At 67.3% G+C, this 57,671-nt stretch carries 52 protein-coding genes (1 of these 52 running past the window's edge); 31 read left to right on the forward strand and 21 right to left on the reverse strand.

Annotated elements, in window-relative coordinates; translation table 11 throughout:
- Nucleotides 1–436: inorganic diphosphatase (locus DBZ45_RS06950; RefSeq protein ID WP_111903201.1), on the reverse strand; the 436-nt coding region annotated here is incomplete at its 3' end.
- A gap of 153 nt (nt 437–589) precedes the next feature.
- Here DBZ45_RS06950 and dacB point away from each other — a divergent pair.
- From dacB to hpt, 4 genes are all read left to right on the forward strand, one after another.
- Nucleotides 590–2,095, forward strand: coding sequence for a D-alanyl-D-alanine carboxypeptidase/D-alanyl-D-alanine endopeptidase (dacB, locus tag DBZ45_RS06955; RefSeq protein ID WP_111903202.1), 1,506 nt, complete (start codon nt 590–592; stop codon nt 2,093–2,095).
- A gap of 57 nt (nt 2,096–2,152) precedes the next feature.
- A complete protein-coding gene (locus DBZ45_RS06960) occupies nt 2,153–3,271 on the forward strand; it encodes a zinc-dependent metalloprotease (RefSeq protein WP_111903203.1) in 1,119 nt (372 codons plus the stop codon).
- A gap of 98 nt (nt 3,272–3,369) precedes the next feature.
- Nucleotides 3,370–4,419, forward strand: a complete 1,050-nt coding sequence (gene tilS / locus DBZ45_RS06965) for a tRNA lysidine(34) synthetase TilS (RefSeq protein WP_190243057.1) — start codon at nt 3,370–3,372, stop codon at nt 4,417–4,419.
- Between the two features lie 29 nt (nt 4,420–4,448).
- A complete protein-coding gene (gene hpt / locus DBZ45_RS06970) occupies nt 4,449–5,000 on the forward strand; it encodes a hypoxanthine phosphoribosyltransferase (protein ID WP_111903204.1) in 552 nt (183 codons plus the stop codon).
- Nucleotides 5,001–5,133: 133 nt separating this feature from the next.
- On the opposite strand, the gene DBZ45_RS06975 is transcribed toward hpt, so the two are convergent.
- Nucleotides 5,134–5,604 carry a hypothetical protein gene (locus DBZ45_RS06975; RefSeq protein WP_111903205.1) on the reverse strand — a complete coding sequence of 157 codons (471 nt, stop codon included), beginning with the start codon at nt 5,602–5,604 and terminating at the stop codon, nt 5,134–5,136.
- A gap of 277 nt (nt 5,605–5,881) precedes the next feature.
- Between DBZ45_RS06975 and ftsH the strand changes: the two genes are divergently transcribed.
- From ftsH to DBZ45_RS07030, 11 genes are all read left to right on the forward strand, one after another.
- On the forward strand, nt 5,882–7,948 hold the full coding sequence (ftsH, locus tag DBZ45_RS06980) for an ATP-dependent zinc metalloprotease FtsH (protein ID WP_111903206.1): 2,067 nt from the start codon (nt 5,882–5,884) through the stop codon (nt 7,946–7,948).
- Between the two features lie 10 nt (nt 7,949–7,958).
- Nucleotides 7,959–8,597 (forward strand): GTP cyclohydrolase I FolE, encoded by a 639-nt coding sequence (folE, locus tag DBZ45_RS06985; RefSeq protein ID WP_111903207.1) that lies wholly within the window; start codon nt 7,959–7,961, stop codon nt 8,595–8,597.
- Between the two features lie 9 nt (nt 8,598–8,606).
- Nucleotides 8,607–9,527 carry a dihydropteroate synthase gene (gene folP / locus DBZ45_RS06990; protein ID WP_111903208.1) on the forward strand — a complete coding sequence of 307 codons (921 nt, stop codon included), beginning with the start codon at nt 8,607–8,609 and terminating at the stop codon, nt 9,525–9,527.
- A 25-nt stretch (nt 9,528–9,552) separates the two neighbouring features.
- On the forward strand, nt 9,553–9,912 hold the full coding sequence (gene folB, locus DBZ45_RS06995) for a dihydroneopterin aldolase (RefSeq protein WP_102973367.1): 360 nt from the start codon (nt 9,553–9,555) through the stop codon (nt 9,910–9,912).
- Nucleotides 9,909–10,505: a 2-amino-4-hydroxy-6-hydroxymethyldihydropteridine diphosphokinase gene (gene folK / locus DBZ45_RS07000; RefSeq protein ID WP_223256965.1), complete on the forward strand. Its 597-nt coding sequence runs from the start codon at nt 9,909–9,911 to the stop codon at nt 10,503–10,505. The genes folB and folK overlap by 4 nt, the downstream gene beginning before the upstream one ends.
- Nucleotides 10,502–11,029, forward strand: coding sequence for a DUF3180 domain-containing protein (locus tag DBZ45_RS07005; protein ID WP_111903209.1), 528 nt, complete (start codon nt 10,502–10,504; stop codon nt 11,027–11,029). The genes folK and DBZ45_RS07005 overlap by 4 nt, the downstream gene beginning before the upstream one ends.
- A complete protein-coding gene (locus tag DBZ45_RS07010; RefSeq protein WP_111903210.1) occupies nt 11,010–11,522 on the forward strand; it encodes a PH domain-containing protein in 513 nt (170 codons plus the stop codon). Before DBZ45_RS07005 ends, DBZ45_RS07010 begins: the two co-directional genes overlap by 20 nt.
- Nucleotides 11,519–13,000, forward strand: coding sequence for a PH domain-containing protein (locus DBZ45_RS07015; protein WP_111903211.1), 1,482 nt, complete (start codon nt 11,519–11,521; stop codon nt 12,998–13,000). The genes DBZ45_RS07010 and DBZ45_RS07015 overlap by 4 nt, the downstream gene beginning before the upstream one ends.
- Complete coding sequence (locus DBZ45_RS07020; RefSeq protein WP_111903212.1) at nt 12,993–13,910, forward strand: Rossmann-like and DUF2520 domain-containing protein; 918 nt, start codon at nt 12,993–12,995, stop codon at nt 13,908–13,910. Before DBZ45_RS07015 ends, DBZ45_RS07020 begins: the two co-directional genes overlap by 8 nt.
- A gap of 32 nt (nt 13,911–13,942) precedes the next feature.
- Nucleotides 13,943–14,872 carry a 4-phosphopantoate--beta-alanine ligase gene (locus tag DBZ45_RS07025; protein ID WP_111903347.1) on the forward strand — a complete coding sequence of 310 codons (930 nt, stop codon included), beginning with the start codon at nt 13,943–13,945 and terminating at the stop codon, nt 14,870–14,872.
- Nucleotides 14,873–15,021: 149 nt separating this feature from the next.
- Nucleotides 15,022–16,533, forward strand: a complete 1,512-nt coding sequence (locus DBZ45_RS07030) for a DHA2 family efflux MFS transporter permease subunit (protein WP_111903348.1) — start codon at nt 15,022–15,024, stop codon at nt 16,531–16,533.
- Nucleotides 16,534–16,619: 86 nt separating this feature from the next.
- On the opposite strand, the gene DBZ45_RS07035 is transcribed toward DBZ45_RS07030, so the two are convergent.
- Nucleotides 16,620–17,456, reverse strand: coding sequence for an alpha/beta fold hydrolase (locus DBZ45_RS07035; protein WP_111903213.1), 837 nt, complete (start codon nt 17,454–17,456; stop codon nt 16,620–16,622).
- Nucleotides 17,457–17,516: 60 nt separating this feature from the next.
- Nucleotides 17,517–18,458 carry an alpha/beta fold hydrolase gene (locus DBZ45_RS07040; protein ID WP_111903214.1) on the reverse strand — a complete coding sequence of 314 codons (942 nt, stop codon included), beginning with the start codon at nt 18,456–18,458 and terminating at the stop codon, nt 17,517–17,519.
- Nucleotides 18,459–18,597: 139 nt separating this feature from the next.
- On the opposite strand from DBZ45_RS07040, the gene lysS reads away from it, so the two are divergent.
- The 9 genes from lysS to dhaM all read left to right on the forward strand — a co-directional run bounded on the left by lysS (nt 18,598) and on the right by dhaM (nt 29,172).
- Nucleotides 18,598–20,136, forward strand: a complete 1,539-nt coding sequence (gene lysS, locus DBZ45_RS07045; RefSeq protein WP_111903215.1) for a lysine--tRNA ligase — start codon at nt 18,598–18,600, stop codon at nt 20,134–20,136.
- Nucleotides 20,137–20,138: 2 nt separating this feature from the next.
- Complete coding sequence (locus DBZ45_RS07050) at nt 20,139–20,324, forward strand: hypothetical protein (protein ID WP_111903349.1); 186 nt, start codon at nt 20,139–20,141, stop codon at nt 20,322–20,324.
- A 137-nt stretch (nt 20,325–20,461) separates the two neighbouring features.
- Nucleotides 20,462–20,788 carry a histone-like nucleoid-structuring protein Lsr2 gene (locus DBZ45_RS07055; protein ID WP_111903216.1) on the forward strand — a complete coding sequence of 109 codons (327 nt, stop codon included), beginning with the start codon at nt 20,462–20,464 and terminating at the stop codon, nt 20,786–20,788.
- Nucleotides 20,789–21,194: 406 nt separating this feature from the next.
- Nucleotides 21,195–23,687 carry an ATP-dependent Clp protease ATP-binding subunit gene (locus tag DBZ45_RS07060; RefSeq protein ID WP_111903217.1) on the forward strand — a complete coding sequence of 831 codons (2,493 nt, stop codon included), beginning with the start codon at nt 21,195–21,197 and terminating at the stop codon, nt 23,685–23,687.
- A 176-nt stretch (nt 23,688–23,863) separates the two neighbouring features.
- Complete coding sequence (locus DBZ45_RS07065) at nt 23,864–25,999, forward strand: S9 family peptidase (protein ID WP_111903218.1); 2,136 nt, start codon at nt 23,864–23,866, stop codon at nt 25,997–25,999.
- Nucleotides 26,000–26,036: 37 nt separating this feature from the next.
- Complete coding sequence (locus tag DBZ45_RS07070) at nt 26,037–26,555, forward strand: amino-acid N-acetyltransferase (protein WP_194717972.1); 519 nt, start codon at nt 26,037–26,039, stop codon at nt 26,553–26,555.
- Nucleotides 26,556–26,786: 231 nt separating this feature from the next.
- Complete coding sequence (dhaK, locus tag DBZ45_RS07075; protein WP_111903219.1) at nt 26,787–27,788, forward strand: dihydroxyacetone kinase subunit DhaK; 1,002 nt, start codon at nt 26,787–26,789, stop codon at nt 27,786–27,788.
- 2 nt (nt 27,789–27,790) lie between these two features.
- Nucleotides 27,791–28,417, forward strand: a complete 627-nt coding sequence (dhaL, locus tag DBZ45_RS07080) for a dihydroxyacetone kinase subunit DhaL (RefSeq protein WP_111903220.1) — start codon at nt 27,791–27,793, stop codon at nt 28,415–28,417.
- Entirely contained in the window at nt 28,414–29,172 is a 759-nt protein-coding gene (dhaM, locus tag DBZ45_RS07085; protein WP_111903221.1) for a dihydroxyacetone kinase phosphoryl donor subunit DhaM, read from the forward strand. Before dhaL ends, dhaM begins: the two co-directional genes overlap by 4 nt.
- Before the next feature lie 30 nt (nt 29,173–29,202).
- Here dhaM and DBZ45_RS07090 read toward each other — a convergent pair whose 3' ends face one another.
- From DBZ45_RS07090 to DBZ45_RS07100, 3 genes are all read right to left on the reverse strand, one after another.
- The gene (locus DBZ45_RS07090) at nt 29,203–29,628 is read right to left on the reverse strand and encodes a hypothetical protein (protein ID WP_317616949.1); all 426 of its coding nucleotides are present in this window, start codon (nt 29,626–29,628) and stop codon (nt 29,203–29,205) included.
- Between the two features lie 212 nt (nt 29,629–29,840).
- Nucleotides 29,841–30,677, reverse strand: coding sequence for an A/G-specific adenine glycosylase (locus DBZ45_RS07095; protein ID WP_223256966.1), 837 nt, complete (start codon nt 30,675–30,677; stop codon nt 29,841–29,843).
- Nucleotides 30,678–30,842: 165 nt separating this feature from the next.
- A complete protein-coding gene (locus DBZ45_RS07100; RefSeq protein WP_111903224.1) occupies nt 30,843–31,289 on the reverse strand; it encodes a hypothetical protein in 447 nt (148 codons plus the stop codon).
- A gap of 248 nt (nt 31,290–31,537) precedes the next feature.
- On the opposite strand from DBZ45_RS07100, the gene DBZ45_RS07105 reads away from it, so the two are divergent.
- Entirely contained in the window at nt 31,538–32,176 is a 639-nt protein-coding gene (locus DBZ45_RS07105; protein WP_317616950.1) for a hypothetical protein, read from the forward strand.
- Between the two features lie 21 nt (nt 32,177–32,197).
- Here the strand turns inward: DBZ45_RS07105 and disA are convergent, their stop codons facing one another.
- The gene (disA, locus tag DBZ45_RS07110) at nt 32,198–33,274 is read right to left on the reverse strand and encodes a DNA integrity scanning diadenylate cyclase DisA (RefSeq protein WP_111903226.1); all 1,077 of its coding nucleotides are present in this window, start codon (nt 33,272–33,274) and stop codon (nt 32,198–32,200) included.
- Between the two features lie 328 nt (nt 33,275–33,602).
- Here disA and DBZ45_RS07115 point away from each other — a divergent pair, with 328 nt between their 5' ends.
- Nucleotides 33,603–35,216, forward strand: coding sequence for a peptide chain release factor 3 (locus tag DBZ45_RS07115; RefSeq protein WP_111903227.1), 1,614 nt, complete (start codon nt 33,603–33,605; stop codon nt 35,214–35,216).
- Between the two features lie 153 nt (nt 35,217–35,369).
- Nucleotides 35,370–36,563 (forward strand): beta-ketoacyl-[acyl-carrier-protein] synthase family protein, encoded by a 1,194-nt coding sequence (locus DBZ45_RS07120; protein WP_111903228.1) that lies wholly within the window; start codon nt 35,370–35,372, stop codon nt 36,561–36,563.
- Nucleotides 36,564–36,628: 65 nt separating this feature from the next.
- On the opposite strand, the gene DBZ45_RS07125 is transcribed toward DBZ45_RS07120, so the two are convergent.
- Nucleotides 36,629–37,447, reverse strand: coding sequence for a YcnI family copper-binding membrane protein (locus tag DBZ45_RS07125; RefSeq protein WP_111903229.1), 819 nt, complete (start codon nt 37,445–37,447; stop codon nt 36,629–36,631).
- 117 nt (nt 37,448–37,564) lie between these two features.
- Nucleotides 37,565–38,197 (reverse strand): hypothetical protein, encoded by a 633-nt coding sequence (locus DBZ45_RS07130; RefSeq protein WP_111903230.1) that lies wholly within the window; start codon nt 38,195–38,197, stop codon nt 37,565–37,567.
- Nucleotides 38,198–38,409: 212 nt separating this feature from the next.
- Here DBZ45_RS07130 and DBZ45_RS07135 point away from each other — a divergent pair, with 212 nt between their 5' ends.
- Nucleotides 38,410–39,051, forward strand: coding sequence for a hypothetical protein (locus tag DBZ45_RS07135; RefSeq protein ID WP_111903231.1), 642 nt, complete (start codon nt 38,410–38,412; stop codon nt 39,049–39,051).
- A gap of 156 nt (nt 39,052–39,207) precedes the next feature.
- Nucleotides 39,208–39,981, forward strand: coding sequence for a YcnI family copper-binding membrane protein (locus tag DBZ45_RS07140; RefSeq protein WP_111903232.1), 774 nt, complete (start codon nt 39,208–39,210; stop codon nt 39,979–39,981).
- Between the two features lie 103 nt (nt 39,982–40,084).
- Here DBZ45_RS07140 and radA read toward each other — a convergent pair whose 3' ends face one another.
- The 11 genes from radA to DBZ45_RS07195 all read right to left on the reverse strand — a co-directional run bounded on the left by radA (nt 40,085) and on the right by DBZ45_RS07195 (nt 54,040).
- Nucleotides 40,085–41,464, reverse strand: coding sequence for a DNA repair protein RadA (gene radA, locus DBZ45_RS07145; protein WP_111903233.1), 1,380 nt, complete (start codon nt 41,462–41,464; stop codon nt 40,085–40,087).
- A 38-nt stretch (nt 41,465–41,502) separates the two neighbouring features.
- Nucleotides 41,503–42,627 carry an FUSC family protein gene (locus tag DBZ45_RS07150; protein ID WP_111903234.1) on the reverse strand — a complete coding sequence of 375 codons (1,125 nt, stop codon included), beginning with the start codon at nt 42,625–42,627 and terminating at the stop codon, nt 41,503–41,505.
- Between the two features lie 162 nt (nt 42,628–42,789).
- Nucleotides 42,790–44,199 (reverse strand): aldehyde dehydrogenase family protein, encoded by a 1,410-nt coding sequence (locus tag DBZ45_RS07155; RefSeq protein WP_111903235.1) that lies wholly within the window; start codon nt 44,197–44,199, stop codon nt 42,790–42,792.
- A gap of 257 nt (nt 44,200–44,456) precedes the next feature.
- Nucleotides 44,457–45,857: an MFS transporter gene (locus DBZ45_RS07160; RefSeq protein WP_111903236.1), complete on the reverse strand. Its 1,401-nt coding sequence runs from the start codon at nt 45,855–45,857 to the stop codon at nt 44,457–44,459.
- Between the two features lie 10 nt (nt 45,858–45,867).
- Nucleotides 45,868–47,388, reverse strand: a complete 1,521-nt coding sequence (locus DBZ45_RS07165) for an NAD-dependent succinate-semialdehyde dehydrogenase (RefSeq protein ID WP_111903237.1) — start codon at nt 47,386–47,388, stop codon at nt 45,868–45,870.
- A 102-nt stretch (nt 47,389–47,490) separates the two neighbouring features.
- Nucleotides 47,491–48,306, reverse strand: coding sequence for an aldolase/citrate lyase family protein (locus tag DBZ45_RS07170; RefSeq protein ID WP_190243049.1), 816 nt, complete (start codon nt 48,304–48,306; stop codon nt 47,491–47,493).
- Entirely contained in the window at nt 48,291–49,076 is a 786-nt protein-coding gene (gene hpaH, locus DBZ45_RS07175; RefSeq protein ID WP_111903239.1) for a 2-oxo-hept-4-ene-1,7-dioate hydratase, read from the reverse strand. Before hpaH ends, DBZ45_RS07170 begins: the two co-directional genes overlap by 16 nt.
- Before the next feature lie 3 nt (nt 49,077–49,079).
- A complete protein-coding gene (gene hpaD, locus DBZ45_RS07180; protein ID WP_111903240.1) occupies nt 49,080–50,165 on the reverse strand; it encodes a 3,4-dihydroxyphenylacetate 2,3-dioxygenase in 1,086 nt (361 codons plus the stop codon).
- Between the two features lie 101 nt (nt 50,166–50,266).
- On the reverse strand, nt 50,267–51,781 hold the full coding sequence (gene hpaE / locus DBZ45_RS07185) for a 5-carboxymethyl-2-hydroxymuconate semialdehyde dehydrogenase (RefSeq protein WP_111903241.1): 1,515 nt from the start codon (nt 51,779–51,781) through the stop codon (nt 50,267–50,269).
- A 59-nt stretch (nt 51,782–51,840) separates the two neighbouring features.
- Nucleotides 51,841–52,551: a GntR family transcriptional regulator gene (locus tag DBZ45_RS07190; protein ID WP_111903242.1), complete on the reverse strand. Its 711-nt coding sequence runs from the start codon at nt 52,549–52,551 to the stop codon at nt 51,841–51,843.
- Entirely contained in the window at nt 52,544–54,040 is a 1,497-nt protein-coding gene (locus tag DBZ45_RS07195) for a fumarylacetoacetate hydrolase family protein (RefSeq protein WP_111903243.1), read from the reverse strand. Before DBZ45_RS07195 ends, DBZ45_RS07190 begins: the two co-directional genes overlap by 8 nt.
- A 224-nt stretch (nt 54,041–54,264) precedes the next feature.
- Here DBZ45_RS07195 and DBZ45_RS07200 point away from each other — a divergent pair, with 224 nt between their 5' ends.
- Nucleotides 54,265–56,217: an FAD-binding monooxygenase gene (locus DBZ45_RS07200; RefSeq protein WP_111903244.1), complete on the forward strand. Its 1,953-nt coding sequence runs from the start codon at nt 54,265–54,267 to the stop codon at nt 56,215–56,217.
- Between the two features lie 210 nt (nt 56,218–56,427).
- Nucleotides 56,428–57,671 carry the 5' portion of an APC family permease gene (locus tag DBZ45_RS07205; protein WP_111903245.1) on the forward strand. 232 nt of this gene lie beyond the right edge of the window, so 1,244 of the gene's 1,476 nt are visible here — the first part of the coding sequence; its start codon is at nt 56,428–56,430; its stop codon lies off the right edge, out of view.

The raw sequence follows: 57,671 nt of genomic DNA on the forward strand, positions 1-57,671 counted from the left end.
CGGCGGCGCGGTCAGCCCAGCCTTCGGCCTTGACCCACTTGCCGGGCTCCAGGTCCTTGTAGCGGGTGAAGAAGTGCTCGATTTCCTTGATCAGGAATTCGTTGACGTCGCTGACTTCCTGGATGTGGTCGAACCGCGGATCGGCCGGAACGCAGAGGACCTTGGCGTCTCCGCCGCCGTCGTCGGTCATGTTGAAGACGCCGATCGGACGGGCCTCGACGATGACGCCCGGGTGCAGATCGAAGTCCTGCAGGAGCACCAGTGCGTCCAGCGGGTCACCGTCTTCGCCGAGGGTGTTCTCGAAGAAGCCGTAGTGGGTGGGGTACTGCATGGAAGTGAAGAGGACACGGTCCAGGCGGACTCGGCCGGTCTCGTGGTCGACTTCGTACTTGACGCGCGATCCCTTGGGGATCTCGATGGTCACGTCATGCTTCATGGAATGCTCCTCGACGATTGCTTGGTGTTCGCGGCACCGCGATGATCAACCAAAAATGGACTGTGGGTGCCGCCGACTACTATTGAGGATATAGCGAGAGGCCCAGGTTTCAGGAACTAATGGGGTAATTTCAGGACTTTGAGGACCAGCAGCATGAGCGGCACCAGGGGCACGGCGAGCGGCCGCGGCAGGCTTTCAACAATGGTCCGGAGCTGGCCCACCCTCCTGATCACCGCGCTCCTCCTGGCGCTGGCCATTCCCGCCGGGCTGCTCATCGCGCCCGCGCTGACCGGTCCGGCCCGGTCCACGGCCCAGCCTGCCCAGACCCCCGCCTGGCAGCTGGTTCCGGAACGCCTGTCCGTGCCGCAGGGCATCGATCCACTCAGCAACGCGGCGCCGGTGCCGGTTCCCGCCGACGTTGCTGCCCGCCTGGACCCCGTCCTCAAGACCGACAGCGGCGGCTCCTTCACGGGCGTGGTCCAGGACGCCGCCACCGGCAAGGTCCTCTATGACCGGGAAGGTGCCGCCAACAGGATCCCGGCCTCCAACATGAAGCTCCTCACCGCCGTGGCCGCCTTGCGGGGGATCGGCCCCGAGGAACGGTTCAGCACCCGGGTCGTCGCCGAACCGGCTGCAGCCGCAACGCCGGGTGCTGCTGCCGCCACTAGATCCGTGGTGCTGGTGGGCGGCGGCGACGTCCTGCTCGGTGCCGGCGAATCCGCCGAGGACAAAGTCCTGGGCCATGCCGGGCTCCACACGCTGGCCAAACGGACTGTGGACGCCCTGGGGAAGGGCGGCTTCAAGGGGCAGGTCCAGGTGCTGGTGGATGATTCCCTCTTCACCGGGCCGGCGCTGAACCCGGCCTGGAGCGCGGATGACGTTGCCGCCGGCGAGACGGCCCCGCTGTTTCCGCTCGCCCTGAATTCGGCACGGTTCGGTCCGGCAGACACCACGGCACCCCGGCCCCAGGACTCCGCCATCGCCGCGGGGGAGGCGTTCGCTGCCGGCCTGAAAGCGGCCGGTGCGGCCGCGGGCCTCACGGTGGCACCCGCCGTCGTACGTCTTGACGGAAAGCCGACGGCGGACGCCAAAGTCCTCGCCGAAGTGCAGTCCGCGACGGTCAGCCAGCAGGTGGACCTCATGCTCCAGACCTCAGATAACTACCTCGCCGAAACCCTTGGCCGGATGACGGCGGTGGCAGGAGGCCAGCCTGCGACGTACGAGTCGGCCCAGACCGCCGTGCTGGGCCAGCTCTCCGGCCTGGGCATTCCCACGGAAGGGATGGTCGCGGCCGATGTTTCCGGTTTGGCCCTCGCCAACCAGGTATCTGCCCGCCAGTTCTCGGAAGTGGTGCGCGCCATCACCAACGGCAAGGACACCCGGCTCAGGGCGGCGCTGGCGGGGTTCCCGGTGGCGGGGCTGACGGGCACGCTCGGGGACAGATATGTCGATGAGTCCACGGCCGAGGGCGCCGGCCTGGTGCGGGCCAAAACGGGAACCCTGAACACAGTGATCGCGCTGAGCGGGTACGTGGTGGACGCCGACGGCCGGCTCCTGGTGTTCTCCTTCATCGGCAACGGACTGAGGCCGGGAGCCGAGGGCAACAAGCCGGCCCTGGACGCGGCGGCCACGGCGCTGGCTGGCTGCGGCTGCAGCTAGTTCGCCGGTCAGCGAACTTAAGGCGCGCTGACGGGCGGGTATGTTCTGATGGACCGTATGGAGTCCACTGCAAGCCAGTCATCCGCCCCGGCCCAGGCCCTCATCAACTGGGACCTTGCCGCGTCCGCTGCGGCGCGGCTGGCTCCGCCGGGTCCGTCGCTGACTGCAGCCGAGATCGGGGACGCCGTCTCCCAGCTGCGCGAGCTGGCGGATGCCTCCGTTCAGCACGTTCACCAGATCACCGGGCTGGAGGCTGCCCGCGACCTCCGTGACTCATCAGTCCTGGTCGTGGACCGTGCCTCCTGGGCGAAAGCCAACACACAGAGCTTCGCGGTGATGCTGAGGCCCGCCATCGAAAAGATGCTGGAGAGCCGCCGCGGCAGCATCAGCCCCGGAGCCGCCACCGTCAGCGGCGCCATCACCGGCAGCCAACTAGGCGCTGTGCTGGCATTCCTCTCCAGCAAGGTCCTGGGCCAGTACGATCCTTTTGCCGCCCTCGCCGAAGGATCACAGGCGCCGTCGGGCGGCCGCCTGCTGCTCGTCGCGCCCAACATCATCGCCGTCGAGCGCGAGCTCAATGTGAATCCCGCGGACTTCCGGCTCTGGGTGTGCCTGCATGAGCAGACGCACCGGGTACAGTTTGCCGCGGCACCCTGGCTCCGGCACCACATGCTGAACGAGATCGACAACCTCAGCGGGCACCTGCTGGGCAACGTGGACACCCTGATGGAACGCGCGACAGCAGCCGCACGCTCGCTCAAGGACCGCGCCGGCTCGGGTTCCACTCCGGGCCGCGGCGCCATCCTCGATCTCCTGCAGGACCCCGAAGAGAAGGCCTCGCTGTCCCGCCTCACGGCGGTCATGAGCCTGCTTGAAGGCCACGCCAACGTGGTGATGGACGCCGTGGACGCCAGCATCGTCCCGTCCGTGAAGACCATCCGGCAGCGGTTCAACGCCCGCGGCAAGGACAGGGGCGTCGTCGAGAAGTTCATCCGCAGCCTGCTGGGACTCGACGCGAAGATGAAGCAGTACAGCGACGGGGCCAAGTTCGTCCGGGCTGTGGTGGACGTGGCCGGGATGGACGGCTTCAACCGCGTTTGGGAAGCTCCGGCGAACCTCCCCACCGAGGAAGAGATCCACAACGCCCGGATCTGGCTCGACAGGATGGGTTTCTAGGTTCCGTGCAGCACGTCCCCAACATTGCAGGCGACCCGGTTCCCAGCGGCCGGCGGCGGCCGGGCCGGCTGACTCCGGTTCTCGGCACGGCACGGAAAATGCTGCAGGCTGCCTTGGCTGAAGCGGGTTACCCCGAACGGGTCCTGGTGGCCTGCAGCGGGGGCCCCGACTCCCTGGCACTGGCCGCTGTTGCGGCCTACTTCGCCCGGCGTGGCCACGTGGATGGCCGGCCGGTTGCCGTGGGCGCGGTGGTGGTGGACCACCAGCTGCAGGCTGGTTCCTCCGACGTTGCCGCGAGAACTGCCCAGACCCTGCGGGAGCTCGGCCTGGACCCGGTGCAGATCCGCACGGTCGATGTCGCTTCCACCGGTTTCGGACCGGAAGCCGCAGCCCGCGATGCCCGCCACGCCGCACTCGACGCGGCGGCGGGGGAGTGGGGAGCCGGCGTCGTCCTCCTGGGGCACACGCTCGACGATCAGGCGGAGCAGGTACTGCTGGGCCTGGCCCGCGGTTCTGGCACGCGGTCCCTGGCCGGAATGCGCCCCGCACGGGGGAAGCTGCTCCGCCCGTTCCTTGGCCTGCGGAGGGCAGACACCCTGGAGATTTGCCGCGCAGAGGAGCTGGACGCCTGGCACGACCCCAGCAACGCCGATCCCGCCTTCGCCCGCTCGCGGACCAGGGTGGAGGTCATGCCGGTGCTGGAGGAAAAACTCGGCCCGGGGGTGGCGGAATCCCTGGCACGGACGGCTGCCATCCTGCAGCTGGATGCCGACTATCTGGAGGACGTGGCCAACAGCACTTACACCTCGCTCGTTGAGCGCGACGGCCCGGACGCCAGCCTCCCGGAGGCTGCCCTGACTGAACTGGCCCCGGCCATCAGGTTCCGGGTGATCGCGAAGGCGGCTGCCGGCGTCGGCGGCCAGCAGCCCAGTTATCAGCGCCTTTTGGCGGCGGAAGCACTGCTGCGGCGGAAGGGTTCGGCTGGTCCCGTGGAATTGCCCGGCGGCGTCAGTGTGTACCGTCTTTCGCTGGCCGAGCTGCAGGACCGGGAGCGTGCCCAGGGGCAGGACGGGGCGGACGGCGTTCCCCGCGAGGCCGCCCGCTGTGGGAAGCTTGTATTCCGGCTTCATAAACCGTCCCGCAAATAGTCGCACCCGCATCTACACAGGAGCAATTGGTGGATTCATCCGACGTCCAGGCAGACCTCAAGCACGTTCTCTACACCAAGGAACAGATCCAGCAACGCATCACTGAGCTCGCGGCCCAGATCGACAAGGACTACGAGGGGCGCGACCTGCTCATCGTCGGTGTGCTGAAGGGCGCTGTCATGGTGATGGCCGACCTCGCGCGGGCACTGCACAGCCACGTTTCCATGGACTGGATGGCTGTCTCCTCCTACGGTTCCGGCACGCAGTCCTCCGGCGTGGTGCGTATCCTCAAGGACCTGGATACGGACCTGATGGGCAAGGACGTGCTGATCGTTGAGGACATCATCGACTCCGGCCTCACCCTGTCCTGGCTGAAGACCAACCTCGAATCCCGCGGCACCGCGTCAGTGGAAATCTGCACCGCCTTCCGCAAGCCGACCGCCGCCAAGGTGGAGATCGACGTCAAGTACGTCGGCTACGACATCCCCAACGAGTTCGTGGTGGGCTACGGCCTGGACTACGCGGAAAAGTACCGCAACCTGGACTTCGTGGGCACCCTCGCCCCGCACGTTTACGAGTAAACGCCTCCGCCGAACCCGGCCCCCCGCATTTTTGCCCGCTTTCGTTGACCGCGCCGCCGTCGAGCCCTGAGAACAAGGGCCCGACGGCGGCGCGAGCCACTTAAAGCGGTGCAGAAAAGTCCGCGGGGCCTGGTTAACAGGGCATCCGAGGAGGAGTGGTGAGCGTTAGCCTGATCTGCTCCAGCATTTCCTCCGGCCGGTACAGCACATCCTCGTAGAGGTAGCGCAACACCCGATAGCCGGTGGCCGCGCCAACGTTGTTCCGTCGAATGTCGTTCTTGAACTGGGGCTTGTTCAGGTGGAATCCCACGCGCGCCCGCCCGTTACGCGGTCCGGGGAGTAGCCTGCACAGGAAATCGAGGTCAATGTCGCCGCGGCCAAAGGCACATTCCACCATGACCAGGGCCTCCCGTTCGGGAAGGCACTGCAGCGCGTGGACGAGGACATCCTTCAGCGGGCGCACGGGCGGGTGCAGGGTGGAGATGTTGCCGCTGAACCTGTGCGGCAGGATGCCGCCCGCAAGCCGGCGGTGGCAGGTAGCGAGGTGTGGCTGGCCGGGAGTCTGCAGGGTCCAGAGGGCGTAGTGTCCGCGGCCGAGACGCACGTGACCGCTGCGTTGGCTTCGTAGGCACGGACAAAGTCGCAGGCCGCCGCGGACGGGTCTCCGGGCCGCCTTGAAAGCGGTGCAGAAACGTGGCGGCACAGCCCAGCAAGGGCGCGACCCCGGCCCGACCAGCCACTACGCCCTGAGGGAACTTTTGTATTACACCGTGCGTGAATTACTCCTGACGGTGTATAGCTAGAAGCGACGCAGCACCACACGCGCGCAGTCCTCGCGCCGTGCAGCACTACCAGGAGGGACGGGGCCAGCCCCCGAACAGATGAAAGCTAAGAGTTTCTTCAAGGGCCCGGGCATTTGGATCATTGTGGTGGTCGGCATGCTCCTGCTGGCCTTTGCAACGTTGGCTCCGGGCGGCTCGACGCGCATCGACACGCAGCCGGGCCTCGAGCTCCTCGCCCAAAGCGGCAAGGTGGAACAGGCCAAGATCTTCGACGGCGAAAACCGCGTCGACCTGGTGCTGAAAGACAACCTCGTCATCGACGGCCAGGACAAGGGGAAGAACGTCCAGTTCTTCTTCGTCAATGACCGCGGCCCGGACGTCGTCAAGGCCGTGACTGCCTCCAGTCCCTCCAAGGGCTACACGGACCAGCCGGTGGAGAGCAACTGGCTCTCGGGACTCTTCTCGCTGCTGGTGCCGGTGCTGCTGCTCGGCGTCCTGTTCTGGTTCCTGCTGTCCCGCATGCAGGGCGGCGGCTCCAAGGTCATGCAGTTCGGCAAGTCCAAGGCCAAGATGGTCAGCAAGGACATGCCGCAGGTAACCTTTGCCGACGTCGCCGGCGCAGACGAAGCCGTCGAGGAACTGCAGGAAATCAAGGAGTTCCTGCAGGAGCCCGCCAAGTTCCAGGCTGTCGGCGCCAAGATTCCCAAGGGCGTGCTGCTCTACGGCCCTCCGGGCACCGGCAAGACCCTGCTGGCCCGCGCCGTTGCAGGTGAGGCCGGCGTACCGTTCTTCTCCATCTCGGGCTCGGACTTCGTGGAAATGTTCGTCGGCGTTGGTGCGTCCCGCGTCCGCGACCTCTTTGAGCAGGCCAAGTCCAACTCCCCCGCCATCATCTTCGTCGACGAAATCGACGCCGTCGGCCGCCACCGCGGTGCCGGCGTGGGCGGCGGCAACGACGAACGCGAGCAGACCCTCAACCAGCTCCTGGTTGAAATGGACGGCTTCGACGTCAAGACCAACGTCATCCTGATCGCGGCCACCAACCGGCCCGACGTGCTGGACCCGGCTCTGCTGCGTCCCGGCCGCTTCGACCGCCAGGTCTCCGTGGAAGCCCCGGACCTGATCGGGCGCGACCAGATCCTCCAGGTCCACGCCAAGGGCAAGCCCATGGCCTCCACTGTTGACCTGAAGGCCGTGGCCAAAAAGACTCCCGGCTACACGGGTGCAGACCTGGCCAACGTGCTCAACGAAGCTGCGCTGCTGACCGCCCGCTCCAACGCCAACCTGATTGACGACCGCGCACTGGACGAAGCCATCGACCGCGTCATGGCAGGTCCGCAGAAGCGCAGCCGCGTCATGAAGGAGCACGAGCGCAAGATCACCGCGTACCACGAAGGCGGCCACGCCCTGGTGGCTGCGGCGCTGCGCAACTCCGCCCCGGTCACCAAGATCACCATCCTGCCCCGCGGCCGTGCCCTGGGCTACACCATGGTGGTCCCGGAAAACGACAAGTACTCCATCACCCGCAACGAGCTCCTGGACCAGATGGCGTACGCCATGGGCGGCCGCGTGGCGGAGGAAATCGTCTTCCACGATCCGTCCACGGGTGCCTCGAACGACATCGAAAAGGCCACCTCGACGGCCCGCCAGATGGTCACGCAGTACGGCATGAGCGAGCGCGTGGGTGCGGTGCGCCTGGGCCAGGGCGGCGGCGAGCCGTTCCTCGGCCGCGACGCCAGCCACGAGCGGAACTACTCCGACCAGATCGCCTACATCGTGGATGAAGAGGTCCGCCGCCTGATCGACCAGGCCCATGACGAGGCCTACGCGATCCTCACCGAGAACCGCGACGTCCTGGACCGGCTGGCACTGGAACTCCTGGAACGGGAAACCCTTAACCAGGCCGAAATTGCCGACGTCTTCCGCGACATCCGCAAGCGCGATTTCCGCGAGGTCTGGCTGTCCAAGGAAACCCGTCCGGTGCAGACGGCCGGTCCTGTGGAGTCGCGTCAGGAACGTGCCGAACGCGAGGCCCAGGAAGAAGCCAAGGAAGCCCGCCTCGAGGAACCGCTGGACGCAATTCCGCCGCACCCCCAGGGAGTTCCGGAGGACGCCTCCTTCCAAAGCGGAGTAACGGAAGCGGGACCAGACGGCCACCGCGGCTAAGCTCTTTGGTGTGACTCACTTCGACGACGACGACCTCACCGCCACCGCCGAGCACTCGGCGGTGGGCGGATCGGGCCACCACCACAAGGTGGACAAGCCCCGGATTGAAGCAGCCGTGCGGGAAATCCTGCTGGCCATAGGCGAGGACCCGGACCGCGGCGGGCTGCAGGACACGCCCAAGCGCGTGGCCAAGGCGTATGCCGAGGTGTTTGCCGGCCTGCACCAGGATCCGGGCAGCGTGCTCGGCACCACGTTCGACCTCGACCACGAGGAACTCGTACTGGTGAAGGACATCCCGTTCTACTCCACCTGCGAGCACCACCTGGTTCCGTTCCACGGCGTCGCGCATGTGGGGTACATCCCCTCGCACGACGGCAGGGTGACGGGGCTGAGCAAGCTGGCACGCCTGGTGGACATCTACGCCCGCCGCCCGCAGGTGCAGGAGCGCCTCACCACCCAGATCGTCGAAGCGCTGGTCACATTCCTCAAGCCGCGCGGAGCCATTGTGGTGGTGGAATGCGAACACATGTGCATGTCCATGCGCGGCATCCGCAAGCCCGGAGCCAAAACCGTCACAAGCGCGGTTCGCGGGCAACTTCATGACCCGGCCACCCGTGCCGAAGCCATGAGCCTCATACTCGGAAGGTAATAACAGACTATGGATTCCCTAGCTGCAGCACCTGGAACCGGACCCGCAACGTCACCCCTGCCCATCCTGCGCAAACCGCGGCCGGCAGCCAGGTTCGACGACCTGCCCACCGACCGCACGCTCGTCATGGGCATCCTCAACGTCACCCCGGACTCGTTCAGCGACGGCGGCAAGCACGCGACGGCGGACACCGCCATCGCCGCGGGTCTCCGGATGTTCTACGCGGGAGCCGACATCATCGACGTCGGCGGCGAATCCACCCGCCCCGGCGCGGAGGAAGTCAGCCCGGAGGAAGAGCAGCGGCGGGTGGTGCCTGTCATCCAAGCCCTCGTGAAAGCCGGCGCGCTGGTCAGCATCGACACCACCCACGTCTCCACCGCCGAGGCCGCGCTGACTGCCGGAGCGGCGATCATCAACGACATCTCCGGCCTCAGCATCGAACCCGGCATGGCAGAGCTCGTGGCGAAGACCAAGGTGCCGTATGTCCTGACCCACCGCCGCGGCGACGCCAAGACCATGACGTCCCTGACGGAGTACGACGACGTCGCGGACGACGTCGTCTCCGAGCTGAACGGCGTCCGCGACAAGCTGTATGCGGCGGGCGTCCTGCCCGAGCAGATCATCGTGGACCCGGGCATCGGGTTCTCGAAAACTGACGTGCAGAACTGGGAGCTGCTGCGGAACCTGGACAGGCTCGATGCCATGGGGCACAAGGTGCTGGTGGGCGCGTCCCGCAAGCGCTTCCTCGGCACGCTCCTGACGGTCGCCGGCAAAGCGGCTCTCCCGGAAGAGCGCGATGCCGCCACGGCCGCCATCACTGCCATCAGCGCCGCCCGCGGCGCGTGGGCCGTGCGCGTGCACGACGTCGGATCCAGCCTTGACGCTGTGAAGGTCGCCGCCCGCATGTCCTCCCCGGACCACGGCAGCTGAGCAGGAAAGGCCGAGCAGAACCGCCATGGACAGGATCTCGCTGACCGGTGTCACCGCCACCGGCTACCACGGGGTGTTCGATTTTGAGCGCCGCGAAGGCCAGCCGTTTGTTGTGGACGCCGTGCTCCACCTGGATTTCAGCCAGGCTGCGGCGTCGGACGACGTGCGCGACACCGCCCACTACGGCGAGGTGGCCGGACGGATCACCGACTGGATCACCGGCGAGCCCCTGAACCTGATAGAAGGACTGGCGGTGCGGATGGCCGAGGGCCTGCTCCAGGAATTCAAAATCCAGGCCGTGGAGATCACGGTGCACAAGCCGAAGGCGCCCATCGAGGTTCCCTTCGGCGACGTTGCCGTCAGCGTATACCGGGAGCGGACATGAATCCGGCACCCGCACTGCATGAGAAGCCGGTGCACGGGAAGGCACCAGCAAAGACCGCGTACACACGGGCGGTACTGGCGCTGGGCAGTAACCTTGGGGCGCGGAATGAGACGCTGTCCGAGGCCGTGGCGGACCTTGTGGACCGACCAGAGGTGCGGCTCCTGGCCGTCTCGCCGATAGTGCAGACCAAGGCCGTCGGCGGCCCCGCCGGGCAGCCGGACTTCCTCAACATGGTGATTTCGGTCGAAACCTCGCTGGAACCACTTGAGCTCCTGCGGCACTGCCAGTCGGTGGAGAACAAGCACCACCGTGTCCGTGAGATCCACTGGGGTCCGCGCACGCTCGACGTCGATGTGATCGTCTACGGGGACGTCGAAAGCTCCGATCCTGTGCTGACCCTGCCGCACCCGTTCGCCGCTGTGCGGGCCTTCGTGCTCTATCCCTGGTCCCAGATGGACCCCTCGGCCACCCTGAACGGGCAGCCGGTGGGGGAACTGGCTGCCCGTGCGGCTGACTTCCCGGACCTGAAGCCGTTCGACGGCTTCGGGGACTTCGACGGCGTGCCCGACATCGGGGCGGTGGAGCAGCCGTGAAACCCGTGAGTCCGCTGCTGCTCGCCGTCGTTGGCCTTGCCCTGGCCATCGCCGGCTGGTCCGCTGCCGTCCTGACCGTCCGCTACGGCATGGCCACGCCGGTCCTGCCGGCCACCGCGCTGGTCACCATGGGCGTGATCGTGGCACTGACCCTGGTGCTGGGCATCCGCGTGCTCCGCTGGCGGAACGGCAAAAAGAAGAAAATGCTGAACCCCATCCTGGCTGCGTGGACGCTGGTCCTCGCCCAGGCGTGTGCCTACACCGGCGCAATGCTGCTGGGATGGCACGCCGGGATCTTCCTGGACCAGCTGCGGTTCTGGAGCATCCGCAGCGGGCTGGACGTCACCTGGCTTGCCCTCGGCATGGCCGGCGGCGGGCTGGTCATGATCGTGGTGGGGCTCGTCGTCGAACGCTTCTGCAAGATCCCGCCGGAGGACGGCGAGACGGACGCCCCAGAGGGCCTGCCGGGCCATGGCCGGGGCAAGGCCAAGGGGGAAGGCGAGTATGCCTACCGCGGCGATTGATCCCCCCGGGATCACCTGGCTGCGCGTGTCCCCGAAGTACGTCACGGTCCGGCTCGTGGAGTGGGCCCTAGGCAACCTGGTGATGGTGGCAGTGCTGAGCCTGCCGCTGGTGTTTGTCCGGCTCGGTTGGTGGCGGTGGCCGCCGCTCTGGCTGGCCATTGGCCTTCCGGCTTTCATGCTGCTGCTGGCGCTGTGGCGCCTGGTCCTGATCCCGCGGCAGGTGCGGGCCATCGGCTACGCCGAGCGCGAGGACGACCTCCTCATCCGCGGCGGCATCTTCTTCCAGCGCGTCATGGTGGTGCCGTACGGCCGCATGCAGTACGTGGACATCAGCGCCGGACCGGTGGAACGCGGGCTGGGCCTGTGCACCCTGAAGCTGCATACGGCATCGGCCGGAACCAACGCCGGCATCCCCGGCCTTCCCGCCGCGGAAGGCGCCCGGCTCAGGGAACAGCTCTCGGCGCGCGGCGAAGCCAGGCTGGCCGGGCTGTGAGCGCCGGCGGCCTCGCTTCCGGAAAGCCCGACGGCGAGTGGCTGCGCGTGCACCCGGCGACACCGTTTGTTCGGGGCTGGGTTGCGCTGGCCGCCATCGGCTACTTCTTCGGGCGTGACAGCTTTGAACGGATGCTGCAGGGCCAGCCGCTGATCGATGACCGCCTCGCGGGGCGCGCCCCGTGGCTCCTGGGCGCCGGGGCACTGATGCTGGTGCTGGCGGTCCTGAGCTTTATCCTGTCCTGGTATTTCACCCGGTACCAGGTGGCGGAGGGCTACGTCCGTGTCAACACCGGCTTCCTGTTCAAGCAGCAGCGGCAGGCGCGGCTGGACCGGGTCCAGGCGATCGACATCGTCCAGCCGCTGCTCGCCAGGATCTTCGGCCTCGCGGAACTGAAGTTCGAAGTTGCCGACGCCGGCGAGTCGGCCGTCCGCCTGGCCTACCTGCGCATTGGCGATGCCCGCCAACTGCGCGCCACCATCCTCGCCCGCGCCTCAGGCGTCCGGCTGGATCCCGCGCAGCCCGAAGCAGCCGCTCCCGAGGCGCCGGAGCAGCAGGTGCTGCAGGTCCCGCCGTCGCGCCTGTTCGGCTCGCTCCTGCTCAGCGAGCAGACAGTGTTCATTGTCCTGGGTGCCGCGGCGTCCGTGGTGCTGTCCGCGCTCACCGAGAACAGGGCTTTCTTCCTGTACCTGATTCCGGCGGTGCTGGGTTTCGTGGCCGCATACTGGAGCTCGTTCAACAAGGGCTACAACTTTACGGCGGCCATTTCCCCGGACGGGATCCGGCTCCGGTACGGGCTGCTCGACACGCAGGCGCAGACACTGCCGCCGGGCCGGATCCAGGCGCTGAAGGTGGCGCAGCCGCCGCTGTGGCGCCTGTTCGGCTGGTACCGCATGCAGGTCAACGCCGCCGGTTACGGGGCCGGGGCGAACAACGGCGAGGCGGGCTCCCGCACCACGCTGCTGCCGGTGGGGAAGTGGGAAGACGTCCTGAACATGCTGGCCCTCGTGCTGCCGGACCCCGGAACGGCTGATCCGGTGCGCGTTTTCCAGCAGGGCGTGAACGGACTGGATTCCGACGGCGGTTTTGTCACCACGCCCCGGCGGGCGCGGCTGCTTGCACCGCTGGGATGGCGGCGCAACGCCTTCGCGGCCACGGACACCGCGCTGCTCATGCGGTCGGGCCGCTGGTGGCGGCAGCTTGTAGTGGTCCCGCACCAGCGGACGCAGTCGATCGCGCTGCAGCAGGGACCCCTGGCTCGCAGGTTCGGGCTGGCCGACCTCGTGCTGCACACCACTGCGGGACCGGTCGCGCCACGGGTGATCCAGGCGGACCTCCGGGAGGCGCAGGGGCTCTTCGACGCGCAGGCTGCCCGGGCGAGGGCGGCCAGGCGGCGGCAGACGAGCGAACAGTGGCTGGCGCAGGTCGATCAACGACCAACTCCAGCACCCCAACAGGAAGGCCAGCAACGTGGCTAAGCCAGGACGCCTCGGCGTCGGAATCATCGGCGCCGGCAAAGTGGGCGCTGTCCTCGGTGCGGCGCTCCGCGCGGCCGAGCACGCCGTCGTCGGGGTTTCCGCCGTCTCTGATGCGAGCCGGGAACGTGCCGAAACCCTGCTGCCCGGCGTTCCCGTCCTGGAGATCCAGGACATCGTGGAACGCTCGGAACTGGTGCTCCTGGCCGTTCCGGATGATGCCCTCGGCGGGCTGGTGGAGGGGCTCGCCAAGCTCGGTGCGTGGCAGCCCGGCCAGCTCGTGGCGCACACGTCGGGCCGGTTCGGTGTCGGCGTGTTGCATCCGGTCCGGGCCGCCGGTGCCGTGCCGCTGGCGCTGCACCCGGCCATGACCTTCACCGGCATGAGCCTGGACCTGACCCGGCTGCTGGACTGCACGTTCGGGGTCACGGCGGACGCCGCCATGCTTCCCATCGCCCAGGCGCTCGTCGTCGAGATGGGGGCCGAACCCGTGGTGATCGCCGAGGGCGACCGCACCATTTACCACGCGGCCCTGGCCCACGGTTCGAACCACCTGGTCACGCTCGTGGCGCAGGCGTCGCAGCTGCTGGCCGAGGTGGGCGTCGAGGCACCGGACCGCATGCTCGGGCCGCTGCTGCGCGCGACCCTGGAGAACGCGCTCGCCTCCGGCGAATCGGCCCTGACCGGCCCGGTGGCGCGGGGCGACGCCGGGACGGTGAAGGCGCACGCCCGCGCGCTGCGGGAGCACGACGGCGGGACCGGCGGCGACGTCCTCGGGGCATACCTCGCCATGGCGCAGGCCACCGCGAGGCGCGCTGAAGGACGGGGTCTGCTGAAGCCGGACCAGGCGGACAATATTCGTACCGCGCTCGAGGACACAGACGACGACGGCCAGGATGACGGCCGTGCATGAAACCGGCCACGGGGCCAAGGGAGGACACTGACATGGCAATCCGACTCGTAACGACGGCAGACTCCCTCCGTGCGCAAAGCCGCCTGCTGCTGACGCAAAAGAACGGCTCCTCCCTGGGCCTCGTGCCCACCATGGGCGCCCTGCATGCGGGCCACGGGCGGCTCGCGCGAACCGCCGCCGAACAGAACGACGTAGTGGTGGCCTCCATCTTCGTGAACCCGCTGCAGTTCGGCGAGCCGCAGGACCTGGACCGGTATCCGCGGACCCTGGAGGCGGACATGGCGCTGCTCGAGGAGCAGGGCGTGGATCTGGTCTTCGCGCCGTCGGTCGAGGAGATGTACCCCGACGGCCCGCCGATGGTCAGGATCACTTCCGGCCCGCTCGGGGACAAATGGGAGGGCGCCTCCCGGCCCGGCCACTTCGACGGCGCGCTCACCGTGGTGGCCAAGCTGCTGCACCTGGGCATCCCCGGCACCGGCCTGCCCGGCAGCCGCGCCTTCGTTGCCGGCTCGGGCGGAGGGCTGCCGGCGTACCGCGCCTACTTCGGGCAGAAGGACGCCCAGCAGCTGGCCCTGGTCCGCCGCATGGTGGCCGACCTGAACTTCCCCGTGGAGATCGTTGCCGTGCCAACCGCCCGCGACGCCGACGGGCTGGCGCTGTCCAGCCGGAACCGCTTCCTTTCCGGTGAGGAGCGCGAGGCAGCGCTGGTCCTGTCCCGCGCGCTGCGCCTCATTGAGGAGCGGGCGAACGCGAACGAGCCGCTTGATATCGGTTCGGCCCGGGCCCTGATCGAGTCCCAGCCCCTGGTCCGGCTCGACTACCTCGACGTCGTCGACCCCGCCGCGCTGGAGCCGCTCGCCGAGAACTGCCACGAGACACCCTTCCGCGGTGAAGGGCTGGCGCTGGTTGCCGCGAGGGTGGGCGCCGTGCGGCTGATCGACAACGTGCCGCTCAGCTCCTGACGGACAACGTGGCCGGCGCTCAATTCCCCGGTGACCTGAATCTCGCCGGCTAAATCCCGTGTACGGGAATGGGTCCGGCCACTACACTGTTGGAGTCTGCAGCGGCGCTGACCGCCAGCCACAAATTCCAACACCCTGAGGGCCTCGCCATGTCTACCAAAGTCACGTCCAATTCGTCTGGCGAACCTGCCCAGGAGCCGGCCGCTCCCGTTGCAGCCCCGGCCGCAGCACCGGCCCCGGCCGCAGTACGGCCCTCGGACAGGATGTCCCGCGAGTCCGTCACGGTGATCGTCACCCTGCTGGTGGCCACCTTCGTGGTGATCCTGAACGAAACCATCATGAACGTTGCCCTGCAGCGGCTCATGGTGGACCTGCGCGTAGATGCCCCCACCGTCCAGTGGCTCTCCACCGGGTTCATGCTGACCATGGCGGTGGTGATTCCGACCACCGGATTCATCCTGCAGCGGCTGTCCACGCGATCCGTCTTCCTCCTGGCCATGGGCCTGTTTGCCGGCGGTACGGCGCTGGCGGCAGCTGCGCCCGGCTATGAGATCCTGCTGCTGGCGCGAATCATCCAGGCCGGCGGCACCGCCATCATGCTTCCGCTGCTGATGACCACCATCCTCACACTGGTGCCGCTGGCCCGCCGCGGCGCCGTGATGGGCAACGTCAGCATCGCCATCTCCGTAGCACCGGCCATGGGGCCCACCGTCTCCGGGTTCATCCTGCAGCACTTCTCCTGGCGCTTCATGTTCATCTTCGTGCTGCCCATCGCGCTGGCAGCACTGGCCATCGGCGCAAAGTTCCTGACCAACGTCGGCGAGACCGAGAAGTCCAGGCTCGACTTCCTCTCCGTGGTGCTGACCGTCCCCGCCTTCGGCGGCCTTGTCTACGGTCTCAGCCAGATCGGCGGCGGCCACGGCGGCAGCAGCGGCCCGAGCACGCTTGCCGTGGTGGCGCTGGTTCTTGGCGTCGCCGGCCTTGCCGCATTCACGTTCCGCCAGCTCCGGCTGCAGAAGTCCGAGGCCCCGCTGCTGGACTTGCGGGCCTTCAACTTCCGGATGTTTACTGTCTCCGTGCTGCTGATGGTGGTGGCCATGGTGGCCCTGTTCGGCGCCGTGATCCTGCTGCCGCTGTACCTGCAGGAAATCCGCGGCCTGCAGTCCCTCGAGACCGGCCTGGCCCTGCTGCCCGGCGGCCTTGCCATGGGCCTGCTCGGCCCGGTTATCGGCCGGCTGTTCGACAAGGTGGGGCCGCTGCCGCTCACGGTCACAGGATCCTCGCTGATGGTCCTGACGCTGTGGCAGTTCTCGATGCTCGACGCCGGCACTCCGGTCTGGTGGATCGTCACCCTGCACGTCGGGCTCAGCTTGGGGCTGGCGCTGCTCTTTACGCCCGCGTTCACCACCGGCCTGAACCCGCTGCCGCCGCACCTGTACTCGCACGGCTCGGCCATCATGAGTACCCTGCAGCAGGTGGCCGGCGCGGCGGGCACGGCGCTGCTCGTGTCCATCTTCGCAGTCGTTTCGGCGGGCTCCGGCCTCGTTGCGGGCATGAACGCAGCGTTCCTGACGGCAACCGTCATAGCCGTTGCCGCCGTCGTCCTCTCCACGATGATGCGGAAGTCAGCAGGCGCCGAAGGGGCCCCCGCGGCCCACTAGCTAGCGCCACATTAAGAGCAACGCGGGGTCACTTCGCGCCCAATCCGGAGGGTTAATTGGGCGCGAAGTGACCCCGCGTTGCTTTGTTAGCCGGCGAAGAAGTCGCTGAGCTCGGTGATGAGTCTGTCCGGGGCGCGGTTGACGCCGTCGTGCCCGAAGCCGGGCAGGATGGTGTAGCTGGAGCCGGAGAGGACGTCGTGGATCTGGCCGCAGGCCACGCCGAAGTAGGCCGGGCTTTTCTCGCCCACGATGATGAGCGTCTCCAGCGGCAGCGCCAGGAACGGTTCGGCCGGCATGTCGGCCGCGATGATCGCCTTGATCTCCCGCACGCCGGTGCGCATCATTTCGCGCATCTGCTTGCCCACCGTGGTTCCCGCCGTGAGCTTGTTGGCGAGGGTCATCATGGACAGCGGCATGCGGGAGGAGAAGGCGCTTTCGGCCTCGAGCCCGCGGAGCAGGACGGCGAGGGCGCGGTCGTCGTCGCCGGTCGCCGTCGCCCGTTCGTATTCCGTGGTCCAGTTGGCCGTGACGCTGTGGTTGACGGAGACCGCGGGGTCGTACACGGCGAGGCGCTCCACCGGCAGGGTTCTGGCCGCGTGGATGGCCACGGCCCCGCCGAAGCTGTGGCCGAAGACGTCGGTGCTGTCCGTGTGCTTCATGACTGTATCGAGGTCGCGGATGTCAACGTCCAGGGTGTAGTCGCCGGCCTGCTCGGAGGAGGCGCCCCGGCCGCGGCGGTTGAATGTGTGCACCGGCCGTCCGAGGGAGGCGCTGAGCTTCTGCGCGAAGCGGGTGTAGTCCGCCGCCGTCACCATGGAGGCCGTAACCACAACCACGCCGGAGCCGGCCGTGGCCAACTCAGCGCCCGTGCTGAACAGCTCAAGCTTGCCGCCGTCAGGTGTGCTGATGATCTCGCGAGTCATGCTCCGAGCCTATCGGAGGCCGGGGCGTGCCGACAGCCGGCCATTGCCGACGGCCGGCGGTTACCCGCGCCGGCGTTTCTTGCTCTGCGGTGTGATGGTCCCGTCGGTGCCGTTCAGGAAGCGGGCGATCCGAATGGCCAGGCGCTTGCCCGGCCGTATCGGTCCCTCGTGCAGCTGGCCCGGAACCACCGCGAAGTCGATAGACGGCACGGCCGACGCCAGCTGCCGGCCGGTGTCGGCGAAGTATCCCGGGCTCCAGCCGCCGCTGAGCATGAGCGTTGGGGTGGCCAGTTGCGTGAAGTCGGCGAGCTCCGCGTCGGCGTCGAGCACGGCCCGCATTTCCTTGACGGCCGTGGGCAGCAGCTCCCGCATTTCCGCGCCGACGTTCGTCCGGGCTGACATGATGCTGAGCATTCGCAGCGCGCCGAGGGGCAGGTACGACAGCGGACCGGCCGTGGCCAGCCCCTGCACCAGGTGCGCCCAGGCGTGGTTGAGCTGCCCGTCCGTCACGGCCTGCTCCAGTTCCGGCCGCCAGCGGTGGTGCAGGTTGCCGGAGAGGGACACCGCGGCGTCGTACGTGACCAGCCTGCGCAGCGGCATGTCGCGTGCCGCCTGGAGTGCCACGAAGCCGCCGAAGCTGTGCGCAACCACATCCTCCGAGCCCGTTGCCTTCATCACGGCGGCCAGGTCCCCGATCTCGGTCTTGACCGAATAGTCGTCCGGCTGCGGCGCGGAACCGGCGCGGCCGCGGCGGTTGTAGCAGTGCACCGGCCGGCTCAGCAGGAGGCTCAGGTTGCGGGCGAACGGACGGTACAGCGCGTCGGTCACCAGTGTTCCGTGAATAACGACGACGCCGGGTGCCGTCACTGGGGCCGCGTCACCGTCTGTGGAGGTGCTGCCACCAGAATTACTTCCTTCGGCACCGGTGAGCGCTGCGGGCCTGAAGGAATGCACCTCAAGGCGGCTGCCGTCGTCGTCCGTCTCAACTGTCCAGGTCTCCACAGCCCGAGTCTATGCCCCACCCCCTTTGGAGTTTTTGTCTGGATATCGTGCCCAAGTGGCCTCGGAAGGCCGAATATCTGGACAAAAACTCCAAGGTGGGAAGTCCCGAACTCCCAGGCGGGAAGTCCCGGTAAACTTGATGACTGTGACTTCCCAAAACACCCCCGCCCCCAAGAACGCCCCAGAACCGCTCGACGCCAGCGAACAGATGCGCATCCGCATGGAGAAGCGCGCCAAGCTGATCGAACGCGGGTCGGAGGCGTACCCGGTGGGTGTTGAGCGCACGCACTCGCTCAGCGAAATCCGCGAAAAGTACGCCCACCTGCAGGCCGACGAAACCACCGGCGACGTCGTCGGCGTCACCGGCCGCGTGGTGTTCGTCCGGAACACCGGCAAGCTGTGCTTCGCCACGCTGCAGGAAGGCGGCACCGACGGCAAGGGCACCCGGCTGCAGGCCATGCTCAGCCTGGCGAACGTGGGCGAAGAGGCCCTCGCCGACTGGAAGGCCCTGGTTGACCTGGGCGACCACGTTTTCATCAGGGGCGAAGTCATCTCCTCGCGCCGCGGTGAACTCTCTGTCATGGCTGAGTCCTGGTCCATGGCCTCCAAGGCGCTCCGCCCGCTGCCGGTGCTGCACGCCGAACTCAACGAGGAAACCCGCGTCCGCCAGCGCTACGTGGACCTGATGGTCCGGGACGAGGCCCGCGAGATGGTCTACACCCGTGCCGCCATCACCCGCTCCATCCGCGAGACCCTGTTCCGGCACAGCTACGTCGAGGTGGAAACGCCCATCCTGCAGCTGGTCCACGGCGGTGCCCTGGCCCGGCCGTTCGAGACGCACATGAACGCGTTCGACCAGAAGATGACCCTGCGCATCGCCACCGAGCTGTACCTCAAGCGCGCCGTGGTAGGCGGCATCGACCGCGTCTATGACATGGGCCGCGTGTTCCGGAACGAGGGCGTGGACTCGACCCACAGCCCGGAGTTCACCACGCTTGAGTGCTACGAGGCGTGGGCGGACCAGTTCGTCATGGCCGAGCGCATCAAGGAGATCATCCTGGACGCCGCGGACGCCGTGGGTGCGGGACGCGTTCTCCAGACCGAAGCCGGGGAGATTAACCTCGACGGCGACTGGGCCTGGGTGGCCGTGTACCCGGGGCTTTCCGAGGCGGTGGGCCAGGAGATCACCCCGGACACCACAGTCGAGGAGCTGCGCGCCGTAGCCGGGAAGCACGATGTCAAGGTCGATCCCAAGTGGGACGCCGAGAAGCTAGCCGTGGAGCTCTTCGGCGAAATCGTGGAACCCACCCTGCTGAACCCCACGTTTGTCTACGACTATCCACCATCCGCCCAGCCGCTGGCCCGCCCGCACCGGGAAGACGGCCGCCTGATTGAGGCCTGGGACCTGATCATCGGCGGCATGGAACGCGGCACCGCGTTTTCCGAACTCATTGACCCGGTCATCCAGCGCGAACGCCTCACCGAGCAGTCCAGGCACGCCGCCGCCGGGGACGTCGAGGCCATGCAGCTGGACGAGGACTTCCTCCGCGCCCTGGAATACGGTGCGCCGCCGATGGGCGGCATCGGCCTGGGCATCGACCGCCTGGTCATGCTGTTTACCGGCGCCGGCATCCGCGAAACAATTCTCTTCCCGCTCCTCAAGCCTGAAGGCCACTGATGATGGACTATGTCGCCGTGCTGCTGCCCTCGCTGGTGGTTGGCCTGATCTTCTGGTTCGCCATGAAGTCGATCTTTAACGCGGACAAGGCCGAACGCCAGGCCGAAGCCCGCGCACAGGCTGAAGCCGACGCGCAGGCGGCAGCCGGAGATGATTCTCCCGAGCCGCCGACTGAATCAGACAAATAGCAGGCGACTTTTAATACCACGAGTTATCCCCAAGGAACCATTGCGTGTTTTGACGCGTTCCCTTATTGGGGGAGATACTTCAGGTGGATACATCCTGCTTATCTGATTACACGTCCTTTCCAAAAGAGAGATTTTTGATGGCACAGAAAGTCAATATCGTCCTTGTGGACGATCTGGATGGGGGATCTGCGGACGAAACCGTTCGCTTCGGCCTGGACGGCGTCGGTTATGAAATTGACCTGTCCTCGGACAATGCTTCAGAACTGCGGTCATCGCTGGAACGCTTTGTTTCAGCGGGCCGCAAAACGTCCGGCGGCCGGCCTGCCCGCGCCAAGGCATCGGGCGGCCGCAACCAGGACTCTGCCCAGATACGCCAGTGGGCGCGGGATCACGGTTACACCGTAAACGCGCGCGGCCGTATTCAGGCAGAAATCCAGGAAGCCTACCAAAAGGCCAATTCCTAGCGCGGTGCCCTGACAGCCAGTTAGTGCACAAAACGTTCCGATCATATGTGCGGCGCCACCGGTTGACGGGGGCGCTGCGCTTTAACGGGCCGTTGCCGTCCGCATTAAACAGAACCGCCGCTATTCGGGACCGACCCAAGCGGGTATTCGATGTGCACGCTAATCCGGGCCTTTGGAGCATTTCGTTCCGGGTGATTTCCAACACCCTGTCAGGCGAAACGGTAATTGCCCGCCGGGTGGCAGCCTGATGGTATTCACAGCCTTCACCGGCATTGCGCCGCAAGGCTGGTAGGGCAGCTGCGTGGACCTGCGCAAGGCCCACGGTTTCCCCTGTGGCGAACAAGCTCCCCAAGTCAGGGTTCCCCCACGTAGCATCAAAGTACGTCGTAGCTAGGAGTGTGGCGAAATGTTTGAGCGATTTACGGACCGTGCCCGTCGCGTAGTTGTGCTTGCCCAAGAAGAGGCACGCATGCTGAACCACAATTACATTGGTACCGAACACATCCTCTTGGGTCTGATCCATGAGGGTGAGGGCGTTGCCGCCAAAGCTCTTGAGTCCTTGAGCATTTCGCTCGACGGCGTCCGCGAGCAGGTGCAGGAGATCATCGGCCAGGGCCAGCAGGCTCCCTCGGGCCACATCCCCTTCACGCCGCGTGCAAAGAAGGTGCTGGAGCTCTCGCTGCGCGAAGCCCTGCAGCTCGGCCACAACTACATCGGCACGGAGCACATCCTGCTGGGACTCATCCGCGAGGGTGAGGGCGTGGCGGCCCAGGTGCTGGTGAAGCTCGGGGCCGACCTGAACCGGGTCCGCCAGCAGGTCATCCAGCTGCTCTCCGGCTACCAGGGCAAAGAGACCACCGGCGCCGGCGTCGGCCAGAGCCAGGCAGAGGGCACCCCCGCCGGCTCTGTTGTGCTGGACCAGTTCGGCCGGAACCTGACGCAGGCTGCCCGCGAAAACAAGCTGGACCCTGTAATCGGACGCGAGCAGGAAATGGAACGCGTCATGCAGGTCCTTTCCCGCCGCACCAAGAACAACCCCGTGCTGATCGGCGAGCCCGGCGTCGGAAAGACCGCCGTCGTCGAGGGCCTGGCCCAGGCGATCGTGCGCGGCGACGTGCCGGAGACCATCAAGGACAAGCAGCTCTACACGCTGGACCTTGGCTCCCTCGTGGCCGGCTCCCGCTACCGTGGTGACTTCGAAGAGCGCCTGAAGAAGGTCCTCAAGGAGATCCGCACCCGCGGCGACATCATCCTCTTCATCGACGAGATCCACACCCTCGTGGGTGCCGGTGCCGCCGAAGGCGCCATCGACGCGGCCTCGATCCTGAAGCCGATGCTGGCCCGCGGCGAGCTGCAGACCATCGGTGCCACCACGCTGGACGAGTACCGCAAGCACATCGAGAAGGACGCCGCCCTCGAGCGCCGCTTCCAGCCCATCCAGGTCAAGGAGCCCTCGGTTGCGCACGCGATCGAGATCCTCAAGGGCCTGCGGGACCGCTACGAGGCGCACCACCGCGTCACCATCACCGACGGCGCCCTCGCCTCGGCAGCGAACCTCTCCGAACGCTACATCTCGGACCGGTTCCTCCCGGACAAGGCAATCGACCTCATCGACGAAGCCGGAGCCCGTCTCCGCATCCGCCGCATGACCGCTCCGCCGGAGCTCAAGGAGATGGACGAGCGCATCTCCGAGCTGAAGATGGAGAAGGAGTCCGCGATTGACGCGCAGGACTTCGAAGGTGCTGCCGCGCTGCGCGACAAGGAGCAGAAGCTCATCACGGAGCGCTCCGAGAAGGAACGCCACTGGAAGACCGGCGGCATGGACGATATCTCCGAGGTGGACGAGGACCTGATCGCCGAAGTCCTCGCGAACTCCACGGGCATTCCGGTCTTCAAGCTGACCGAGGAAGAATCCTCGCGCCTGCTGAAGATGGAAGACGAGCTGCACAAGCGCGTCGTCGGCCAGGACGAGGCCATCAAGGCGCTGTCCCAGGCCATCCGCCGCACGCGTGCAGGCCTTAAGGACCCGAAGCGTCCGGGCGGTTCGTTCATCTTCGCCGGCCCCACCGGCGTCGGCAAGACTGAACTCGCCAAGGCCCTTGCGGAGTTCCTGTTCGGTGAAGAGGACGCCCTCATCACGCTGGACATGTCCGAGTACTCCGAGAAGCACACGGTGTCGCGCCTCTTCGGTGCCCCTCCGGGTTACGTCGGCTACGAAGAGGGCGGGCAGCTCACCGAGAAGGTCCGCCGCCGCCCGTTCTCCGTGGTCCTGTTCGACGAAGTTGAAAAGGCCCACGCGGACCTCTTCAACTCGCTGCTGCAGATCCTGGAAGACGGCCGCCTGACCGACTCCCAAGGCCGCGTGGTGGACTTCAAGAACACCGTGATCATCATGACCACGAACCTCGGAACCCGGGACATCTCCAAGAGCGTCGCCACCGGCTTCCAGTCCGGCACGGACACCCAGACCGGCTACAACCGGATGCGCGCCCGGGTCACGGAGGAGCTCAAGCAGCACTTCCGCCCCGAGTTCCTCAACCGTGTTGACGACGTCGTGGTGTTCCCGCAGCTGACGCAGGACGAGATCATCGAGATCGTGGACATGTTCGTGACGCGCCTGGAGAAGCGCCTCAAGGACAAGGACATGGGCATCGAGCTGACCAAGACAGCCAAGGTGCTCCTAGCCACCCGCGGCTACGATCCCGCCATGGGTGCCCGGCCGCTGCGCCGCACCATCCAGCGCGAGATCGAGGACCAGCTCTCGGAGAAGATCCTCTTCGGCGAGCTGCACCCGGGCGACATCGTGGTGGTGGATGTGGACGGCGAAGGCGACGACGCGAAGTTCACCTTCGCGGGCAACGCCAAGCCCCGCATCCCGGAAATCGCCCCGAGCGCCTAGCACGGGCGCCCGGCGCCCAGCCGCACTCCAGCAACAAGAGGCCCCGCCCGCTCCCGAAAGGGAGCCGGCGGGGCCTTCTGCTTGTGCTCCGGTATGCAAAGGAGGTGCCGCATGTACTGGTTCACCAATAGTGAACCCTCCTGTGATCCAGCACACGGGAGGTGTTGAATCGGCACATGTCAACTGAAGATGCGGCGATCCTGCGTGAGCAACCGGCGACCCCTTTCCACGACCTCGACCACTACCTGGCGATCCCGCGCGTCAGTGGCCTGGCCCTCAGCCCCGACGGCCAGCGGCTGGTAACCACGGTCGCCACGCTGAACACCAAGGGCACCGAATACGGCACGGCGCTGTGGGAGCTGGACCCGGCGGGCGGGAAGCAGGCCCGCAGGATCACCCGCAGCGCCAAGGGCGAAGCCGGCGCTGCGTTCGCGGCCAGCGGCGACGTCTACTTCACGTCCGCCCGGCCGGATCCGGACAAGCCGGATCCGGCCAAGGAGTCAGACGGCGATCCCGTCAGTGCGCTCTGGGTCCTCCCCGCAGATGGCGGCGAGGCCCGCGTGGTGTTGTCGCGGGCCGGCGGCGTGGACAAGGTCATGACGGCCAGGGACGCCAACGCGGCCTTCGTCACCGCGTCCGTTCTTGCCGGTTCCGGCGACGAGGAGGCCGACGCCGAGCGCCGCAAGAGCCGCAAGGACAACAAGGTGGCGGCCATCCTGCACAGCGAGTATCCGGTACGGTACTGGGACGCGGACCTCGGTCCTGCCCAGCCGCGGCTCTTCTCGGTGGAGCCGGGGCCCGGGCCGGAACCCGGCAAGCCCGCCACCGTGGACAGCGCACCGCCGCTCACCCTTCGCAATCTCACCCCGGAGGCGGGCTCCCGTCTCCGGGAGGCCGTCTCGGTGGTCAGCCCGGACGGAAAGACCATCTACACGAGCCTGGCGAAGCCGCTGCCGAAGGCGGACCTGCGCTCTGTCCTCGTCGCCGTTGACGTCGCGACAGGCACCCAGCGGGTCCTCCTCGACGAGGAGGGCATGAACTACTTTCCCGGCCCGGTCAGCCCCGACGGCGGCCTGCTCGCCGTCGTCAGTGAAAGCGACACAACGCCGCAGCAGGCACCGCGGGTCAAGCTCCATCTCCTCGATGTCTCCGGGGAAGCCGGTCCCGAGGACCTGCAGCCCCTGGCACAAGAGTGGGACCGCTGGCCCCACCCGGAAGCGTGGCTCCCGGACGGCTCTGCCCTCCTGGTCACGGCAGACGACGACGGCGCGTCGCCCGTTTTCAGCGTCAGCGTTGCGGGAGGTGCCGCCCGGGGGAGTGTCACCCGGGTGACGCCGGACCCGGCGGCCTACACCGACGTCGTGGTTTCACCCGACGGCCGCAGCGCCTATGCGCTGCGGAGCTCGTACGAGTTCCCCGCTGAGCCTGTCCGGATAGACCTCGCCACCGGGGACGTCACGCGGCTGCCGTCCCCGGCGGAACGGCCGCAGACCGAGGGGTCGTTGGAGCGGGTTGAGGCGACGGCTGCCGACGGCACCCGCGTGCCCGCCTACCTGGCCCTGCCGGCCGGTGCCTCCGCAGAGAGCCCGGCGCCGCTGCTGCTGTGGGTCCACGGCGGACCGCTGGGATCCTGGAATGCCTGGACCTGGCGCTGGAACCCGTGGCTGCTCACCGCCCGGGGATACGCTGTCCTGCTGCCGGACCCCGCCCTGTCGACCGGCTACGGCCAGTCGTACATCCAGCGGGGCTGGGGCAGCTGGGGCAAGGCGCCGTTCACGGATCTCATGGCCGTCACGGATGCCGTGGTGCAGCGGCCGGATATCGACGGAAGCCGCACTGCCGCGATGGGCGGCTCTTTTGGCGGCTACATGGCCAACTGGGTGGCCGGGCAGACGGACCGCTTCAAAGCGATCGTCACCCACGCCAGCCTCTGGGCGCTGGACCAGTTCGGGCCCACCACTGACGCGTCGCAGTACTGGCTCAAGGAGATGACGGCGGAGATGGCGCTGGAGAACTCCCCGCACCTGCACGTCGAGAAGATCCGGACCCCCATGCTGGTCATCCACGGTGACAAGGACTACCGGGTGCCCATTGGGGAGGGCCTGCGGCTCTGGTACGAGCTGCTCTCCAAGTCCCAGCTCGCGTCGGACGAGAACGGGCAGACCAGCCACAGGTTCCTTTTCTACCCTGACGAGAACCATTGGATCCTGCAGCCGCAGCACGCCAAGGTCTGGTACGGCGTGGTTGAACACTTCCTGGCCAGGAACGTCCTCGGCACGGACATCGAGCTGCCGGCGGATCTGGGCCTCTGACCCCGGGGCCGGAGGCGACCGGGGCCGTCGCCGTAAGATGGGGGCTGTGACTGACTCCTTCACCGTTCGCCCTGCCCGGACCAGCGATGTGGCTGCCATCAAGAAACTGGTGGCGCCGCTGGCGGAAGAGCGGATACTGATGGCCAAGGAGACGGTGGCCTATTACGAAAGCCTGCAGGAGTTCCTGATAGCTGAGTCGGCGGCCGGCGAGGTCATCGGCTGTGGCGCCCTGCACGTCATGTGGGAAGATCTTGCAGAGGTCCGCACCCTTGCCGCCTCTGACGCCTGGCGGGGTAGGGGAGTGGGGCACGTCCTCGTCGAGAGCCTCCTGAAGCAGGCCGCCGCGCTGGGCGTTTCGCGGGTGTTCTGCCTGACCTTCGAGGTGGATTTTTTCAAGCGGCACGGTTTCGAGGTCATGGCGGACCAGTCGGCAGTGGATCCGCAGGTTTACTCCGAGCTGCTGCGCTCGCATGACGAAGGCGTGGCGGAGTTCCTGGACCTTGCGCGCGTGAAGCCCAACACCCTGGGCAATACGCGGATGATCAAGGCTCTCTAGAGCCTGCCCCGATCTCCGCGGGCCGGACTCCGACCAAAATCCGCTCAAGTCACCGGATAACACTCCTTTTCTTTTATAAATTTGCTGGATAAACTCTTGGAAGCCGGAAGGGACAGCATTGGGGGCTGTCCCTTCCGCCGTTTCCGAACTACCGCACAGGAGGTGCCGGTAGTAGGGTCAAAGCACATCCTGACGGATGCCAATAAAGGACCGAGAGCCCAGGAGCCGGCCGTGAAAAAGCTCATTAATGACCCCCGCGCCGTTGTGGATGAATCCGTGGAGGGATTCGGCCTAGCCCATGCAGACCTAGTGACCGTCAGCGCCGATCCGAAGTACGTCACCCGCAAGGATGCGCCCGTTGCCGGCAAGGTCGGCCTGGTGTCCGGCGGCGGCAGCGGGCATGAACCGCTCCACGCCGGATTTGTGGGGCGCGGCATGCTCGACGCCGCTGTCCCCGGCGCCGTCTTCACCTCACCCACCCCCGACCAGATCATTCCGGCCACGCTCGCCGTGAACTCCGGTGCGGGGGTGGTCCACATCGTGAAGAACTACACCGGCGACGTCCTGAACTTCGAAACGGCGGCTGAGATGGCCCAGGCCGAGGGCGTGGAAGTCCGCACCGTGCTCGTCAACGACGACGTCGCGGTGGAGGATTCGCTGTATACGGCCGGCCGCAGGGGCGTGGGCGGCACGGTCCTGGTGGAGAAGATCGCCGGGGCGGCGGCCGAGCGTGGCGACGATCTCGACGCGGTGGCGGCCATCGGTGACCGCGTGAACCAGAACGTGCGGACCATGGGTGTTGCGCTCTCGGCCTGCACGGTGCCGCATGCCGGCACCCCGAGCTTCGACCTTGAGGACAACGAGATCGAAATCGGCATCGGGATCCACGGCGAGCCGGGCCGGCACAAGATCGCCATGGAAGACGCCGACGGCATCACCGGCCGCCTGCTGGAACCGATCCTCAGCGACCTCGGAACGGCGTCGGGGGAGAAGGTGCTCCTGTTCGTCAATGGCATGGGCGGGACGCCGTTGAGTGAGCTGTACATCGTCTACCGCCGGGCCGCGCAGATCCTGGCGGAGCGGGGCCTTACGGTGGAGCGTTCCCTGGTGGGGAACTACATCACGTCCCTCGAGATGCAGGGCTGCTCCGTCTCGGTGCTGCGGCTTGATGACGAGATGACGGCACTCTGGGATGCGCCGGTGCACACGCCGGCCCTGCGGTGGGGCGTGTAGCGGTGGGGCTCGACGTGACCTGGGCCGTCAAGTGGCTGACGCTGTCGGCCCAGGCGATGGCGGAGCACAGGGTGGAGCTGATCGAGCTGGACAGGGCCATCGGCGACTCCGACCACGGCGAAAACATGGACCGCGGCTTCCAGGCCGTGCTCGACAAGCTGGCCGAAACCCCTCCCGAAACCCCCGGCGCAGCACTCAAGCTGACGGCCATGGCGTTGATGTCAAAGGTCGGCGGGGCTGCGGGTCCGCTCTACGGCACGGCATTCCTGCGGGCCGCAACCACGCTGGGAGATGCCGCGTACATCGACGCCGCAGCGCTCGCTGCGGCACTCGCGGCGGCGCGGGACGGCATCGTGGCCAGGGGAAAGGCAGAGTCGGGCGACAAGACGATGGTTGATGCCTGGACCCCTGCCGTTGACGCAGCCGCAGCGGCGGCGGCAAACGGCGACACGCTCGCGGTCCTGATCGCCGCGGCGGAGGCTGCCGAGGCCGGCGCCGTGGCCACTGATTCGCTGGTGGCGCGCAAGGGCAGGGCCAGCTACCTCGGGGAGCGGAGCGCCGGCCACCGGGACCCCGGAGCCGCCTCAAGTGCCCTCATCCTCCGCGCCGCCGCGGGAGCCGCCGCGTGACGGTGCGGATCGTGGTGGTTTCGCACAGTGACAAGATTGCCGAGGGCGCCGTGGAGCTCGCGGCCCAAATGGCACCGGACGTGATGATGGTGCCGGCCGGAGGAACGTCGGACGGCCGGATCGGCACCAGCATGGAAAAGGTGATGGCGGCGCTGGAAACCGCTGCCGGAGCCGATGGTGTGGTGGTGCTGACCGATCTGGGCTCGGCTGTGATGACCGCGGAATCGGCCATGGAATTCGCCGAGGGCAGCGGCACCGTGCTCCTCGCCGACGCCCCGATCATCGAGGGCCTCGTGGCGGCAGCGGTGGCGGCCCAGGGAGGAGCCAGCGTCCATGCTGTCCGGCGTGCAGCCGAGGCCACCCATGGGTATCCCGCGCCGCGGCCCAAGGCAGAGAATTACCCGGCGGCTGCCACTGCGGGAAAGACCGACGGAAAGGGGCTCGGAATGCAGCCCGTTGCCGATGGCCCGGCCGCGGGTGAGCCCGGGGCCCTGGCCCCGGATGCCAGCGGCGACTTCGAGCTCGTCAACCTCGCAGGCATGCACGCCCGGCCGGCCGCCAAGATAGCCGGCGGCCTCTCGGCGCTGGATGCGGAAGTGACCGTGAACGGAGTGGACGGCGCCTCCATGACCGGGCTGATGACGCTGGGTGCCGGCAAGGGATCGGTGCTGCACGTGGAAGCGTACGGACCCGACGCCGAGCGTGCCGTCGCGTATGTGGCGGCGATGGTACGGGACGGTTTCGGGGAACCCTGAGAGGGCTCCGGCATGCTGGGTTGAGGCCGGCTACCTGTCCTGCCTGAGGCCCGCCGCGTCCAGCACCACGGAGGCGGAGATGAACCGCCCGCACTGCCGGCCGAGCGGGTAGCTGGCCCTGGGGGCGAAGCTCAGCGTGCGGACGGGCAGCGGCTTGCCGTTGGCGTACCGCCCGCTGGCCGTGACGTCGATCGGGGACTCGCCCAGCGTGTCCAGATTCAGCATTCCCCGTTGCGTGCCGTCCGGCTTGGACGTTGCCGCGCACACGGCACCGGGCCCGGAATCATCGGCGCAGCCCAGGTCAACCGGCACGGAGCCCGCGACGAGCTGGAGGGTTTCCTCTTTGCACTTGCCGTCCTGGCAGGCCTTCACATGTAGCGTCTTCACTTCGGGCGCGTAGCCTGCGGCCACCGTGACCGCGACCCCTGACGCCTGGCCCATTGCCGGGCACGCCACCTCGAAAGCATGGCACCCCGAAAGGAGTGCCGTCGCCGTGATTGTGGCCAAAAGTACCCCTGTCTTGCCCATACTTCAGGGTAGATCCGGTGTCCCGAAGGGGACCCGGCCGGCCAAAACTGGCGCCCTCATTGTTACCCGGTCCGTGCCGTGGGTGCCTAGTTGAGACCAAAACCCGGGCGGCAGGTGCCAGGCGGTACGGGGCGGGGCAGTCAGCCGGGCAGCCGATACCCGCCCTGGTGCAGTTCGGCCAGGCCGTCCCCAAGGAGGCCCGCCAGCGCCCGTTCCAGCTGCTCCGGTGCGCAGTTCAACCGGTGCAGGGCGGCCAGCGGCACGCCTATGCCGGCGGCTTCGAACCCGAGGTCGGCGGGGGCCTGCTGGAACATCTCGGCCGGCACCGGCGCGTCCGCCAGCCGGAGGACCGCCATCACGCCGCCCCGGACCTGGCGGTCTGTGCCGTGCCACGCCTGGCCCTTGGGCGTATACGACGGCGGCGGCTCGCCGGCGGCGAGCCACGCGCACCGGTCGCGTACGGGGCACGCGGCGCATTTGGGTGCCCGGGCCGTGCACACCAGCGCCCCCAGCTCCATGACCGAAGCGTTCCAGCGGACGGAACCGCCGGCGTCGGACGGCAGCAGTTCCGCGGCAAGCCGCATCTCCGCGGCTGTCAGGGCGGGGGCGGGCAGGGCGGAGCCTGAAAAGAGCCGCGCATGGACGCGGCGGATGTTGGTATCCACCACCGTCTCGCGGCGCCCAAAGGCGAAAGCGGCGACGGCGGCCGCCGTGTAGCTGCCCACACCAGGCAGTCCGAGCAACTCGGCGTAGTCCTGCGGGACCCTGCCGCCGTGGTCTCGTTCGATGGCGACTGCGGCAGCATGCAGCCGGAGCGCGCGCCGCGGATAGCCCAGCCGGCCCCAGGCGCGGACCGCCTCACCGGCGGGTTCCCGAGCAAGCGCTGCAGGCTCCGGCCACCGGCGCAGCCACTCTTCCCAGACCGGCAGCACACGGACCACGGGGGTCTGCTGCAGCATGATCTCGCTGACCAGCACGCCCCAGGGCGGGCAGTCGGGCGAGCGCCACGGCAAATCCCGGGCTTCGGCCTCGAACCAGTCCTCCAGAGAGGAGTGGACGTCCGTCAGGTCGGGGTAATCGATTGTGGTTTTGATGCCAACACTCTAGTTGAAAACCCCGACGCGGTTCCCGGCCGGGTGCCGTCAGCTGGCTTCCTGCTCTGCGGGAGGCAGTCCCTCCCGCCGTGCGGGCAGCCGCCTCACATGGCCGTGCAGGGTTTCACCGCCGCGGCCGTTGGCCGCCGGAACAGCAAGGGCCACCACGAAACTGGCACTGTTCGGATCCACGGAGCGGATGGTCAGGCTGCGCGTTCCTTCCGGTATTGACGGCGCAAAGAACTGCAGCTGGCGGGAGCCGACGGTGGCCACCTCATCCAGGCGGTACTCTGTGCCGAAATGGTCATGGATAACGATTTCGGGGGTTTGCGGCTCGTCGTCATTGACTGAGGCGAGATGCAGGTTCACCACGATCCCGGTGTCCCAGATCTCAACCGCAAGCACCGTGAACGCAGTGCCCTGGCTCTGATGTTTGCCAAACGTCAGCGGCAGCAGAACGCGTTCGAGGTGACCGCCAGACACGTGATCTACCATCAGTGGTCCTCTCCAACTCGGCCCGGTAAGTGGTATCCGGGATTCAATTTTAGTAAGCGTGCTGACAGTTGTCACCCGAATTTGAGTCACGAATTGGACATGGTGGGGTAGTGGCGGCGTGGTGGTGCAGCAGAAACCCGGCCGTTACTTAGCCTAGAAGGATGGGCAGGCAAGACACTCCGAACTCCGGCGCGGGCCGGAACCGGTCACCGAAACCGGCGGCACAGAAAACGGCACCCGGGAAAACGGTGCCCCGAGCGAGCCGTAAGCCGAGCCCCGCCGTGTACCGCCGTCGTCGGCTCTTTGCCGGAGTGGCGCTGCTGCTGGTCCTGGGACTGATTGCAGGCGGTGTCGCAACGGTTTCCAGCCTCCTCGGCGGCGCCGAGCGGGCCGTCTCCGCAGAGGACTCAACGCAGGGCTCCTCAACGGCGGGCAGCACCGCGCAGCCGGGCGCAACGCCGTCGGCCAGCCCTTCTGCAACCCCCTCGGCCTCGCCCACGTGCGACCAGAAGCTCGTGACGGTCAAGGCGGCCACCAACAAGACGTCCTACGCTGCAGATGAGAAGCCGGTGCTGAGCCTCACGGTCACCAACGGCGGGAAGCTTCCCTGCAAGGTGAACATCGGCACGTCGCAGATGGACTTCCTGGTCACCAGCGGCTCGGACCGCGTCTTCTCATCCGCCGACTGCCAGGCGGCCAGTACTGACCTGGTCAAGACCATTGCGCCCGGCAAGAGTGAAACGGCGAACTTCCCGTGGCCGCGCAACCGTTCGGTGCAGGGCTGCGAGACGGTGCCGGACGGTTCGGTTGCCGGCAGCGGGTATTACGTTTTCATCGCGAAGCTTGGCGCCAAGGTCAGCCCGCCGACGGTCTTCCAGCTCGGCTGACGGGACCTACAGGAACCTGACCTACAGGAAGCGGTCCAGCAGGCTGGCTTCGGCCATCCGGCTGAGGCCCTCCCGGACCGTGCGGGCGCGCTGGTCGCCGATGCCGTCAACGGTCATCAGGTCATCAATGGTTGCGGCCATGAGGTACTGCAGCCCGCCGAAGTGGTCCACCAGCCTGTCCGCGACGGCCTTCGGCACGGCCTTGAGTCCGGACAGGAGCCGGTAGCCCCGCGGCTGCACCACGGCGTCGAGGGTGTCCACGCCGCCGGCGAAGCCGATGATTCCGGCGATCTTGCTGAGGTCGATCAGTTCGGTGGGGCCGAGGCTGAGGAGCGCGCTGACCGCGCCGTCGATGTCCTCCGGGGATGCGTTCGGCCCGGCGTAGTCGCGGATGATGATGTCGCTGCCGGGGCCGCGGCCCACCGTGAGCTCGTCCAGCTGGAGGGACAGGAGCCTGCCGTCCTCGCCGAGCTCCAGCACATACTGCGAGATTTCCTCGGAGATCCGGCGCACCATCTCCTGGCGCTGCAGGGTCACGGCCACATCGCGCACCGTCACCATGGCCTCGATCTCCAGGGCGGACAGCGAACTGGTCACCTGGTCCAGCCGCGAACGGTAGCGTTCCAGCGTGGCCAGGGCCTGGTTGGCGCGGGCCAGGACCTTTTCGGAGCCCTCGAGCACATGCCGCAGCCCGTTGACGTACAGGGCGATGATCTGCATGGACTGGCTCACCGATATGACCGGGACGCCTGTCTGGATGGCCACGCGTTCCGCGGTCCGGTGCCGGGTGCCCGATTCCTGAGTTTCGATGCTCGAATCCGGGACGAGCTGAACTGCCGCGCGCAGGATGTTGCTGGCATCCTTGTCGCAAACGATGGCGCCGTCCATCTTGGCCAGTTCGCGGAGCCTCGTCGGTGAGAAGTCGATGCCGATGTCGAAGCCGCCGGAACAGATCGAGTCGATGGTCCGGTCCGAGCCCAGGACGATCAGGGCGCCGGTGCGTCCGCGGAGAATGCGTTCCAGGCCGTCCCGCAACGCGGTCCCCGGGGCCACCCTCCCCAAAGTCGCTTTGAGCGATTCTTCAGGGCTGCGAGCCATAGATATTCCCTTCAAAGGTGCAGGCGGGCCTGCAGGTTCGCCGGTTTTCGATAGTCCGCCGGCAGGATCAAAAGTACTCGGTTTCCCGCATGCACCATCCTAGAGGTAGATTACCCCAGCAACCGCACGGGCAAGCCTTAAAGTGCCCCATTGGGGGCGTGCCAAACAGGCATCCGGAGTGCGTCCGACGACGGCTGGCCGGGGGGCACTTTTGGCCCCCCTTCAGTGCGGATTCCGCCCCTGCGATAAACTTGAAGCCTTGGCTGGCAGGTTCCGCCGCCACCTTTTCCAATCAGGATCCCCCGCGGATCGCAGTGAAAGTAGCACCGTGTCCCAAGAAGTGCAGAGCCCCGCCCGAGTGCACGAGATCCACAAACAGGCCTCCCGCCGCCGCACGTTCGCCGTCATCTCCCACCCGGACGCCGGCAAGTCCACGCTTACCGAGGCCCTCGCCCTGCACGCCAAGGTTATTGGCACCGCGGGCGCTTCCAGCGGCAAGGCCAACCGCAAGGAGACGGTCTCGGACTGGATGCAGATGGAGAAGGACCGCGGCATCTCCATCAGCTCGGCCGCCCTGCAGTTCTCCTACCGGGACACCGTGATCAACCTGCTGGACACCCCCGGCCACGCCGACTTCTCCGAGGACACCTACCGTGTGCTCGCCGCCGTCGACTGCGCCGTAATGCTCGTGGACGCGGCCAAGGGCCTTGAGACCCAGACCATGAAGCTGTTCGAGGTCTGCAAGCAGCGGAACCTTCCCATCATCACGGTCATCAACAAGTGGGACCGCCCGGGCCTGGATGCCCTGGCCCTCATGGACGAGATCACGGAGCGCACCGGGCTGCAGCCCATGCCCCTGACCTGGGCCGTGGGCATCTCCGGTGATTTCCGCGGCGTCTGGGACCTGCGCAACGACAGGTTCGCGCGTTTCCAACGGAACAACGCCGGCGCCAGCATTGCCCTCACCGAGTACTTCACCCCTGAAGAGGCCGCCGAAAGCCAGGGCGGCAACTGGACGGATGCCGTTGACGAGGCTGGCCTGGTCATCGAGTCCAACCTCGCCTTCGACGTCGAGAGCTTCCACGCAGGCAAGGCCACCCCCATCCTGTTCAGCTCCGCGGCGCTAAACTTCGGCGTCAAGGAACTTCTGGACGCCCTGGTGGACTTCGCCCCGCCGGCCGCGCCCCGGCCGGACATCGAGGGCACCCCGCGTGCCGTCGAGTCCCCGTTCTCCGGCTTCGTGTTCAAGGTCCAGGCAGGCATGAACAAGGCCCACCGCGACCACGTTGCCTTTATCCGCGTCTGCTCCGGAGTGTTCGAGCGCGGCATGGTGGTCACGCAGACCCGCACCGGAAAGTCCTTCGCCACGAAATACGCGCAGCAGGTTTTCGGGCGGGAACGCGAGGTCATCGACGAGGCCTACCCGGGCGACGTCGTGGGCCTGGTCAACGCGTCCTCGCTCCGCGTGGGGGACAGCCTGTTCCTCGAGGAGCCCGTGGAGTTCCCGGCCATTCCGCTGTTCGCCCCCGAGCACTTCCAGGTGGCCCGTTCCAAGGACCCCAGCCGCTTCAAGCAGTTCCGCCGCGGCATCGAGCAGCTTGAGCACGAGGGCGTCATCCAGGTGCTGCGCTCCGACGTCCGCGGTGACCAGGCCCCCGTGCTTGCCGCCGTCGGGCCCATGCAGTTCGAGGTGGTGGAGGACCGTATGGCGCACGACTTCAGCGCGCCAATGCGGCTGGAGCGCCTCCCGTACTCCATGGCCAGGATCTCGACGGCGGACGCCATGCCGGCGCTGGCCAACGTGCCGGGCGCCGAGGTACTGCTGCGGTCCGACGGCGAATACCTGGCCCTCTTCAACGACATCTGGGCCCTGCGCCGCATCGAGAAGAACCATCCGGACCTCACGCTGGTACCTATCGGGACGCACAACCCCGCAAAGTAACTGCGCCAACGCGGGGCTCCGGCTCCCGAACGGTCTCCCAACCAACGAAGCAAGGTATCCGTGCCCACAAACCAGCCGTCTGCCGCAACACCAGTTACAGGATTGACCAGCGCTTCAGGTTCACCCAGCGCTTCAGGTTCAACCAGGGTCGTCGTGACCGGCATGGGGTCCATGAACCCGCTCGGGGCCACCGCGGCCGAGACCTGGGAAGCGATGCTGGCCGGCCGGTCGGGCATCGCGGCGCTGCAGGACGGCTGGGCTGAGGCCCTGCCGGTGCGCATCGCCGGCCGGGTCACCGCGGACCTGGGCGCGTTCCTCAGCACCCGCGAGCTGAAGCGGATGGACCGCTGCGGGCAGCTGGCGCTCGTTGCCTCCCGCGAAGCCTGGGAGCAGGCGGGGAAGCCGGGCGTCGAGCCGGAGCGGCTGGCCGTCGTGATCGGCTCGGCCTACGGCGGCATGGACACCGTGCTCGCCCAGGTCAGGGAACTGGACAACGGCGGTCCCCGCAAGGTTTCGCCGCACACCCTGACCAGGCTCATGGTGAACGGACCGTCCGCGTGGGTTTCCATCGACCTCGGCGCAAAGGGCGGGGCACGCACTCCGGTCAGCGCCTGTGCGTCCGGGGCCGAGGCGATTGCCCAGGGTGCCGACATGATCAGGTCCGGGGCCGCCGACGTCGTCATTGCCGGCGGCGTTGATGCGTCCGTCAATGACCTGATCATCAGCGGTTTCTCCCAGATCCGGGCGCTCTCCACGCGCAACGACGATCCGGAGCGGGCTTCACGGCCGTTCGACCGGGACCGCGACGGGTTCGTGCTGTCCGAGGGGGCGGGGATCGTGGTGCTGGAGAGCGAGGAACACGCACGTGCCCGGGGCGCGGACGTGCTGGGCGGCATAGCCGGGGCAGCCGTGACCTCGGACGCAAACGACATCGTGGCAGCCGATCCGGACATGCAGGTGCGGGTCATGGAGAAGGCCCTTGCCTCCGCCGGCCTCCGCGGGACGGACATCGGGTTCGTGCACGCGCACGCCACCTCGACCCCCGTGGGCGACCGGCTGGAGGCGCAGGCTATCAAGAGCATTGCCGGCGACCAGGTCCCGGTGACCTCCACAAAGTCGCTCACCGGGCACCTGCTCGGCGGAGCGGGAGCCCTTGCCGCCATCGCCACGCTGCAGGCCCTCCGGACCGGCGACCTGCCCGGCACCTACAACGTGGACGCCCTTGACCCCGAGGTGGACCTCAACGTGATCACCGGCACCGTCAGCGGCAGCACCGCGACGGCGGGACTCGTCAATGCCTTCGGGTTCGGCGGGCACAGCGCGGCGCTCGTGGTCACCCGCGCCTAAACCCGTGAATGCCAGGAGCCCGGCCGCAGTCGCGCGGCCGGGCTCCTGGCATTCTCAGAGGGGGATCAGTTCTGCTGCGGCTTCCGGGTCCGCACCAGGGCCGCCGTCCCGGCGGCCAGGCCGAGCAGGCCTGCGCCGAGGCCAACAATGCCGAACGTGTTATCAGGCGCAGCCGCGACCGGGGTGGTCGACGCTGCCGCCGCTGTGTCCGCAGTTGCTGTGTCTGCAGTTGACGTATCTGCAGTCGTGCCGCCTGCGGCGGGAGCCGCCGCGGCAGCCGGTGCCGCATGGGAGTGCTCGTCCGCCGCCGCAGTGGTGACGAATGAGGGGACCGGGTGCTCGGGCTCGGGCTGGCCGGCAGTCTCGGGCTGGTCCCACTTCACCACCGTTCCGTCGGAGTAGGTCTGTGCCGCAGGCAAGGCCACAGTGGTCCCGGCCTCCGGGAGCCGGCCGACCGAGATGGAGAACGTCTGGTACTCATGCTGGCCGAGCTGGTGGGCCGCATCGGCTGTCCAAGTGACCGTGGCCGCTGCCTTGGTGATCTTGGCGCCTTCCACCGTGACGGGTGCGGGCAGGGCCGCCTCGGTGATCTTCGCCGTCCAGCCGTCCATGGGCTTGACCGAGACGGAGGTGAACGGCGTCGCCGTCGGCAACGTGACGGTGACCTTGGTGGTCTTGGCGGCAGCTGACTCGTTGGGAACCCGGAAGGTCAGCTGCGAGAAGCCGCCGGCCGAGGTCGAGGCCGGGTCCACGTGGACGTGGGCGGATGCCGACCCCACCCCCAGGACCATAAGGCCAGCCGCCGCCGTGACGACGGTGACGGTTTTCAGGGCAGAGGTTTTCAGTGCAGACGACTTCGCAGCACGGGTTGTTGAGGTGGTCATGACAGGGCCTTTCGCGGGTGCTGCCGCGCTCGCGCCGAGGGGCAGCAGTGGTGAGGGATGGTCAGGCGGCGTCCCGGCACCCCTCCGCAGGCTCGTTGGCCATGCGCAGGAAGGTTACTAAGTGGTGCGCGGGAGGGCGGCCAAGGGCGGACCGCGAAGGGTGTCGTGCCGCAGGTTGCGGCGGTGAGCAGCGACGAAGACCGTTGGCCAGGCCGCAGGACGGTGGCGGGCGGGCGTGAGCCCGGCGGGCCGGGGGAGCCGCACCAGGGGGCGGAGCCATGCGAGGAGCTGCCACAATGCGGCCTCTCCCCTCCGCAACAGCCAGGCGGTGGCCAGCATGGCGAGGAGGTGGCCTGCCAGCATGGCGGCCGAATTGGCTCCGTCGTCTATGGCCACCATATCCATGGACATGGTTTCCACTGCCGCCGTGCAGCTCAGGCCACCATGCCCGTAGTGCGTCGGCGGGGTAAGGGTCAGCTGGGGCAAGCAGGAAGCCCCGGGGGAGAGAGCTGCGAAGGCGATGTGCAGCGTCAGCTGGCCGGCGCCGAGCAGGGCGAAAAGGACAGCAAACGATAGCTGCCGCCGTGCGAACCAGGCGGCCGGGGCCAACAGGACTGCTCCCGTCACGGCAACTGTCCCGATATCCGGAAGCTGCCCGCCACCCAGCACGTGACCGGCCACGGCCAGGGAGACCGCCAGTGACATGACCAGGGCTGCGCGGAAGAGGCGCAGGGGACCTCGGAGTTCCATTGGTGCCTCCCTCCATCGGGCCCGGAGCTGCTGTGACACCCCGACCGTAAACACGGCAGCGTGGGAAAACCTTGGGCCCCGCCACGTTTATTACGGGTTTGGGCGGCCCGGAATGGTGGTCCGGATGATGGGGACAGGGCAGCGGCAGGGGCCGGCCCGTAGAATTGCTGGGACACCCCCTGTGCCCGTCGATCTTCCGGAAAGGACCGCTGATGATGCCCCGTGCCTCGTTCCGGCTTTTCCGTACCGGGCTGATCGGTTCGCTCATTATCGGGTTTGCCGCCGGCGGACACCTTGCGGGCGGCGGCCAGCTTCCCACAGCGGCCATCCTGGCGGCGCTGTTCGCCGTGACACTGGTTCCCGTCGCCGCACTGACCCGGTTCCGCCTCTCCGCCCCTGCCTTGGTGTCATTGCTGGGTGCCGGCCAATTGTGGCTGCACTGGGCTCTCTATGCGCTGGGCGGCGCCGGTGCGGCCGCACCGGAGTCCGCCGCGCTGATGCAGGGCCATTCCGGCCATGCGGGTGCTTTAGGTCCGGCTGCCATGACTCCAGACGTGCTGGCCGCGGCAGGCTCGGCAGCCGCCGGAAGCGTCCATTCCGCGGCATCCGACGGCGTGATGTTCGCTGCGCACGCCGTGGCCACCCTGTGCACCGCGGTCCTGCTGGCGCACGGCGAACGCGTGCTGTCAGCCCTTGCTTCCTGGCTGCAGCCGCTTATCCGACGGCCCGAACCGGCAGTTATCGTTCCCGCCCGCGTCCCTGCGCCTTTTCCAACTCCGGTCAACCTCCCGCGCATTCGCGCCGGCGTGTGCCTGCCCACCCGGCGCGGGCCGCCCGTGCCTTTGGCCGCCTAGACGGGTTCCTTTCAGAACGGGCCGTCCTTTATGGACTGTTCCGCTTTTCCAGCCAGGACCCGACGGCGGCGTGCAGCTACCTGCCCGTGTCGCCTTGATGACGCATCGATGGTGCACGCGCCCCTGACTGATTTTTCTGTGAAAGGCATTACCCTCATGAACACCTCCATTCGCCGTACCCTCAAGACCGCCGCTGCCGCGTCCCTCACGGCCGGCTTCCTGGCCGCCGGTGCCGCCGCCGCCTCTGCGCACGTCACGGTTGACCCCTCCGCAACCGCCGAGGGCGGCTTCACCAAACTGACGTTCAGCGTTCCGAACGAATCGGATACGGCCAAGACCAACCGGCTGGAGGTCAAGCTTCCCACCGACACCCCGCTGACCTCGGTCTCCGTGAAGCCGATGGACGGCTGGAAGGCGCAGGTGGTCACCTCCGCCCTGCCTAAGCCGGTGGAAGTTGCAGGCGCAACCGTCACCAACGCCCCAACCAGTGTGATCTGGACCGCCGATGCGGCCCACCAGATCGGGCAGAAGGAATTCCAGACCTTCACTCTGTCCGTCGGCCGGCTCCCGGCAGCCGGCACCACCCTGATGCTGCCCGCGGCCCAGGGCTACACCGACGGCACCACCGTCAACTGGGCCGACGCGGCCGAGGCCGAACACGACCACGCGTCCGCAACCTCCTCCGCCGCAGCTTCTGCTCCGGCCGCTGAGGCGAAGGAGCACCACCCCGCGCCCTCGTTCGTCGTCACCGCGGCGGAGGCGGCTGATGGTTCCGCATCGGCCACGCCGGAGGCCGCGCCGGCATCGGAAACGCAGGCAACAGGTTCCAACGGCGGCCAGGTCGCGGGCTGGATCGGGCTGGTCGCCGGACTTCTTGGCCTCGCCGCGGGCGCCACTGCACTGGCCCGCACCCGCGCGGTCAAGAAGTAGCCCCAAGCCCGCCAACAGCAGCGGCCCGCGCCATCTCCTGGAGCTTACAGGGGACGGCGCGGGCCGCTTTGCTGACTGACGAACAGCGCTCAGGCCAACCGCGTCAGGGCTTGGTGATGAGCAGTTCCAGGACCTCGGTCAGGTGGCCCACTTCCTTCACGTTGAAGCCTGCCGGGACCGGTCCGGGACCGGTGGGGCTGGAGGGAACCACGGCGTGCGTGAATCCCAGCCGGTGGGCTTCATGGATGCGCTGGTTGATGCCGGGGACGGGCCGAACCTCACCGGCCAGGCCCACCTCGCCGAAGGCGATGAGGCGCTGGGGCAGGGGTTTCTTGTGCTTCGCGGACGCCACTGCCAGCGCTACGGCGAGGTCGGTGGCCGGCTCGCTGAGCTTCACGCCGCCCACCGTGGCCACGTAGGAATCGTCCTTCTGCAGCTGGCACCCGGCACGCTGCTGCAGCACTGCCAGGAGCATGGCCACCCGGGAACTGTCCAGGCCGCTGGTTGCCCGGCGGGGCTGTGAGTTCTGGGTCTCGGCGAGCAGGGACTGCACCTCGGCAAGCAGCGGCCTGCGGCCCTCCATGGTGACGGTGATGCAGGTGCCGGATACCGGGTCCTTGGTGCGGGTGACGAACAGTCCGCTCGGATCGGCGAGGCCCAGGATGCCGTCCTCGGTGAGGTCGAAGCACCCCACGTCGTCGGTGGGCCCGTAGCGGTTCTTGACCGCCCGGAGCAGGCGGAGGCGGGAGTGGCGCTCGCCCTCGAACTGGCACACGACGTCCACCAGGTGCTCCAGCAGGCGGGGCCCGGCGATGGAGCCGTCCTTGGTCACATGTCCCACCAGCAGCGTGGTCATGTTCCGGCGCTTGGCCGCCGAGATGATGGAGGCGGCCACCTCCCGGACCTGGGAGACGCCGCCTGAACTGCCCTCCACGTCCGCGCTGCTGAGCGTCTGCACGGAGTCCACCACCAGCAGCTTCGGTTCCACCTTCTCCACCTGGCCGAGCGCCTGGCCAAGGTCGGTTTCCGCTGAGAGGTAGAGGCTGTCCGCGATCGCGCTGATCCGCTCCGCCCGCAGCTTCACCTGGGCAGCCGATTCCTCGCCCGTCACATAGAGGACGCTCTGCCCGGTCCGGGCGAACTTGGCGGCAACGTCCAGCAACAGGGTGGACTTTCCAACACCTGGCTCGCCCGCGAGCAGGATGACGGCGCCGGGCACCACGCCGCCGCCCAGCACGCGGTCCAGCTCGTCCACCCCGGTGGGCAGGTAGGCGGCAGTGGTGGCGTCAATATCGGCAATTGGGCGGGCTGGCTCAAGAACTGTAGTGGCCGCCGTCGTACGCGCCACCGCGGCGCCGGTTTCCTCAACGGTGCCCCACGCCTGGCACTCACCGCACCGGCCCACCCACTTGACCGTGGTCCAGCCGCATTCCGCGCACTTATAGCCCGGCGCCTTGGAAACCCGGGAAGTCTTTGTAGCCATTGCTCCACACTAACCGGCGGCAGCGACATTATTTGGGCCTACAGCGGGGGCAGGAGGTCGCGCGCCTCGCGGGAATCGATGCCGGTGGCTTCCAGCAGGTCCACCATGAGCGGCCGGAACAGCATCACCACGGTCTCGCCCTCGAGCTTCTGCACCTTCAGCATCCTCGGATGCAGCCGCCCGGCGATCTCGCCCAGGTCCTGCCGCGCGCTGCGGAGGTGGGCATCGCGGGCGCCCTCCTGCACCTCAGCCAGGCCGAGCGAGAGCTCATCCACGGCCGCCCCTGTCTCCAGCAGGACCTCGGCGATGTTTTCCGTGGCTTCGTCGGACAGCGCGGCGTGGTTGATGGAACTGGTCAGGCGGCGCGCGAAGACACGGCTGTTGCGCAGGGCAAGGTCGATATACTCGAGCGACTGCTCCAGCCGGTCCAGCTCATCCCGGTGGCGCCGGTAGGCGGGCGCCAGCGTGGCCACCTCGCCAGATGCCCGCAGCGAGTGACGCATGGCATCCACCAGTGGCTGGCTGTTCCGGCCCCGGACCAGGGCATGCCAGGCCCGGGTGGAATCGCTCTCAACCAGGGCTGCAGCGCATTCCCGCAGCACTTCCGCCAGTTCATGGAGCAGCTTCTGGACGTCCTTGCGTGGTTCACGGCGGGGATCCTTGGGCGCCAGGATGGTGACCAGCAGCGCGACCACGCCGCCCACCACGGCGTCGATGCTGCGGGTGAAGGGGCCGCCGGCAGGCGCCGGCAGCAGCACCACCAGCAGCGACTGCAGCGCGAGTTGGGTGGTGAAGATGTTGCCGCTGTCCAGGAAGCGGGCCAGCAGGATGGATGTCAAAAGCACGACGGCGGCCTGCCAGATCCCGGCCCCGAGCCAGTGGAGCAGCATGTCGCCCACGGCGATGCCGATGGTGCAGCCCAGACCCACCTCCATCACCCTCCGCAAGCGCAGGTCGCGGGAGAAGCCGAGGGCGATCAGGGCGGACGTGGCAGCGAACAGCGGGCCGGTATGGCCCAGGACATACTCGGCAAAGGCATAGGCTCCCACGGCGCCGAAGGTCATCTGGATCCCGGGGATCAGCGAATTCCGGCTCCGGACCATCCCTGTCCTGATCCGGCCGCGAAGGAAACGTCTGCTGGCGGAGAGTCCGGTCTGGGGCATGGCTTCAGTCTATTGCGGGAGCTGCCACGGACCGGGAACCAACGGACCGGCTACAAGCCGTCCGGCGGCCCGCCCCGGAACCACAAAAGAAACCCCGGAGCCACAAAAGAAGGTGCCGCCGTCGCGGTTGGTGACGGCGGCCCTCACGTTCGGGTGGTCAGGTTAGCCGTTGATGACCTGGGGGACGCCGAGGTGCTTGAGGCCTTCGACGCCGAATTCGAGGCCGTAGCCGGATTGTTTGGCTCCGCCGAAGGGGACGCGGGGGTCGACGGCACCGTGTTTGTTGATCCAGACGGTGCCGGCTTCGATGCGCGCGGCGACTTCGCGGGCTGCGGGGAGGTTGGGGGACCAAACGGATGCGCCGAGTCCGACGTCGAGGGCGTTGGCGTATTCGATGGCCTGGTCGATGGTGCTGTAGCGGATGATCGGCAGGGCGGGGCCGAACTGTTCTTCGGCGACGAGGGGGTTGTTGTTGTCGATGTCGGCGACGAGGGTGGTGGGGTAGAAGTAGCCGGGCTGGCCGGGGTCGGGGTCGCCGCCGAGCAGGATCCGGGCGCCGGAGTCGCGGGCGGCCTCGACGAGGGTGGCGACGATGTCGTACTGGGCTTTGTTTTGCAGGGGGCCGAGGACGTTGTTTTCGTCCAGGCCGTTGCCCATCGGCATCGCGGCGGCCACGGCGGTGAGTTCTTCACAGACGGCGTCGTAGATGTCGTCGTGGACGTAGAGGCGTTTCAGCGCGGCGCAGGTCTGGCCGGTGTTGATGAAGGCGCCCCAGAACAGGCCTTCGGCGATGGCTTTGGGGTCGGCGTCGGGCAGGACGATGCCGGCGTCGTTGCCGCCGAGTTCGAGGGTGAGGCGTTTGACGGTGTCCGCGGAGGATTTGATGATGGAGCGGCCGGCGGCGGTGGAGCCGGTGAACATGATCTTGCCGATGGCGGGGTGTTCGGCGAGGCAGGCGCCGACTTCGCGGTCGCCGGAGATGGCGGTCAGGACGCCGTCGGGGAGTTCTTCGTTGAGGACCTTGATCAGGGCGAGGACGGAGAGCGGGGTCATTTTGGAGGGTTTGACGACGGCGGTGTTGCCCATGCGCAGGGCGGGGGCGATCTGCCAGATGGTGATCATCATGGGCCAGTTCCAGGGGCCGATGGCGCCGACGACGCCGATGGGCTTGTAGTGCAGTTCGGCGTAGGTTTCGCCGTCGTCGACGACCACTTCTGGTGTGAGTTCGGTGGTGGCGGTGGCGCGGAGCCAGGCGGCGCAGGCGCCGACTTCAAAGCGGGCGTTGGGGCCGTTCAATGGTTTGCCCTGCTCCCGGGAGAGCAGCTGGGCGAGTTCCTCGGCGGAGCGCTCGACGGCGTCGGCGGCCTTGAGCAGGGCGGCGGAGCGGGCGTCGTGGCCGAGGGCAGCCCACGCGGGCTGGGCGGCTACGGCCGCGGCGACGGCGGTTTCGAGGTCCTCAACGGTGTGGACCGGCGCCTCGCCGACGACACCGCCGGTGGCAGGATCGAAAATGGTCCGGGTCTCGCCGGAGCCGGGGGTGATGGACGCGAGGAGGGCATCGTAGGTTTCCAAGAGGTACTCCACTTCGAGTAGGAAAGTGCGCTCAGCCGGTCGGCGAGGCGGGCATACCTAAGTGTTGTCCGTCCGCATGGCCGCTGGCTTGTCTTTGGACGCAGGACCCTTGACTTGGGGCGAACTGTGCACCTGACCACCCCTCTGGTAAATTCCCTCGGTTGCTCCGCAGCTGCCCTTTTGACGCTTCAAAGCGGCATCTACGGAGCAACGGGTGAGAGTTTTGTCCAGATATGGTGGGTTGAGGGTCTTGTGGGTTAGACGCCGGCGGACGCCTTGACGGCTTCAGCCGACGCCTGGCGGCGGTCGAAGATGGTGGCGCCGACCTCCTGCTCGGCCTGGTTATTGATGCCCAGGTCGATGCCTTTGCGTTCCCGGATCACCAGGACCGCGGCCGTTGAAACGAGGGCCACGATCAGCAGGTAAACGGACACCGAGGCTGTGGTTCCGGTGGCCTGGACCAGGGCGGTGGCGATCATCGGAGCGAAGGCGCCGCCGATGATGGCACCGAGTGCGTAGGAGATCGCGACGCCGGAGAACCTGATGGAGGCGGGGAACAGCTCACTGTAGAGGGCTGCCTGCGGGCCGTAGGTCAGGCCGAGCCCGACCGTGAACAGCGCAAGGCCAAGGAAGAGCGACCAGATGTTTCCGGTGTTCACCAGCCAGAACAGCGGGAACACCGTAAGGATGAGGCAGGCATAGCCGATGAGGTACGTCTTCTTGCGGCCGATGCTGTCCGCCAGGTAGCCGGAGATCAGCGTGAACAAGAACCACAGGGCGGCGGAGCCGGTTACTGCGAGGAGAACTTCCGTGCGGTCCATGGCCAGTCCGGCGGGATTGGCGGCATAGCTCAGGATGTAGCCGCCGGTGGTCATGTAGCCTGCGGCGTTGTTGCCCGCGAAGACGAGTGCCGCGATGATGACCAGCAGCCAGTGCTTCTTAAAGAGTTCGACGATCGGAACGCGGGTCTGCTGCTTCTTCTGCGCGATCTCCTCGAAGACCGGGCTTTCCTCCACGCTGCGGCGGACCATGAAGCCGACGACGATCAGGACGAAGCTGAGCAGGAATGGAATGCGCCAGCCCCACTGCACAAAGGCCGCGCCGGGGGAGACCACGCCGGACATCAGAGCCAGGACGCCGGAGGCCAGCAGCATGCCCAGGGGAACGCCTAGCTGGGGGAAGGCGCCGAACAGGCCACGCTTGCCGCGGGGTGCGTGCTCGACCGCCATCAGGACGGCACCGCCCCATTCGCCGCCGGCCGAAATGCCCTGCAGGATGCGAAGGAGCAGCAGCAGGATGGGCGCCACAACACCTGCCGTCTCGAAGGTCGGCAGCACGCCGATGAGGGTGGTGGCTGCCCCCATCATGATCAAGGTGATGACCAGCATGGCGCGGCGGCCCAGCCGGTCCCCGAAGTGTCCGGCAAGGAAGGCGCCCAGCGGACGGAACAGGAAGCTGAGTCCCACCGAGGCAAAGGAGATGAGGATGCCAATGTCATTGCCGGCGGGTTCGAAGAACAGTTTCGCGAAGACCAGGCCCGCGGCGTTGGCGTAGATGAAGAAGTCGTACCACTCGACGGTGGTACCGATGATGGTGGCAAACGCTACGCGGCGGTTATCCCTTGCCGAGCTGCGCTGCCCGTGCTGGACAGTACTCAATGTTTTTCCTTCAGTTGGCGTAGGGGTCGGCGATGCCGATGTATTGGGTGGTGGTGTATTCGGCGATGCCTTCGGAGCCGCCTTCGCGGCCGAGCCCGGATTGTTTGACGCCGCCGAAGGGTGCGGCGGCGTTGGAGATGACGCCGGCGTTGAAGCCGACCATGCCGAATTCGATTTGTTCGGCCACCCTGAGGAGCCGGTTGAAATCGCGGCTGTAGAGGTAGGAGGCCAGGCCGTATTCGCTGGCGTTGGCCAGGCGGATGGCGTCCTCTTCGGTTTTGAAGGTGGTGACGGGGGCGACGGGGCCGAAGATTTCCTGGCGGAGGATTTCGGCGTCGTTGGGGACGTTGCCCAGCACGGTGGGCTGGTAGAAGTACCCGGCTCCTTCGACGGGGGCGCCGCCGGTGATGGCGGTGGCTCCCGCGTCGACGGCGGCACTCACCAGGGCGTGCACGTCGTCGCGGGCGCCGGCGTCGATGAGGGGACCGACTTGGGTGGCGGGTTCGGTGCCGCGGCCGGTGGTCAGGGCGCCCATGGCGGCGGCGAACTTGGCTGTGAACTCTTTGGCGACGGTTTCGTGGGCGAGGAAGCGGTTGGCGGCGGTGCAGGCTTCGCCCATGTTCCGCATCTTGGCGGCCATGGCCCCTTCGACGGCCTTGTCCAGGTCGGCGTCCTCGAACACGATGAACGGGGCGTTCCCGCCGAGTTCCATGGAGGTGCGCAGCACGTTCTGCGCGGCATCGGCCATCAGGCGCTTGCCCACCGGTGTGGAGCCGGTGAAGGAGACCTTGCGCAGGCGGGAATCTTTGAGCAGGGGCCCTGAGATGCCGGAGGCGGAAGAGGACGGGACCACGTTCAGGACGCCGGCGGGCAGGCCGGCGTCGAGCATGGCCTGCGCGAAGTACTGGGCGGTGAGCGGGGTGAGCTTGGCGGGTTTGAGGACCATGGTGCAGCCGGCGGCGATGGCGGGGGCGACCTTGCGGGTGGCCATCGCGAGCGGGAAGTTCCAGGGGGTGATGAGCAGGCACGGGCCCACGGGTTTGTGCTGGACGAGGATCTTGTTTTTACCCTCGGGGGTGGTGAGGTAGCGGCCGTAGTCGCGGACGGTTTCTTCGGAGAACCAGCGCAGGAACTCGGCCCCGTAGGTGACCTCGCCGCGGGCCTCGGCCAGCGGCTTGCCCATCTCCAGGGTCATCAGCAGGGCGAAGTCCTCGGCGCGTTCGGTGACCAGGTCGAAGGCGCGGCGCAGGATCTCGGCGCGTTCCCTGGGTGCGGTGCGGGCCCAGGAGGCCTGGACCGCGTCCGCTGCGTCGAGCGCGGCGACGGCGTCGTCGCTGGTGGCCGAGGCCAGGGTGGCGAGTACCTCCCCGGTGGCGGGGTCGTGCACATCGAACCTGCCGCCGTCGGAAGCATCCCGCCACTGGCCGTTGATGAGCAGGCCGGTGGGTACGGACGCGAGAAGCTCGGCCTCACGTTCGGGAGAGACGGAGGCCGGTGAGATGGCAGGGGAGATTACGGGCGAAGTGGTCATGCGGGGGTCTCCTCGTAAGCGGGAAGGGTCTGAGGGCGCAACTGACTCGCACTTGTTGTCGTTTTCAGGCGTCAAACGACAACAACTGCGAGTCAGTTGGGTTTAGTAGCTGGCGGGGGAGCCGCCGCCGGCAGACGTGATGAATTCGGCGGCAAGGGCCTCGGAGCCTCGGGCCAGCAGGGCGACGTCGGCGCCCACCAGGATGAAGGCGGCGCCGGCGTCGAGATACGCACGGGCGGTGGCGGGGTTGAAGGCGTTGACGCCGGCGGGTTTGCCGGCCGCTTTCGCGGCGGCCAGGCAGTGTTCGACGGCGGCACGCACCTCGGGGCGTTCCTGCTGTCCCAGCAGCCCCATCGACGCGGCGAGGTCGGAGGGCCCCAAGAAGATGGCGTCCACGCCGTCGACCTCCAGGATGTCCTCCACCGCCTCAACCGCCGCCCTCGACTCGATCTGGACCGTGACGCTCACGGTCTCCGACGCGCGGGCGAGGTAGTCCGGGACGCGGTTCCAACGGGCGGCGCGGGCCAGCGCGGAGCCGACCCCGCGGACTCCGTGGGGCGGGTAGCGGGTGGCAGCCACCGCGGCCTCCGCCTCGGCCACGGAGTTGACCATCGGGACCAGCAGGTTCTGCACGCCCAGGTCCAGGTACTGCTTGATCAGCACCGTGTCGTTCACCGGCGGCCGAACCAGGGTGTGGACCGGGTAGCCGTGGATCGCCTGGAGCTGGGACAGGATGGATTCGAGCCCGTTGGGGCTGTGCTCGGCGTCCACCAGGAGCCAGTCCAGGCCGGACCCCGCGCAGAGTTCGGCGATCAGCGGGCTGCCGGAGCACACCCACATCCCGGCCAGCGGCCTGCCTGCTTTACCGTTTTGATGGCGGAGCGCATCTCGGAAGGTGTCTTCTACTCGAAGCGGCATGTGACAGTCCCCAGTGGTCCGTAGTCGGCGTGGACGGTATCGCCCTTGTACACCCAGAGCGGACGGGTGAAGGAGCCGGCCAGAATGATGTCGCCGGCCTTCATCGAGTCCCCGTGCGCGGCGATCTTGTTGGCCAGCCAGTGCACACCGTTGGCCGGGTGGTCCAGGACGCCTGCTGCCACGCCGGTTTCCTCCACGGTCTGGTTCTTGTACAGGATGGCCGAGACCCAGCGGAGGTCGACGGCGTCCGGCTTCACCGGGCGGCCGCCCACCACCATGGCACCCATGGCCGCGTTGTCGGAGATAGTGTCCACGATGGTCCGGCCCTCCATCTCGATCCTGGAATCGAGGATTTCGAGGGCCGGAACCACGTAGTCGGTGGCGTTCAGGACGTCGAAGATGGTGCAGCCGGGGCCCTTGAGCCCATCCTTCAGGACGAACGCCAGCTCCACTTCCACCCGCGGATGGGTGTAGCGGTCCCACTGCACGGAGCAGCCGGTTTCCAGCACCATGTCATCGAAGATGGCACCGTAGTCCGGTTCGGTGATGCCGGTGGCGGCCTGCATGGCCTTGGACGTGAGGCCGATTTTGCGCCCCACCAGGGTCCGTCCGGCGTCCTCGTTGCGGCGCCGCCACAGCTGCTGCACCGCGTAGGAGTCCTCCACCGTCATGTCCGGGTAACGGGCAGTCAGGCGGGGCACAGGGGTGCGGGTCCGGCCGGCTTCCACCAGCTCGTCCGCAATGGTCTCGATCGTCTTCGCGTCCAGCATCGTTTAGACCTGGGCTCCCAGCTTGAAGCCCTGGGCTTCAGCCCCTTCGCCTTCGGATTTGCGGGTGTAGGAGAAGCCGTCGGCGCCCACGGTGACGGCCATTTCGGAGGCGTCGGTGCGCTCGATGACCGGCTGCGGGTTGCCGTCCAGGTCCAGGACCAGGGAGGCTTCGGTGTACCAGGAGGGAACTACGGGGTTGCCCCACCAGTCGCGGCGCTGGTTGTCGTGGACGTCCCAGGTGACGGTGGGGTTGTCCGGGTCGCCGGTGTAGTAGTCCTGGGTGTAGATCTCGATGCGGTGGCCGTCCGGGTCCAGGATGTAGAGGTAGAACGCGTTGGACACGCCGTGCCGGCCGGGTCCGCGTTCGATCCGGTCGCTGATGCGCAGGGCGCCCATCTTGTCGCAGATCTGGATGATGTTGTGCTTCTCGTGCGTGGCGAACGCGACGTGGTGCATGCGCGGGCCGTTGCCGCCGGTGAGGGCGGTGTCGTGGACTGTCTGCTTGCGGTGCATCCACGCGGCGTAGGTGACGCCGTCGGAGTCTTTGATGTCCTCGGAGACGCGGAAGCCGAGATCCTCCAGGTAGGCGCGGCCGCGGGGAACGTCCGGGGTGACCTGGTTGAAGTGGTCCAGGCGCACCAGTTCACCGGCGGAGTAGAGGTCGTAGCGCTGGGTGAGCCGCTCCACGTGCTCGGTCTCGTAGAAGAACTCGTACGGGAAGCCCAGCGGGTCCTCGACGCGGACGGAGTCGCCGATGCCCTTGGTGAATCCTTCCTTGCGGCGCTCGGTGCGGCAGCCCAGTTCCTTGTAGTAGGCCTCCGCGGCGTCCACCTCGGCGGGGGACTTCACCCGGTAGGCGAAGGCTGCGACGGCGGCGATCGGGCCCTGGCGGAGCACCAGGTTGTGGTGGATGAACTCCTCCAATGAGCGCAGGTAGATGGTGTTTTCATCCTCTTCGGTGACGTGCAGGCCGAGGACGCCGACGTAGAACTCGCGCGACTTGGCGAGATCCGTGACCACGATCTCCATGTATGCGCAGCGGACGATATCCGGTGCCGGGACGGTGGGGGTGGGAACGAAGTTGGTCATGATGTGCTCTCTTCTTTGAAAGGGTTCTTATGGGACCCAACTGACTGGCAGTAGATGTCGTTATGGAGGCTCATAACGACAACAAATGCGAGCTAGTTGGGCTAGGCGCCGAACTTGGGGGTGTGAACGGAACCGAGCGTGATGTGCACGGCCTGCTGGTCGGTGTAGAAATCGATGGAGCGGTAGCCGCCCTCGTGGCCCAGGCCGGAGGCCTTGACGCCGCCGAACGGGGTGCGCAGGTCGCGGACGTTGTGGCTGTTCAGCCACACCATGCCGGCTTCCACGTTCTGCGAGAAGTTGTGGGCCCGGGTCAGGTTCTGGGTCCAGATGTAGGCCGCCAGGCCGTACTTGGTGTTGTTGGCCAGGGCGAGGGCCTCGTCGTCGTTCTCAAACGGGGTAATGGCGACGACGGGACCGAAGATCTCCTCCTGGAAGATTCGCGCGTCGGGGGAGACGTCGGCGAAGACGGTGGGGGCGATGTAGTTGCCCTCCGGCAGGCCTTCCGGGCGTCCGCCGCCGGCCAGCAGCCGCCCTTCGGACTTGCCGATCTCCACGTAGGAGGCCACCTTCTCGTAGTGCTCCGGGTGGACCAGGGCACCCACCTGCGTCTTGGGGTCGTGCGGGTCGCCGACGACGATGTTCTTGGCGCGGGCGGCGTACTTCTCGCAGAACTCGTCATAGATGGCGCGTTCCACCAGGATGCGGGAACCGGCCGTGCAGCGCTCGCCGTTGAGGGAGAAGACGCCGAAGAGTGCGGAGTCGATCGCGGCGTCCAGGTCTGCGTCGGCGAACACGACGCAAGGGGACTTGCCGCCGAGCTCCATGGAGAGGCCCTTGAGGTTGGCGGCGGCGTTGCGGAAGATCGTCTGGCCCGTTGTGGTCTCGCCGGTGAAGGAGATCAGCGGAACGTCCGGGTGCTTGACCAGCGCGTCGCCGGCTTCCTCACCCAGGCCGTTGACCAGGTTGAAGACGCCGTCCGGCAGGCCGGCTTCCTTGAAGATGGTGGCCCAGAGGGACGCGGACAGCGGGGTGAATTCGGCCGGCTTGAGGACCACGGTGTTGCCGGTGGCCAGGGCCGGGGCGAGCTTCCAGGACTCCAGCATGAACGGGGTGTTCCACGGGGTGATGAGCCCGGCGACGCCGATCGGCTTGCGGTTCACGTAGTTGATCTGCGAGCCGGGGACCTTCATGGCGTCGTCGAACTGGGCCACGATCAGGTCCGCGAAGAAGCGGAAGTTCTCCGCCGCACGCAGCGCCTGGCCCTTCGCCTGCGTGATCGGCAGGCCGGTATCGAAGGTTTCCAGCTCGGCCAGGCGGCTTTCCTGTGCTTCGACGGCGTCGGCGATCCGGTTCAGGATGCGGGCGCGCTCGCGGGGCTTCATCTTCGGCCACGGGCCGCTGGTGAACGCTTCGCGGGCTGCGGCGACGGCGAGGTCGATGTCTTCCTTCTGGCCTGCCGCGGCGGTGGCGTAGTTCTGGTTGGAGACAGGGTCCAGGACGTCGAAGGTCTTTCCGCCCACGGAATCGACGAACCTGCCGTTGATGAAGTGCTGGATGTGCGTGGGCAGGTTCTCGGGAACGTAGTGCTTTGCTGCTGTTTCTACAGGGGTCGTCATCGTTGTTTTCCTTACTGTCTAGAGCGACGCGGGGTCAGTTACGGCCCAATTCGGGGCCGTTATTGGGCGCTAAGTGACCCCGCGTTGGTTTGGGAGAGGTACGCGTCCAGGGTGGCGCTGCGGTGGAGTCGTGCTGCTTTTTCGATGGTGTCGGCGTCGGCGCCGGATTCAATGAGTCGGAGCAGGTTCTCGTGCTCGTCCACGGACTCGTGGGCCCGGCCGGGGACAAAGCGGAACGTTGACGACCGCAGTGATGCGAGCCGGTTCCACCCGCGGTGGACGAGGTCCAGGATGTGCGGGTTGGGGCAGTGCTCGAACAGGACGCTGTGGAAGTCCTGGTTGAGCCGGGTGAAGCGGACCGGGTCGAAGTGCTCCAGGCAATCGCGCATCTCGGCGTTGACGGCGCGGGCCCGGGCAATGTCCGCTTCGCCCACCAGCGGCGCGGACAGCGCGGTGGCCGCACCCTCCACGATGCTCAAGGTCTGCATCGTGTAGAGGTACTCGATGGGGTCGATGCCCGCCACGGTGGCCCCGACGTTACGTTCGAACTTCACCAGGCCTTCGGCCTCGAGACGGCGGATCGCTTCCCGGACCGGGACCACGCTGAAGCCGAGGTCCTTGGCGATGGCGGCCAGGACCAGCCGGTAGCCGGGCGTGTAGGTGCCCTCCACGATCCGTGCCTTGATGGCCTGGTAGGCCTGTTCTGACTTGCTGCCGGCGGTGATCTCAGAGACGCTCTCGGCAGCGGGGACGGTTGTCGTTTCAGTCATTGGCTTTGCCTGCTTCCCACTCCTCATACTTTTTGCGCCATTCAGCGTTGAGCGGGTAGAGTCCGTCCACGCTGTGGCCCTGCTCGACCATTTCGGCGATGAAAACCTCTTCGCGTTCCTGGGCGATCGAGTCGTTGGCTACTTCCTCGGCGATGGCCGGGGGGATCACCAGGATGCCGTCCGAATCCGCCACGATGATGTCGCCGGGCTGCACGGTGGTGCCGCCGCAGGCGATGGTGATGTCCGTGTCCCACGGGATGTGGCGCCGGCCCAGCACCGCAGGGTGCGGGTTGGAGTAGTAGGTGGGCAGTTCCATGGCGGCCACGGCGGAGAAGTCACGGACCCCGCCGTCGGTGATGATGGCGGCGGCGCCGCGGACCTGGGCGCGCAGGGCGAGGATGTCCCCGATGGTCCCGGTGCCCTTCTCGCCGCGGGCCTCCATGACCAGGATCTCGCCCTCGTTCACTGAATCGATGGCGCGTTTCTGTGCGTTGAAGCCGCCGCCGTGGGTCTTGAAGAGGTCCTCGCGGTTGGGCACGTAGCGCAGGGTCCGCGCCAGGCCAACTACCTTGCGGTCCGGGCGGGTGGCGGTGAGTCCGTCGATGCTGACGTTGTTCAGCCCGCGCTTGCGCAGCTGGGAGGACAGGGTGGCGGTGCAGACGCTCTCCAGCTTCGCCTTCAGCTCTGGGCTCAGGGCGGAGGCGGCAGCCTCTGAAGGCACAGCCGGAAGGCCGGCGGCCTCCCGCGAGCCGTAGGCCTCTTCGCGCTGTAGGTCATCGGCCTTGGGCTGGGCACCAAAGTCGGCGAGCGCCGTCGTGCCTTCCTTAACTGTGGTGGTGAGGCGGCCGGAGGTGCGCTGCCCGTCGCTGCCGTTCGAACTAAGAGTGCTGACCTCCACCTCCAGCACGTCGCCGGGCACGGCGACGGAGGCGCCGGCGGGGGTGCCGGTGAGGATGATGTCGCCCTCCTCGAGGGTGAGCAGCTGAGACAGGTCGGCCACGAGCCGGGCGAACGGGAAGAGCAGGTCCTCGGTGGTGTCGTCCTGGACCAGGTCGCCGTTGTGCCAGGTGCGGATGCGCAGTTTGGCGGGGTCGACGGCGTCTGCCGGGATCAGTGCCGGGCCCACCGGGGTGAAGCCGTCGCCGCCCTTGGACCGGAGGTTGGAGCCCTTGTCCGCATAGCGGAGGTCGTACACGCCGAGGTCGTTGCTGGCCGTGACCGCGGCGACGTGGCTCCAGGCGTCTTCGACGTCGACGCGGCGGGCTGCCTTGCCGATGATGATGGCGATTTCGCCCTCGTAGCCGAGGAGCTCGCAGCCGGAGGGGCGTTCGACGGCAGCTCCGGTCAGGGACAGCGAGGACGACGGCTTCAGGAAGTAGGAGGGCTGCGCCGGGGTGCGGCCGCGCTGGGCTGCGCGGCTGGGGTAGTTGATATGCACCGCGATCACCTTGCGTGCTGCTGCCAGGGTGTCGTCGTTGACCTGCTCCAAAGCGTTCTCCTCATCAGGTACGAAATCGTATACGAAACATACTGAGCCGTCCGGACGGGTTCGTCAACCCCTGATTTCAGGACAGGAAAAGCTGCTTGTAACCCGGGTCATATGTGACGTACAGTACTGAAGCATAACCACAATTTCTATTATCGAACCACCTGTTCAGATATAGAACACATGATTTGGCGAAAGCCAGCCACACAGTGAAGTGAGGAAAGCCCGTGCAGTTCCACCACCACGGTTACGTTTCCGGTGACCCGCGTATCCAGCCGGCCGCCGGCGTCGGCATCAACCGCCCCGAAGAGCTGCCCGACGAGGTCGACGTACTCATCGTGGGCTCCGGCCCTGCGGGCATGCTCGCAGCGGCCCAGCTCTCCCAGTTCCCGGACATCACCACGCGCATCGTGGAGCGCCGCGGCGGACGCCTGGCGATCGGCCAGGCCGACGGCATCCAGGCCCGCAGCGTCGAGACCTTCCAGGCCTTCGGCTTCGCCGAGGAGATCACTGCAGAGGCCTACCGGATCACCGAGATGGCGTTCTGGAAGCCGAGCCCCGAGAACCCGCAGCACATCGTCCGTGCCGCCCGCGCGGTCGACGACGAAATGGGCATCAGCGAATTTCCGCACCTCATCGTCAACCAGGCCCGCGTGCTGGACTACTTCGCCCGGGTCATGGCCTATTCCCCGACCCGGATGACCCCCGACTACGGCTACGAGTTCACCAGCCTCCACGTCGCGGATTCGGGGGAGTACCCCGTCACCGTGACCCTGCTCCACACCGCCGGCGAGCTGGCGGGCCAGGAGCGCGTTGTGCGGGCCAAGTATGTGGTCGGTGCTGACGGTGCCCGCAGCAAGGTCCGTGAATCGATCGGCTGCACGCTTGCCGGTGACCAGGCCAACCATGCCTGGGGGGTCATGGATGTCCTCGCGTCCACCGATTTCCCGGACATCCGCACCAAGTGCGCCATCCAGTCCCACGACGGCGGCAGCATCCTGCTGATCCCGCGCGAGGGCGGCCACCTCTTCCGCATGTACGTCGACCTCGGTGTCGTGCCGGAGAACGACAACGGCGCCATCCGCAAGACCACCATCGAGCAGATCATCGCCCACGCGAACCAGATCCTGCAGCCCTACACCCTCGATGTCCGCAACGTCGCCTGGCACAGCGTGTACGAGGTGGGCCACCGCCTCACGGACAGGTTCGACGACGTCCTGCCCGCCGAGCGGGATAACCGCACGCCGCGGGTGTTCATTACCGGCGACGCCTGCCACACGCACAGCGCGAAGGCTGGCCAGGGCATGAACGTGTCCATGCAGGACGGCTTCAACATCGGCTGGAAGCTCGGCCACGTGCTCGAGGGCCGCAGCCCGGAGTCGCTGCTCGCCACGTATTCCGCGGAGCGCCAGGTGGTTGCGAAGAACCTCATCGACTTCGACAAGGAGTGGTCCACCCTCATGGCCAAGAAGCCCGAGGAGTTCGAGGACCCCTCGGAGCTCGAGGACTTCTACGTTCGCACCGCGGAATTCCCGGCGGGCTTCATGACCGAATACGCGCCGTCAATGATCGTGGCAGAGGCCAAGCACCAGGAACTTGCAGCCGGCTTCACGGTGGGCAAGCGCTTCAAGTCCGCGCCAGTGCAGCGCGTCTGCGACACCAACCCGCTGCAGCTGGGCCACCAGGCAAAGGCGGACGGGCGCTGGCGGATCTACGTGTTCGCCGACCCCGCCGAGGCTGGCGCGCCGTCGCCGACCACCGACCTCGCGCAGTGGCTGGAGACCTCGCCGGAGTCCCCGCTCGCGGCTACGCCGGAAGGCGCCGACGCCGACGCCTGGTTCGACGTGAAGGTCATCTACCAGCAGGACCACAGGGGCATCGACATCAACGCCGTCCCGTCCGTGTTCAAGCCGGAGGTCGGGCCGTTCAGGCTCACCTACCTCGAGAAGGTCTACGGCACCGACCCGAACGCCGACATCTTCGAGCTGCGCGGCCTTGATCGCGGCGGCGTCGTGGTGGTGGTGCGTCCGGACCAGTACGTGGCGAACGTCCTGCCGCTGACCGCGACGGCGGAGCTCGGGGCCTTCTTTGCGCCGCTGCTGCCGGCCCGCCAGCCGGAGCCGCTTAAGTCGGAGCCGCTGCAGTCCGCCGGCTCGGGGCTCGTCGCCCACCTGGTGTAAGGCCAGCCTGCCTTTCGGTCCTGGAGTCCGGATCCTCGCAACGGGGATCCGGACTCTTTGGTTTTCCGTTGGTCACGACCAGTGCGCTGAGGCACAACAACTGATCGCTGCCAGACAAGCCCTATCCGACCGGGACTGCCAAGCTGGATTCAGCGGTGCGAGGCCATTGCCGGCACCCCTCCAACGCTCATGACCGTTAAGAAGGATCCAATGAGTATTTCAAATTCCGAGTCCCGGACTGCAGAAGCAAATCCACACAAGGAACAGTCCACCGCCCTCCGCGCGGGCAGCATCGGCGTCCTGGGTATTCTCTTTTTCGTTCTCTCAGCCCAGGCTCCGCTGACCGGCATCGTCGGTGCTGCACCCCTGGCGGCTGCACTCGGCAATGGCGCCGGGGCACCGGGCGCCTACCTCGTGGTGGGCATAGTCATTGTCATCTTCGCCGTCGGGTTCGTCGCCATGAGCCGGAAGGTGCAGGCCAGCGGCGCCTTTTATGCCTACATCACCGCCGCCTTCGGGAGAAAAACCGGCACAGGCGCGGCCTGGCTGGCGCTGCTTGCGTACAGCACGGTGCAGGCCGCCATGTACGGCCTCTATGGTGCGGCCTTCTCCGGCCTGCTGGGTTCCGCCGGCGTGACCGTTCCCTGGTGGCTTCTGGCCGTTGCCACCATGGCAGGCGTGCAGGTTCTTGGGTCGATGAACATCGAACTCGGCGCCCGCGTCCTGGCTGTCCTTGTGGGCCTGGAGGTAGCGATTTTGCTGCTGTTCGGTTTCACCGTCCTGCTGAGGGGCGGAGGCCCCGAAGGCCTCGACATGGCAGCCTCATTCTCCCCGGAAGCGATCGCAAGCGGCGCCCCTGGAGTGGCCATCATGTTCGCCGTCGCGTCCATGTTCGGCTTCGAGTCGACGGCCATCTACTCCGCCGAGGCCAAGGATCCCCACCGGACGGTGGCCCGGGCAACGTACCTCTCTGTGGGCATCATCGCCGTGTTTTTCGCCTTCATCACCTGGATGCTCGTGAGCTTCTACGGGCCCTCGCACGTCATCGCCGCCGCCGGGGCCGCCCTCGAGTCCGGGGACGCCACCTCGTTCGTCATTGGCCCGCTGGTTGAGCTGTTCGGCCCCTGGGCCGGCGTAACCGCCGGAATCCTCCTGGTGACGTCCCTGCTGGCAGGCATCATCGCCTTCCACAACGGCATCAACCGCTACCTCCACTCGCTCGCCCTGCGTGGTTCCCTGCCCGCTGTCCTGGCACGGACCAACAGGCACCGCGCCCCTGCCACCGCCGCCTGGGTCCAGACGAGCGTCGCCGTGCTGCTCGTGGCACCGTTCGCGGTGCTGGGAATGGACCCGGTCCTGACGCTCTTCTCGTGGTTCAGCGGGCTGGCCGTTGCGGCGCTGCTGGTGCTGTACATGCTCTGCTCCCTGGCCGTTGTCGCATTCTTCCGGCGCGA

Origin of the sequence: Arthrobacter globiformis (assembly GCF_003261175.1) — a bacterium.
In the GTDB taxonomy this organism is placed as follows: domain Bacteria; phylum Actinomycetota; class Actinomycetes; order Actinomycetales; family Micrococcaceae; genus Arthrobacter; species Arthrobacter globiformis_A.

Bases quoted from the DNA above. Each gene is read 5' to 3' on its own strand.
- dacB (WP_111903202.1), top strand. From the start codon at position 590: ATGAGCGGCACCAGGGGCACGGCGAGCGGCCGCGGCAGGCTTTCAACA.
- DBZ45_RS06960 (WP_111903203.1), top strand. From the start codon at position 2,153: ATGGAGTCCACTGCAAGCCAGTCATCCGCCCCGGCCCAGGCCCTCATC.
- tilS (WP_190243057.1), top strand. From the start codon at position 3,370: ATGCTGCAGGCTGCCTTGGCTGAAGCGGGTTACCCCGAACGGGTCCTG.
- ftsH (WP_111903206.1), top strand. From the start codon at position 5,882: ATGAAAGCTAAGAGTTTCTTCAAGGGCCCGGGCATTTGGATCATTGTG.
- folP (WP_111903208.1), top strand. From the start codon at position 8,607: ATGGATTCCCTAGCTGCAGCACCTGGAACCGGACCCGCAACGTCACCC.
- folB (WP_102973367.1), top strand. From the start codon at position 9,553: ATGGACAGGATCTCGCTGACCGGTGTCACCGCCACCGGCTACCACGGG.
- folK (WP_223256965.1), top strand. From the start codon at position 9,909: ATGAATCCGGCACCCGCACTGCATGAGAAGCCGGTGCACGGGAAGGCA.
- DBZ45_RS07010 (WP_111903210.1), top strand. From the start codon at position 11,010: ATGCCTACCGCGGCGATTGATCCCCCCGGGATCACCTGGCTGCGCGTG.
- DBZ45_RS07025 (WP_111903347.1), top strand. From the start codon at position 13,943: ATGGCAATCCGACTCGTAACGACGGCAGACTCCCTCCGTGCGCAAAGC.
- DBZ45_RS07030 (WP_111903348.1), top strand. From the start codon at position 15,022: ATGTCTACCAAAGTCACGTCCAATTCGTCTGGCGAACCTGCCCAGGAG.
- DBZ45_RS07035 (WP_111903213.1), bottom strand. From the start codon at position 17,456: ATGACTCGCGAGATCATCAGCACACCTGACGGCGGCAAGCTTGAGCTG.
- lysS (WP_111903215.1), top strand. From the start codon at position 18,598: ATGACTGTGACTTCCCAAAACACCCCCGCCCCCAAGAACGCCCCAGAA.
- DBZ45_RS07050 (WP_111903349.1), top strand. From the start codon at position 20,139: ATGGACTATGTCGCCGTGCTGCTGCCCTCGCTGGTGGTTGGCCTGATC.
- DBZ45_RS07055 (WP_111903216.1), top strand. From the start codon at position 20,462: ATGGCACAGAAAGTCAATATCGTCCTTGTGGACGATCTGGATGGGGGA.
- DBZ45_RS07060 (WP_111903217.1), top strand. From the start codon at position 21,195: ATGTTTGAGCGATTTACGGACCGTGCCCGTCGCGTAGTTGTGCTTGCC.
- DBZ45_RS07065 (WP_111903218.1), top strand. From the start codon at position 23,864: ATGTCAACTGAAGATGCGGCGATCCTGCGTGAGCAACCGGCGACCCCT.
- DBZ45_RS07070 (WP_194717972.1), top strand. From the start codon at position 26,037: ATGGGGGCTGTGACTGACTCCTTCACCGTTCGCCCTGCCCGGACCAGC.
- DBZ45_RS07100 (WP_111903224.1), bottom strand. From the start codon at position 31,289: ATGGTAGATCACGTGTCTGGCGGTCACCTCGAACGCGTTCTGCTGCCG.
- disA (WP_111903226.1), bottom strand. From the start codon at position 33,274: ATGGCTCGCAGCCCTGAAGAATCGCTCAAAGCGACTTTGGGGAGGGTG.
- DBZ45_RS07125 (WP_111903229.1), bottom strand. From the start codon at position 37,447: ATGACCACCTCAACAACCCGTGCTGCGAAGTCGTCTGCACTGAAAACC.
- DBZ45_RS07130 (WP_111903230.1), bottom strand. From the start codon at position 38,197: ATGGAACTCCGAGGTCCCCTGCGCCTCTTCCGCGCAGCCCTGGTCATG.
- DBZ45_RS07135 (WP_111903231.1), top strand. From the start codon at position 38,410: ATGATGCCCCGTGCCTCGTTCCGGCTTTTCCGTACCGGGCTGATCGGT.
- DBZ45_RS07140 (WP_111903232.1), top strand. From the start codon at position 39,208: ATGAACACCTCCATTCGCCGTACCCTCAAGACCGCCGCTGCCGCGTCC.
- radA (WP_111903233.1), bottom strand. From the start codon at position 41,464: ATGGCTACAAAGACTTCCCGGGTTTCCAAGGCGCCGGGCTATAAGTGC.
- DBZ45_RS07150 (WP_111903234.1), bottom strand. From the start codon at position 42,627: ATGCCCCAGACCGGACTCTCCGCCAGCAGACGTTTCCTTCGCGGCCGG.
- DBZ45_RS07165 (WP_111903237.1), bottom strand. From the start codon at position 47,388: ATGACCACTTCGCCCGTAATCTCCCCTGCCATCTCACCGGCCTCCGTC.
- DBZ45_RS07170 (WP_190243049.1), bottom strand. From the start codon at position 48,306: ATGCCGCTTCGAGTAGAAGACACCTTCCGAGATGCGCTCCGCCATCAA.
- hpaH (WP_111903239.1), bottom strand. From the start codon at position 49,076: ATGCTGGACGCGAAGACGATCGAGACCATTGCGGACGAGCTGGTGGAA.
- hpaD (WP_111903240.1), bottom strand. From the start codon at position 50,165: ATGACCAACTTCGTTCCCACCCCCACCGTCCCGGCACCGGATATCGTC.
- hpaE (WP_111903241.1), bottom strand. From the start codon at position 51,781: ATGACGACCCCTGTAGAAACAGCAGCAAAGCACTACGTTCCCGAGAAC.
- DBZ45_RS07190 (WP_111903242.1), bottom strand. From the start codon at position 52,551: ATGACTGAAACGACAACCGTCCCCGCTGCCGAGAGCGTCTCTGAGATC.